The organism is Streptomyces sp. NPDC058579 (assembly GCF_042718575.1).
Taxonomy (GTDB): Bacteria; Actinomycetota; Actinomycetes; order Streptomycetales; family Streptomycetaceae; genus Streptomyces.
This window is the reverse complement of sequence record NZ_JBHXPI010000056.1, coordinates 1-41,171: the sequence shown is the minus strand read 5'-3', so window position 1 is coordinate 41,171 and position 41,171 is coordinate 1. Positions and strand designations below refer to the sequence as shown.

Here is a 41,171-nt window from a genome sequence, read left to right as displayed (position 1 = left end):
TGGTCGCTCTTTTTTTTTGTTTTTACTACCTCCCTGGTTTTGCGGGGGGGGTTTGGGCGGTCGCGGTTTCGGGGGGGGGGCCGGGGCGATCTGCCCCGGCCCTCCGCCGTATCCGTTTCCTACTTCTTACGGCTGCGCTTCTCGCGGACCCGCACCGAGATGTGGATCGGCGTGCCCTCGAAGCCGAACTCCTCGCGCAGCCGGCGCTCGACGAAGCGGCGGTAGCCGGCCTCCAGGAAGCCGGAGGCGAAGAGGACGAACCGGGGCGGCTTGGTGCCCGCCTGCGTACCGAAGAGGATGCGGGGCTGCTTGCCGCCGCGGACCGGGTGCGGGTGGGCGGCGACCAGCTCGCCGAGGAAGGCGTTGAGGCGGCCGGTGGGGACGCGGGTCTCCCAGCCGGCGAGCGCGGTCTCGATCGCCGGGACGAGCTTCTCCATGTGACGGCCGGTCTTGGCGGAGACGTTGACCCGGGGCGCCCACGCGACCTGCTGCATCTCGGTCTCGATCTCGCGCTCCAGGTAGTAGCGCCGCTCCTCGTCCAGCTCGTCCCACTTGTTGTACGCGATGACGAGCGCGCGGCCCGACTCCACGGCCATCGTGATGATGCGCTGGTCCTGGACCGAGATGTTGTCGGTGGTGTCGATCAGGACGACGGCGACCTCGGCCTTCTCGACCGCGGCGGCGGTGCGCAGGGAGGCGTAGTAGTCCGCGCCCTCCTGGAGGTGGACCTTCTTGCGGATGCCGGCGGTGTCGACGAACTTCCAGACCTTGCCGCCGAGCTCGATCAGCTCGTCGACCGGGTCGCGGGTGGTGCCGGCGATCTCGTTGACGACGACTCGGTCCTCGTTGGCGACCTTGTTCAGGAGCGAGGACTTGCCGACGTTCGGGCGGCCGATGAGCGCGATGCGGCGGGGGCCGCCGATCGCGTTGCCGAAGGTCGTCGCGGGGGCCTCGGGCAGGGCCTCCAGGACGGCGTCCAGCATGTCGCCCGTACCGCGGCCGTGCAGCGAGGAGACCGGGTACGGCTCACCGAGGCCCAGCGACCACAGGGCGGTGGCGTCGGCCTCGCCGGAGGGGCCGTCGACCTTGTTGGCGCAGAGGACGACGGGCTTGCCCGCGCGGCGCAGCAGCTTGACGACGGCCTCGTCGGTGTCGGTGGCGCCGACGGTGGCGTCCACGACGAAGACACAGGCGTCGGCGGCCTCGATGGCGTACTCCGCCTGGGCGGCGACGGAGGCGTCGATGCCGAGGACGTCCTGCTCCCAGCCGCCGGTGTCGACGACCTTGAAGCGGCGGCCGGCCCATTCGGCCTCGTAGGTGACGCGGTCGCGGGTGACGCCGGGCTTGTCCTCGACGACGGCCTCGCGGCGGCCGATGATCCGGTTCACCAGGGTCGACTTGCCGACATTGGGGCGGCCGACGACGGCGAGGACGGGGAGCGGGCCGTGCCCGGCCTCCTCGATCGCGCCTTCGACCTCCTCGACGTCGAAGCCCTCTACCGCGGCGAGCTCCATGAACTCCGCGTACTCGGCGTCGCCAAGTGCCCCGTGGTCGTGCTGGTCGTTCATGAAGTCCGTTCCTTGATCATTCGTGGTCGGTGGGTCCTCGACGGGCCTGAGCCCCGGGGCCCACTACTGAGAGTGTCGCTCAGCGCCCGGTGAGGCGCCTGGCGTTTTTCAGGTGGGCGGTCAGCCGCTCCTGAATACGTACGGTGGCCTCGTCCAGGGCCTTGCGGGTGCGACGGCCGGTGCCGTCACCGGCCTCGAAGGCCTCGCCGAAGACGACGTCGACGCGGCTGCGCAGCGGAGGCAGTGCCTTGACCAACCGTCCGCGGCCATCGGTGCTTCCCAGTACGGCCACCGGGACGATCGGCGCCCCGCTGCGGACCGCGAAGTACGCGAGGCCGGCACGCAGGGCGGCGAAGTCGCCCTCGCCGCGGGTGCCCTCGGGGAAGATCCCGAGGACTCCGCCGTGCTCCAGGACCGCGAGAGCGTTGCCTATCGCGTTCCGGTCGGTGCCGTGCCGGTCGACCTTGACCTGCCCGATGCGCTCCAGGAAGGGCCCGAGGGGCCCCACGAAGGCTTCCTTCTTGACCAGGAAGTGCACCGGCCGGGGGGCCGTGCCCTGGACCATGGGGCCGTCGATGTTGTGCGCGTGGTTGATGGCGAGGATGACGGGGCCGGCGGCCGGCACCCGCCAGGCGCCGAGGGCGCGCGGCTTCCACAGGCCGTGCATCAGCCCGATGCCGATGCCGTGCCCGACGGCGGCGCCCCGCTTGGAGGGCTGGGTCACTTCGATGCCGCCCTCTTCTCCTCGACGAGGGTCACGACGCACTCGATGACCTGGTCAAGGGTGAGGTCGGTGGTGTCGACCTCGACGGCGTCGTCGGCCTTGGCGAGCGGGGAGGTCTTGCGGCTGGAGTCCGCCGCGTCCCGCTTGATCAGGGCCTGCTGGGTGGCGGCCACGTCGGCGCCCTTGAGCTCGCCGGAGCGGCGGGCGGCACGGGCCTCGGGGGACGCGGTGAGGAAGATCTTGAGGTCGGCGTCCGGCAGGACGGTGGTGCCGATGTCCCGGCCCTCGACGACGATGCCGCCCTCGGCGCTCCGGGCGATGGTCCGCTGCAGCTCGGTGATCAGGGCCCGCACCTCGGGGACGGCGCTGACGGCGCTGACCTTGGAGGTGACCTCTTCGGTACGGATGGGCCCGGCGGCGTCGGCGCCGTCGACGGTGATCGTCGGGCGGGACGGGTCCGTGCCGGAGACGATCACGGGCTTCGAGGAGGCGTTGGCGACGGCCTCGGCGTCGTGGACGTCGACGCCGTTGCTGATCATCCACCAGGTGATCGCCCGGTACTGCGCGCCGGTGTCGAGGTAGCTCAGCCCCAGCTTGGCGGCAACCGCCTTCGAGGTGCTCGACTTGCCCGTGCCGGAGGGCCCGTCGATGGCGACGATCACGGTTTCCACGGTGGGGAACACCTTCCTGGGGTGAGCGGAGAGGCCGCCCGGAACGCGGGGGGCCACCCCAAGGTTACCGAGTCCCGGCCACCCGTCTGGCCGAGCACCCTCCGCGGCCCCCTTCGATCACCCGGTCCGCAGGGCCCAGCCCCGTTCCCGCAGCGCCGCGCCGAGCGTGGGCGCGGCCGACGGCTCGACCATGAGCTGGACCAGACCGGCCTGCTGCCCGGTCGCGTGCTCGATGCGGACGTCCTCGACGTTGACGCCCGCGCGGCCCGCGTCCGCGAAGATGCGGGCCAGCTCGCCCGGCTGGTCGCTGATGAGGACGGCGACGGTCTCGTACTGCGTCGGTGCCGCGCCGTGCTTGCCCGGGACCCGGGCGCGCCCCGCGTTGCCCCGGCGTAGGACGTCCTCGACGCCGTCGGTGCCCTCGCGGCGCTTGTCCTCGTCGGAGGACTGGAGCGAGCGGAGCGCCCGGACCGTCTCGTCCAGGTCGGCGGCGACGCCGGAGAGGACGTCGGCGACGGGACCGGGGTTCGCCGACAGGATCTCGACCCACATGCGCGGGTCGGAGGCGGCGATCCGGGTGACGTCGCGGATGCCCTGCCCACAGAGCCGTACCGCCGTCTCGTCCGCCTCCTCCAGGCGGGCGGCGACCATCGAGGAGACCAGCTGCGGGGTGTGCGAGACGAGCGCGACCGCGCGGTCGTGGGCGTCGGCGTCCATGACCACCGGGACGGCGCGGCAGAGCGCGACCAGCTCCAGGGCCAGGTTCAGGACCTCGGTGTCGGTGTCGCGGGTCGGCGTGAGGACCCAGGGGCGGCCCTCGAAGAGGTCGGCGGTGCCGGCGAGCGGGCCTGAGCGCTCCTTGCCGGACATCGGGTGCGTGCCGATGTACGCGGTGAGGTCGAGGCCCAGCGCCTCCAGCTCGCGCTTGGGGCCGCCCTTGACGCTCGCGACGTCCAGGTAGCCGCGCGCGACGCCCTCGCGCATGGCGGTGGCCAGCGTGCCGGCAACGTGCGCCGGGGGTACGGCGACGATCGCGAGGTCGACGGGCCCCTCGGGCGCCTCGTCGGTGCCGGCGCCGAGCGCCGCCGCCGTGCGTGCGCGGGCGGGGTCGTGGTCGCGGAGGTGGACGGCGATGCCGCGTCCGGCGAGCGCGAGCGCCGCCGAGGTGCCGATCAAGCCGGTTCCGATGACGAGCGCGGTTCTCACTGGGCGATGTCCTTGCGCAGGGCGGCCGCGGCACCGAGGTAGACGTGCGCGATCGCGGACTTGGGCAGTTCCGACTCGATGTGCGCGAGGAGTCGTACGACCCTCGGCATGGCGCCCTCGATGTCCAGCTCCTGCGCGCAGATCAGCGGCACGTCGACGATGCCGATCCGGCGCGCGGCGGCGGCCGGGAAGTCGCTGTGCAGATCCGGGGTGGCGGTGAACCAGATGCTGATCAGGTCGTCGGGGTTGAGGCCGTTGCGTTCCAGGACGGCGGTGAGCAGCTCCTCGACCTGCTCGCTCATGTGTCCGGCCTCGTCCCGTTCCAGCTGGACGGCGCCTCGGACCGCTCGTACCGCCACGTCGTGCTCCTTACCTGACCTGGACCTCTGTCGAGAATGCTCCGATCAGCCTAGTCAGCCCCGCGGACACGCCGTCGCGGCGACCGCCCTCCGAGACGAGGGGGCCGCCGCCGGGTGGGTCGGGGCTCGGGTCAGAGCTTCTGCTGCTTGATGAGGTCCTCCAGCGAGCCCGACGGCACCTGGCCCTGGGGGGTCAGCTTGTCGACGGCCTGGGGCAGGACCTGGGCGATCTCGTCGGCGGCCTGCTGGGGGCTGACTCCGGCGTCCTGGGCGACCTTCTGGAGCGTCTCGTCGGGGAGCGCCTGGGCGACCTGTTCGCCGGTCACCGGCTTGTTCTCGCCGTTGCCGACCCAGGACTGTGCCTGGTCGGTGAGGCCCGACTTGGTCAGCATGTCCATCAGTCCGCCCAGCGGGTTGGAGCCGTCGGCCGCGCCCTTGCCGCCGCCGGCCATCAGCGCGCCGAGCAGGGAGCCGAGGATGTTGCCCCCGCCGGCGGCGCCCTGCTGCCCGCTGCCGCCCAGGAGGCCGCCGAGCAGACTGCCGAGATCGTTTCCAGCCATGGTCCTGCCTTTCACTCCGGTACGGAACACGGCCAATGTCACCCAGACCGGATCATTCCGCCACTCGGGGTACTCGGGGTGTCCGGAGGGGGTCGCGGGGCGCGCGGTACAACTGTCGGCATGCTGCTGCACGTCGTACCGCTGGACGAATGGTCCGCCGATCCCGAACGCCCCTACGCCCCGCCCTCGCTGGCCTCGGAGGGCTTCGTGCACTGCTCGCCGGACGAGAGCGCGGCGCTGACGGTCGCGGACGCGCACTACCGGGACGTGCCCGGTCCGCTCCTCGTCCTGGTCGTCGACGAGTCGAGCCTCGCCGCGGAGGTGCGCTGGGAGGGTTCGGAGGACGCGCTCTTCCCGCACGTCTACGGGCCGATCGAGCGGTCGGCCGTCACGGGCGTCCTGGAGGTGCGCCGGGACTCCGACGGCCGTGCGAGGGAGCTGACGCCCTGGGTCTAGGCGTGTTGCCCACGGCGGGCGGGGCGCGCGGCGAAGCTGTACGGCATGAATCCTGAAGCCACGAACCGCCGTACCGTGCTGCTGGCCGGTGCGGGTTCCGTCGCCGTCCTTGCCACCGGCTGCGGCTCCGACGGCGACAACGGCGGTACGACCGACAGCCCGACGCCCACGGGCCCGGCGACCACGGCCGAGCCGACCACGTCGGCGCCGGGAACCTCCTCGCCGACGGCGGCCCCGACCTCGGCGCCGGCCGGGGACGCCTTGACGACGACGGGCGACGTCCCGGTCGGCGGCGGCACGATCTTCAAGGAGGAGAAGGTCGTCGTCACCCAGCCCACCGCCGGTGACTTCAAGGCGTTCTCGGCGATCTGCACCCACCAGGGCTGCATCGTCGGGAAGGTCGAGAACGGCACGATCGACTGCCCGTGCCACGGCTCCAAGTTCCGTATCACGGACGGCTCGGTGGTCACCGGACCGGCCACGCGCCCGCTCCCGGCGGAGGAGATCACCGTGTCGGGGGACTCCATCACCCTCGCGTAGCCTGACCCGCATGAATTCGGCAGACCTGGTGCGCGACCACACGATCTACTCCTGTGTCATGGGGTCGCGTGCCTTCGGTCTGGAGACCGAGGACAGCGACACCGACCGCCGGGGTGTCTTCCTCGCCCCGACGCCGCTGTTCTGGCGCTTCGACAAGCCGCCGGCGCATGTGGAGGGGCCCGCGGAGGAGCAGTTCAGCTGGGAGCTGGAACGGTTCTGCGAACTGGCGTTGCGGGCGAACCCGAACGTCCTGGAGTGCCTGCACTCCCCCGTCGTCGAGCACATCGACGACACCGGCCGCGAACTGATCGCGCTCCGCGAGGCGTTCCTCTCCCGCCAGGCCCACCAGACCTTCGTGCGCTACGCGGGCGGGCAGCGCAGGAAGCTCGACGCGGACGTCCGCCAGTACGGCGAGCCGCGCTGGAAGCACGCGATGCACCTGCTGCGCCTCCTGATGAGCTGCCGCGACCTGCTCCGCACCGGCGAACTGACCATCCACGTAGGCACCGACCGCGACCGCCTCCTGGCGGTGAAGCGCGGCGAGGTCCCCTGGCCGGAGGTCGAGTCCTGGATGACCCGCCTGACGGAAGAGGCCGACACGGCAGCGACCAAGTCCCCCCTCCCCACGTCCCCGGACCACGCCCGCGTACAAGACTTCCTGATCCGCGCCCGCCGCACGTCAGCCCTGCAGGCGCTGAACGCCCCGAACTCCGTCTAGCCGAAGGCGCCCGCGCTCACGCGTCCCAGAGGGCGCCCAGGGTGAGGAGTTCGGTGCGGTGTTCGAGGGGGTTCGTCCATGCGTCGGGCCAGGCCGCCGCGCCCAGGTGGGCGCCTGCGAAGGCGCCTGCGAGGCAGGCGATCGAGTCCGAGTCGCCTCGGGTGCAGGCGGCGCGGCGGAGGGCGGTGAGGGGCTCTTCGGGGAAGAGCAGGAAGCAGAGGAGGCCGGTCGCGAAGGCCTCCTCGGCGATCCAGCCGTCGCCCGCGTACGTGCAGGGGTCGAGCTCCGGGTCCGCCGTGCGCTGCACGGCGTCCAGGCGCTCCAGGACCGCCAGGCACTCGTCCCAACCGCGCTCCACGAAGTGCCGGGCCGACGGGTCCTGCGAGCGGGTCCACAGGTCGCCGAGCCAGGCCTCGCGGTAGACGGAGCGGTTCTCGTACGCGTACGAGCGCAGGTGACCGACCAGGCCCGTCGGGTCGACGCCCTGGGCGAGCAGGTACACGGCGCGCGCGGTCAGGTCGGAGGCGGCGAGCGCGGTGGGGTGGCCGTGGGTGAGGGCCGCCTGGAGCTGGGCCGCGCCGGCCCGCTGCTCCTCGCTCAGACCGGGCACGAGCCCGAGCGGCGCCACACGCATATTGGCGCCGCACCCCTTGGAGTGGATCTGGCTGGCGTCCTGCCACACTCGGTCGCTGTCGAGGAGGTCGCAGGCGCTCAGACAGGTGTTGCCGGGCGCCCTGTTGTTCTCCGGGGAGTGGTACCAGGCCACGAACTCCTCGCGGACCGGCGGCTCCATCGACCGCGGGGCGAGCACGCTCCGGTCCATGGCGGTCCGGATGCCGCGCGCCACGGCGAGGGTCATCTGCGTGTCGTCCGTGATGTACGCCGTGCCCCGCTGCACCGGCAGCTCCATGGCCCGCCAGGGGCCGAACTTCGCCAGGATCGACGGCACGTCGTGGAACTCGGTCGGGAAGCCGAGCGCGTCCCCGAGCGCGAGGCCGAGCAACGCGCCCGTGGCGCCCTGCTTCGTCGCGTGGCGCGTCATGGGATGAGTCATGTGGATCGTCCTTCCGGTCGCAGCAACGGCGGGTGGAGGGCCGTGGCCTCCCCCGCCCGGTAGAGAGCGGCCGGTTTCCCCCGTCCGCCGGTCAGGCGCGGCGGCCCCTCCACGGCCTGGACGAAGCCGGGCGTGGTGAGGACCTTGCGCCTGAAGTTGGGGCGGTCGAGTTCGACGCCCCAGACCGTCTCGTACACCTGCCGCAGCTCGCCGATGGTGAACTCGGGCGGGCAGAAGGCGGTGGCGAGACACGTGTACTCGAGCTTGGCGCCGACCCGGTCGTGCGCGTCGGCGAGGATCCGGTCGTGGTCGAAGGCGAGCCCGCCGTGCTTGCCGTACGGCATCCACCGGGCCCGCGCCGCGTCGCCGCCGCCGCGCGGCTCCGGGGCGTCCGGGACGAGCGCGGCGAAGGCGACGGAGACGACCCGCATCCTGGGGTCCCGGTCCGGCTCGCTGTACGTCCGCAGCTGTTCGAGGTGGAGTCCGGAGACGGTGTCGTCGGACAGACCGGTCTCCTCGGCCAGTTCACGTCGGGCGGCAACCTCGGCGGACTCGCGGGGCATGACGAAGCCGCCGGGGAGCGCCCAGGTCCCTTCGTACGGCTGCTGCCCCCGCTCGACGAGCAGGACGTTCAGCCGGTCGGCGCGGATCGTGAAGACGGCGAGGTCCACGGTGACGGCGAAGGGCTCGAAGGAGCTGGCGTCGTAGCCGTCAACGGCCGAGGACGGAAGCGGAGGCGGTGGCGGGGTCATCGGCGCTCCGGCAGGGGGTCGGCGAGGTCCCAGCCCTCCGCGAGCAGCGCGTCCACGGCGGCGACCGCCGCCGCGAGGCGCTCCTCGTGCGGTCCGGTGAGCATGGCCGCACGGCGCCCGGTGTGGGCCAGCTGGGTGTGGAAGCGGGCCGTCATCCAGGGCCGCAGGTGCTCCCCGTCGCGCAGCCCGTCGTCCTCGAAGGCGACACCCCGGTGGTCGGTCAGCAGCCACAGGTGCTGCCGGCCGCGCGCGGCGATCTCGCCGGTCGCCGGGCTCGTGGTGCCCATGTACCGCTCGTGCCAGATGGTGGTGGCGAAGGCGTCGGTGTCGCAGAAGAGCACGGGCGAACCGGTCCGCGCCGCCTCCTCCTCCGCCTCCGCCTGGCGCAGCGCGATGAGCGGGAAGTCCTCGGAGTGGAAGGCCACGTCCTCCCAGGTGGCCTCGGGACGCAGGGCGCGCAGCTCGGCGAGCTTGAGTTCGCTGAACTCCCGCCCGAACTCCGGCACCCAGCGCGTACGGGCCCAGACCCCGCCCCGCGCCCGGTAGTGCTCGGCGAGGGCCCGGGCCATCGTGGTCGTACCCGTGGACTCCGCGCCGAGCACGACCACGCGGCGGGTGAGCGCGGCGCGCACCGGGGCTTCGAGGAAGTCCCAGGAGCCGACGGGGTCCTTGCGGACGGCGGTGCCGGAGACGGGGAAGAGCGTACGGTCCGGGTCGACGCACACGGCCTCGGCGCCGAAGCGGCGGCCCAGCTCCTCCCCGTACGGCTCCGAGGTGAAGACGGCGTCGACCGGCTCGCGCACCGCGCCCCGGAAGACGGCCATGTGGGCGGACCACACATCGGGGTCATGGAGGTCGACGGGGATGTCGTCGACGGCCCCCACGACCAGCGCGTCGGGGTGGACCTCCCGCATCCAGGCGACCCGCGCGTCCAGGGTCAGGGTCTCCACGGAGGAGGCGCAGACGAGCACGGTGAGGCGCTCGCAGCGCTCGCGGGCGGTGCGGACGAGATGGTGGTGGCCGGCGTGCGGCGGATAGAACTTGCCGAGGACCAGACCGTGTCCGTAGCGCTTCACGCGACCGCCTCCCTCTCGACCGTACGGCTCCGCGCGTCGAGGTCGCGGCTCCAGCCGCGCAGGCCGAGGACGCAGAGCGTCATGAAGCCGACGTACAGCAGGGCGGTCAGGTACAGCTCCTTGTACGCGTACAGGGGCACGTACACGATGTCGGCGGCGATCCAGAGCCACCAGGACTCGAGCCGCTTCCTGCACTGGCCGTACGTCGCCATGAGGGAGAGCGCGGTCGTCAGCGCGTCCCAGAACGGGACGGTCGAGTCGGTCGCGCGGTCGAGCAGCAGCGTGAGGCCGAGGGTCCCCACCACCCCCGCCGTGAGCAGCCAGGTCCACTCCGTGCGCATGGTGCGGCGCACCGGGAGGGTGTCGGAGCCTGGTCCACCCCCGTGGGTCCAGGTCCACCAGCCGTACATGGCGAGGGTGATGAAGACGATCTGGAGGCCGGCGTCGGCGTAGAGCCCCGCCTGCGTGAAGAGCAGGACGAAGAAGATGTTGTTCGCGATGCCGATGGGCCAGTTGGCGAGGTGCTGGCGGGCGACCAGCCAGACGCAGAGCGCCCCGGTGCCGAAGCCGAGGACCTCGGTCCAGCTGACCGGGGTGTCGAGCAGGGTGAAGAGCGGCTGCTGCAAGGGTTCGAGTACGTCCGCGAGGCTCACACCCACCTCCTTAAGAGTCATGTTGACTATAAAGGGCCCCGGGCTTCGCCCACAAGTACGAAAAAGCCCGCGACCGGCGAGCGGTCACGGGCTTCTTCAGGTCCTGTGTACGGGACTACATGCCGACTTCCTTCATCAGCATGCCGACCTCGGTGTTGGTCAGGCGGCGCAGCCAGCCGGACTTCTGGTCGCCGAGACCGATCGGGCCGAAGGAGGTGCGGACCAGCTTCTCGACCGGGAAGCCCGCCTCGGCGAGCATCCGGCGCACGATGTGCTTGCGGCCCTCGTGCAGCGTGACCTCGACCAGGTAGTTCTTGCCGACCTGCTCCACGACGCGGAAGTGGTCGGCGCGGGCGAAGCCGTCCTCCAGCTGGATGCCGTCCTTGAGCAGCCTGCCGACCTCGCGGGGCAGCGGACCGGTGATGGCGGCCAGGTAGGTCTTCTTCACCCCGTACTTGGGGTGCGTGAGGCGGTGGGCCAGCTCACCGTGGTTGGTGAGGAGGATGATGCCCTCGGTCTCGGTGTCGAGCCGGCCGACGTGGAAGAGCCGGGTCTCGCGGTTGGTGACGTAGTCGCCGAGGCACTGGCGGCCGTCGGGGTCCTCCATCGTGGAGACGACACCGGCCGGCTTGTTCAGCGCGAAGAAGATGTACGACTGGGTCGCGACGGTCAGACCGTCGACCTTGATCTCGTCCTTCTCCGGGTCGACGCGCTTGCCCTGCTCCAGGACGATCTCGCCGTTGACCTCGACGCGGGCCTGCTCGATCAGCTCCTCGCAGGCGCGGCGCGAGCCCATGCCGGCGCGGGCGAGCACCTTCTGCAGCCGCTCGCCCTCCTGCTCGGCGCCCGGGAAGGTCTTCGGGGTCTTGATCTCGGGCCGGTTCTCGTACCGCTCGCGGTTGCGCTGCTCGATCTTGGCGTCGAGCTCACGCGAGCGGGCCGGGGACTGCCGCTGCCCGTGCGGGCCACGACGAGGCGGGGTACCGCCCTGGGGCGACTTCGGGCCGCCCTTGGCGCCACCGCGGGCCGCGGGACCGCGGCCCTTCTTCGGGGCCTCGGACGCGCTGCCCACGTCGTAGCGGCGCTCCTCGGGGCGCGGGTTGCGCGGCCGGTCGCCGCCCTGCCTGTCGTCGCGGCCACCGCCGCCACCGGCACCCCGGTAACCGCCACCACTGCCGCTACCGCTACCGCCCGCGCGGCCGCCGCCACCGGCACCCCGGTAACCGCCACCGCCGCCGCTCGGGCGGCCACCGCCACCGCCGCCGCTGCCGCCCGAGCGGCCGCCGCCGCCGCTGCCGCCGCGGCCACCGCTGTTGCCACCACGGCTCCCGCCGTTGTTTCCGCTGTTCCTGCCGCTGCTGCTTCGCATCAAATGTCCGTCGTCTTGTCGTCTGCGTCTTCACGATCCGGGAGATCCGGATCGAACGACGGGACTCCTTCCAGCGTGTCCGCCTCGATCGCGTCCGCCTCGGGGAGGAAGGGCGCGAGCTCCGGGAGCTCCTCCAGGCCGCGCAGGCCCATCCGCTCCAGGAAGTAGTTCGTCGTCCTGTACAGGATCGCACCTGTTTCGGGTTCCGCGCCCGCCTCCTCCACAAGACCGCGTTGGAGGAGGGTGCGCATGACCCCGTCGCAGTTCACTCCGCGCACGGCGGAGACCCTGGAACGGCTGACCGGCTGGCGGTACGCGACGACGGCGAGGGTCTCCAGGGCCGCCTGGGTGAGGCGCGCCTGCTGGCCGTCGAGGACGAAGGCCTCGACGGCGGCGGCGTGCTCCGGGCGGGAGTAGAAGCGCCAGCCGCCGGCGACGAGGCGCAGCTCGAAGCCGCGGCGCTGCACGGTGTACTCGTCGGCGAGCTCGCGCAGCGCGTCGCCGACCTCGCGCGGGGTCCGCTCCAGGACCTTGGCGAGGTGGACCTCGGTGGCCGGCTCGTCGACGACCATGAGAACGGCTTCGAGGGCGGGCTTGAGGTCGTGCCCGAGTTCGCTCATGCCTTCTCCTCCACTACTTGATCGAACTCGTCGGTGACCCGCGTCTCCTGCTCCCCGCCGACCCAGGTGACGGTCAGCTCACCGAGGGCGTCCTCCTGGTCGAGGGAGACCGCCTTCTCGCGGTAGAGCTCCAGGAGGGCGAGGAAGCGGGCGACGACGGTGAGGGTGTCGGCGGCGCCCTCGGCGAGCTCCCGGAAGCTGACGCTCCCGCGCTCGCGCAGGAGGGCCACGACGAGCCCGGCCTGCTCGCGGACGCTGACGAGGGGGGCGTGGATGTGGTCGACGTACACCTGCGGCTTGGCCTTCGGCTGCATCGCCTTCACCGCGAGCTTGGCGAAGCCCTCGGCGCCGATGGAGATGACGACCTCGGGCAGCAGCTCGGCGTGGTGGGCCTCCAGGCCGACGGTACGGGGGTGGCGCCGCCCCTCGGTGTCCCAGCGGTCCTCGAAGATCGAGGCGATCTGCTTGTACGCGCGGTACTGCAGCAGCCGCGCGAAGAGCAGGTCCCGCGCCTCCAGGAGCGCGAGGTCGGCCTCGTCCTCCACCTCGGCGGCGGGCAGCAGCCGGGCGGCCTTGAGGTCGAGCAGGGTCGCGGCGACGACGAGGAACTCGGTGGTCTGGTCGAGGTCCCAGTCGGGGCCCATGGCGCGGATGTGCACCATGAACTCGTCGGTGACCTTGGAGAGGGCGACCTCGGTGACGTCGAGCTTGTGCTTGGAGATGAGCTGGAGGAGCAGGTCGAACGGCCCCTCGAAGTTCGCCAGCCGAACGGTGAACCGCCCGTCGTCGCCGGGCGCGGGGGCTTCCCCGTGCGCGCCCGGGCGGGCGCCCGCAGGCGCCTCGCCTTCCGCGGGCAGGCGCTCGGGAGCCGGTGGCGTCGCGGGCTCGCCCGGCGGGACAGCCGGGGCGGCCTCCGGGGACTCCGCAGGCTCCAGGGGCTCCAGAACCTCGACGGCCTCCGCAGGCTCCAGGGACTCCGCGGACTTCACGGCCTCCGGGGCCTCCGCAGGCTCCACGGCCTCCGCAACAGCCTCCAGGGCCTCCGTCGGCTCCTCCGGAGGCTGGCCGGGGGTCTCCGGCCCCCCGGGCGGGGGCGGGCCCGTGCCAGGGCCCTGGCCCAGGGCGCGGCGGCGCGGTGGGCGGGACGTTTCGGCAGGGGGTGGAGGCATCGGGGTCCTGGGAGGAGCAGGGGGCTTCGCAGCCCGCAGGCTACCCTCAGCGACCGCGAAGGCGGCGCACGAGGATGCTCGCGTCGCCCCGGGACTCCAGGTCGGCCAGGACCACCGCGACCGCCTCACGGACGATCCGGCCCCGGTCCACGGCCAGGCCGTGCTCGCCCCGGAGCACCAGGCGGGCGTGCTCCAGGTCCATCAGCTCCTCGGCGGAGACGTAGACCGTGATCTTCTCGTCGTGCCGCTCGCGCCCGCTCGGCCGCCGGTTCGGCGACCGGCCGCGCCTGCGCCCCTGGGCGGCGGGCGCCGGGACCGGCGCGGAAGCCTGGGACTCCGCCCCACGCGACCGCGGCTCCGACTGCTCCGCGGGCTGCGCCGCCGAGTGCTCGGCGGAACCGGAACCGGAGCCCCGGCCCGAGCCGGAACCTGAGCCAGGACCGCTGCCCGAACCCGATCCGGGCCCGGAAGCAGAGCCGCCCTCCGCCGCCTCCGTGTCGCTCTCGCCCGCCGGAGCCGGTACCCGGCCACGGGGCGAGGAGGACTGCAGCGCCATCCCCCCGGTCGTACGGAACAGTTCGTCGGCGCCGGGCAGACTCACTCGGCGTGACACCGGGCGAGCACCTCCCTGGCGAGCTGACGATAGGCGGCGGCACCCACCGAGTTCGACGCGTACGTCGTGATCGGTTCACCGGCGACCGTGGTCTCCGGGAAGCGCACGGTACGGCCGATGACGGTGTGGTAGACGTGGTCGTCAAAGGCCTCGACCACGCGTGCGAGCACCTCACGGCTGTGCACCGTACGGGAGTCGTACATCGTGGCGAGGATGCCGTCGAGCTCCAGCTCCGGGTTGAGCCGCTCCTGGACCTTCTCGATCGTCTCGGTCAGCAGCGCCACACCGCGCAGCGCGAAGAACTCGCATTCCAGCGGCACGATGACCTTGTGAGCCGCCGTCAGGGCGTTCACGGTCAGCAGGCCGAGCGAGGGCTGACAGTCGATCACGATGTAGTCGTAGTCGTTCATCAGCGGCTTCAGGGCGCGCTGCAGCGTCGACTCGCGCGCGACCTCGCTGACCAACTGCACCTCGGCCGCCGAGAGGTCGATGTTGCTCGGCAGCAGGTCCATGTTGGGCACGGCGGTCTTGAGGAGCACCTCGTCCGCCGACATGCCCCGCTCCATGAGCAGGTTGTAGACGGTGAGGTCGAGCTCCATCGGGTTCACACCGAGACCGACCGACAGGGCTCCCTGCGGGTCGAAGTCGACGAGCAGCACCCGCCGTCCGTACTCCGCGAGCGCGGCACCCAGGTTGATGGTCGACGTGGTCTTGCCGACACCACCCTTCTGGTTGCACATCGCGATGATCTTCGCGGGGCCGTGGTCGGTCAGCGGACCCGGGATCGGGAAGTACGGCAGCGGCCGTCCGGTGGGGCCGATCCGCTCGCGGCGCTGACGGGCAGCGTCGGGTGCGAGGGTGGCCGCGTACTCCGGGTCGGGCTCGTACTCGGCGTCAGGGTCGTAGAAGTGCCCCTCGGGCACCTCGTCGTAGGCGGCGAAGTGGGTGGACTCTCGGCCACTCTCGTTGCCGGCCGTGGCGTTCACGTGTAGGCCGTCCATCATCTTCATCGTGTGGGCTGTCGTCACGGGCTGATGCGTCGCGTGGGTCGCGTGGTTCGCGGCTGTCGCGAACGTCCGGACGGCGACGGAGCCGACAGGGATTCCTGGCTGTCCGCCCCCGGGAGTAAATGTCGACTCATTCACAAGTCGTCTTACCTCCTTGGATGTCACCAGGAACATTTATCGATAGGTCAGCGTGGCACCATGCCGACGGTTGGCGACTCTATGGCGTGTCACCGCTCCGCAGCAACACAATCCGCCGGACCCGGCCCGTTGTGTCGGCAACCGAACACCTCTCTGTCAAGGGTGCGCGGCCACGCATCCGCACGTTTCGGGGGTGTGCGAAACGGTTAAAGGGTTACGTTCGAGGCGAGTTGCGCGGCGCCCCGGACGTGGCCGGATGCGTGAGGTTGACGGCGCGCCTTGACGCGACGCCGGGGAAGGTCACCCCAGGAGGGTGGTCAGCTCGACGTGCTCGAGGCCGTGCGCCTCGGCGACCTCCTTGTAAACCACCTTGCCGTCATGGGTGTTGAGGCCCAGGCCCAGCGCGGCGTCGCGGCGCAGCGCCTCGACCCAGCCGTTGTTCGCCAGCGACACGATGTAGGGCAGCGTGGCGTTGGTGAGGGCGTACGTGGAGGTGTTCGGCACCGCGCCCGGCATGTTGGCGACGCAGTAGAAGACCGAGTTGTGGACCTGGAAGGTCGGCTCGGCGTGGGTGGTCGGGTGCGAGTCCTCGAAGCAGCCGCCCTGGTCGATCGCGATGTCGACAAGGACACTTCCGGGCTTCATCTTGGCGACGAGCTCGTTGGTGACCAGCTTCGGGGCCTTGGCGCCCGGGATGAGGACGGCGCCGATGACGAGGTCGGCCTCGATGACGGCCTTCTCCAGCTCGTAGGCGTTGGAGACGATCGTCTTCACCTTGGTGCCGAAGATCTTGTCGGCCTCGCGGAGCTTGTTGATGTCGCGGTCGAGCAGGGTCACGTGGAAGCCCATGCCGACGGCGATCTGGGTGGCGTTCCAGCCGGAGACGCCGCCGCCGATGACGACGCACTCGCCGGCGTGGGTGCCGGGGACGCCGCCGGGGAGCACGCCGCGGCCGCCGACCGAGCGCATCAGGTGGTAGGCGCCGACCTGCGGGGCCAGACGGCCCGCGACCTCGGACATCGGGGCGAGCAGCGGCAGGGCGCGGTTCGCGGTCTCGACGGTCTCGTAGGCGATGGCGGTGGTGCCGGACTCGAGGAGAGCGTCCGTGCACTCGCGGGAGGCGGCGAGGTGCAGGTACGTGAAGAGGGTCTGGTCCTTGCGGAGGCGGTGGTACTCCTCCGCGATGGGCTCCTTGACCTTGAGCAGCAGGTCGGCCGTGTCCCAGACCTCGTCGGCGGTGGGCAGGATCTGCGCACCGGCGGAGACGTACTCCTCGTCCGTGATCGAGGAACCCACACCGGCGTTCTGCTCGATGAAGACCTGGTGGCCGTTGCGGACGAGCTCGTGGACACCGGCGGGGGTGATGGCCACGCGGAACTCGTTGTTCTTGACCTCGCGGGGGATGCCGACCTTCATCGTCGATCACGGTCCTTGAATCAGGGGAAACGGGGGTGCAATGCGATACATACCCGGATGCAAGGAGACGCACCGGGGCAGACCGCGGTCGATCGCGGCTCACCCAGTCTAATGAAGGAGTTCCCCGTGTCTAGCCTTGCAAAGCATTATTCTTCGACGGAAGCACTACGGATTTCGTAGGCGGAAGTCTCGCCTCCGAGGAGCCTTTCGGCCGCGGACCGGTGCAAACGGGCCGCAGCGGGGTCTCCGAGCCGGTCGAGGGTGTCCGCGAGCCGGAGCTGGAGCGCGGCCTGAAGCCGCACGTCCTGGGCACGCCGGGCCCACTCCACCGCCTCCTCGCAGGTCCGCAGCGACTCCTCGGGCCGTCCGGCGTACTCCTGGACCCGGGCCGCCTCGCTCAACGCCCGCGCGTGGCCGGGGAGATCGGCCAGGCGCCGGTAGCCCGCGGCGGCGGCGCGCCAGTTCCGCAGGGCCTCGCCGTAGCGGCCGGCGTAGGTCTGCACCGCGCCGAGCCGGGCGTACAGCCGGGCCTGGTCGGCGCGCTCGTCCCGGGCGAGGCGCTGGGCGAGGGCCCGCCCGTACCAGTCGGCGGCCCGCTGCCAGTCCCCCAGCTCCTGGTGGGAACCGCCTACGGATTCCATCGCGCGGCCGATCGCGTACGGGTCGTTCGCGGCCCGTCCGGCGTCCAGAGCGGCCCGGTAGCGGGCCAGGGCGTCCTGGGTGCGGCCGGTCCTGGCGTCGAGATCGGCGAGATTGAGCAGCGCGGCGGCCCGTTCCCGGTGCAGTCCGCGCCGCTCGGCGACGTCCAGGACCAGCCGGTGCAGGCCGTAGAGCTCGGGCGCCGCGGCCTCGGCGCCCCGGTGTGCGGTCTCGGCCCTGACCAGGGCGGCGACCAGCCGGCGGGCCAGGGTGTCGAGCTCGCCGTCGGCGACGGCCAGGCGGGCGGAGGCGAGCAGCACGGGCCGGCGGCTCTCCAGCCAGTCGGCGGCGGCGGGCACGCCCGGGAAGCGCAGGGCGCGGGGCAGTCCGGCGAGCTTCTTGTGGGCCGGGGACCCCTCGGGCTCGGTGACCGCCCGGCAGGACTGGAGGAGCCGTACGGTCCGCTCCAGCATCCGGGCGCGGGCGAGCTGTACCTCGGCGGGCCGGTCGCGCTCCTCCATCCGCTCGCGGAGCGCCGGGACGAGATGGCCGGGCAGCTCGTACTGGCCGTCCTCGCCCTCGGTGACGAGACCGAGGGCGACGAAGTCGGCCAGGGTGGTCGCCGCCGCCGAGACGGAGCAGCCGGCCAGGGCGGAGGCGGTGTGGGCGTCGGCCCGGCCGAGCGGGGCGAGGGTGAGGTAGCGCAGTATCCGGGCGGCCGGCTGCGCCAGGGACTCGTGGACCAGCTGGAACGCGCGGGAGAGCGGGTCGCCGGAGAGGACCCGCAGCCGCTTGGCGAGGTCGGCGACGGAGGACTTGGGGCGGGCGGCGAGCCAGCCGCCCGCGAGGACGACGGCGGCGGGCTGCCCGCCGCACTCCTCCGCGAGGCTCTCGGCGGCCTGCGGGTCGACCGTGACGCGCACGGAGCCGGTGTAGCCGGTGAGCATCTCGATCGCCGACTTGGGGTCGAGGCCGCCGAGGGTGCAGGGCCGGACGTCGGGGATGCCGGTGAGCGGCCCCTTGGCGACGGCGACGACGAGGGCGTCGGGGTTGTCCGGGATCAGCGGGTCGACCTGTTCGGCGTCGACGGAGTCGTCGAGGACGAGGACCGCCCGGCGCTCGACGAGGGCGTCGCGGACGAGTTCGGTCAGCTCGTCCTCCCCCGCGCCGGGCGGCTCGTCGACGCCGAGGTCCTTCAGCAGGGCCTGGGCTGCCCGCGCGGTGGGGACCGGGTCGCCGCCGGGTTCGGTGAGCCGGGCGCGGAACACCCCGTCGGGGTAGGCGGTGGCGAGTCCGGCGACGAGCTCCTCGGCGAGCGCGGTCCGCCCGGAGCCGGGGCGTCCGGCGATCAGGAGGACGCGCGCGCGGGGTGCCTTGTGGCCGGCGAGGGTGTCGAGTCCGGTCCGTTCGATGTCGGCGCGCAGGGCCTTCAACTCACGCTGCCGGCCGTAGAAGTTCCGCACCCCGCCCGCCGCCGCCACCGCCTGATCCGTCACGGGCCACGCTCCCGTCCACCTGCGCACGAGCCGATCCCGCGGGGGTCTCCGCACGGGTGATCCCGAGCGTAGTTCAGGGCGTGCGCCCGACCCGGCGGAGCAGGGCGGAACAATCCCCCGATCGGATCAGCAGATCGTCAGACCACCACTCCGGTTGGCCCAGGCGGGGCGGTCACGACTCGAACGGCCGGGCCGGCCACTCCGCGTCGGCCGGGCGCAGCGCGTCGATGCCGTCGCCCGCGCGCGCGGCGAACAGCGAAAGGACGCCCAGGACCAGACAGTTGTTGTGCAGCTCGCCCGCGAGCGCGCCGCGCACGACCTCCGCGAGCGGGACCCGGGCCAGCTCCATGTCGGCCTCCTCGTCGGAGACCTCGTAGCGTTCGCCCTGTGCCTCGGACAGGTCCCGCGCCAGGAAGATCCGTACCGCCTCGTCGCTGCCGCCGGGCGTCGTGTACACGTCGGTCAGGACCCGCCAGTCCTCCGCCTTGACGTGCGCCTCCTCGTACAGCTCGCGCTGCGCGGCGTGCAGCGGGTTCTCCCCGGGTACGTCGAGGAGGCCGGCCGGGATCTCCCAGAGCTTCTGCCGCACGGGGTGCCGGTACTGCTTCAGGAGCAGCACCCGGTCCTGGTCGTCGAGGGCGACGACCGCCACCGAGCCGGGGTGGACCTGGTAGTCGCGGTGCGCGACGGACCCGTCGGGCATGACCACCTCGTCCGTGCGGACGCTCGTCTTCTTTCCCTGGAACGGGGTCGTCGTGCCGGCGACCCGCCACTCCTCCGGGGTGTCCTGCAACTCCATCTGCGTCCTTCCACCCTCACCACACACGAAAACCGGGGCACCGGCCCTCGTAAGGCCTGCGTACCCCGGCAACGTTAACTCCTGGTCCTACTTGCCCGTCTTCCGCTCGACGGCCGCCTTGACCAGGCCGGCGAAGAGCGGGTGCGGACGCGTCGGACGCGAGCGCAGCTCGGGGTGGGCCTGGGTCGCGACCAGGTAGGGGTGCACCTCGCGCGGGTACTCGACGTACTCGACGAGCTTGTTGTCCGGAGAGGTACCGGAGAAGACCAGACCGGCCTTCTTCTCCAGCTCGGCGCGGTAGGCGTTGTTCACCTCGTAGCGGTGGCGGTGGCGCTCGTCCACGTACGGCTGGTCGTCGTAGACCTCGCGCACGATGGAGCCCTCGGCGAGCTTCGCCGGGTACAGGCCCAGGCGCATCGTTCCGCCGAGGTCACCGGCGCCCTCGACGTACGCGAGCTGCTCCTCCATGGTCGAGATGACCGGGTGGGCGGTGCCCGCGTCGAACTCGGTGGAGTTGGCGTCCGGGATGTCGGCCAGGTTGCGGGCGGCCTCGATGACGATGCACTGCAGGCCCAGGCAGATGCCGAGCAGCGGCACCTTGTTCTCGCGGGCGTACTGGATCGCGCCGATCTTGCCGTTGACACCGCGGTCGCCGAAGCCGCCGGGGATCAGGATCGCGTCGACGTCACCGAGCTGCTTCTTCGCGCCGGCCGCGGTCTTGCAGTCGTCGGAGGTGACCCACTTGACCTTGACCCGCGCCTTGTTGGCGAAGCCGCCGGCCCGCATGGCCTCGGTGATCGAGAGGTACGCGTCGGGCAGGTCGATGTACTTGCCGACGAGCGCGACGGTGACCTCGTGGTCCGGGTTGTGGACGCGGTCGAGCAGGTCGTCCCAGGTCGTCCAGTCCACGTCGCGGAACGGCAGGTCGAGCTTGCGGACGACGTAGGCGTCCAGACCCTCGGTGTGCAGCACCTTGGGGATGTCGTAGATCGACTTGGCGTCGATGGCGGCTACGACGGCGGCCTCGTCCACGTCGCACATCAGCGAGATCTTGCGCTTGATGGCGGTGGGGACGTCACGGTCGGCGCGCAGCACGATGGCGTCCGGCTGGATACCGATGTTGCGCAGCGCGGCGACGGAGTGCTGGGTCGGCTTGGTCTTCAGCTCGCCGGACGGGCCGATGTAGGGCAGCAGCGAGATGTGCACGACGAAGACGTTGTCGCGGCCGACCTCGTGGCGGACCTGGCGGACGGTCTCCAGGAACGGCAGCGACTCGATGTCGCCGACGGTGCCGCCGACCTCGGTGATGACCACGTCGACGTCGTCGGTGGCCATGCGGCGGATCCGCGACTTGATCTCGTTGGTGATGTGCGGGATGACCTGGACGGTGTCGCCGAGGTACTCGCCGCGCCGCTCCTTGGCGATGACCTGCGAGTAGACCTGGCCGGTGGTGACGTTGGCCGAGCCGTCGAGGTCGACGTCGAGGAAGCGCTCGTAGTGGCCGATGTCCAGGTCGGTCTCGGCGCCGTCGTTGGTGACGAACACCTCGCCGTGCTGGAACGGGTTCATCGTGCCGGGGTCGACGTTCAGGTACGGGTCGAGCTTCTGCATCGTGACCCGAAGGCCCCGCGCCTTGAGGAGCGCACCCAGGCTGGAGGCGGTCAGGCCCTTCCCGAGGGAGGACGCGACACCCCCGGTGACGAAGATGTGCTTGGTCGTCGTGGTTTTGGGCGGCATCGCCAAGAGGGGGCTCCCGTGGTCGCGTTCTGGAGGTGCGTTCCGGCGTGCCCTCCGGAAGAATCGGGGGGTGCCGTCGCTGCGGTTGCGGGGGCTCGGCTGTCGCCGTTTCCCACCGGTCCACGGGGTACCAGGGTATCAGCGACATCGGGAGACCGCTTCCGGCCACACGGGGCAGTCAGGCGCGCACGGACGGCTACGCGCCCTCCGGGTGCGCGGGCTGCGCCGGGTGGCAGCGGCGTCAAGAGGTGCGTCAGGAATGCTCACCCGATCGGCGCAACGGCGTTACGAGGGCGTGCCGAAACGCGTCGTATCCTGCTCGGACACTTGCCGCCGATCGTCAACATCCGTTGACCGCTGATCTGTAGTAACCGCCCTTCGGGCGGACGTGGCCGTTCGATCTGGAGAGAGCACGTGGCCGGGCGCATCGAGGATTACGCACTCATCGGAGACATGCAGACCGCCGCCCTGGTCTGCCGGGACGGCAGTGTCGACTGGCTCTGCCTGCCCCGCTTCGATTCGCACGCCGTCTTCGCGGGACTCCTCGGGACCGAGGAACACGGCTTCTGGCGGGTCGGTCCCGCCGTCCCCAACGGCACTCCCCCGCCGCCCGCCGACCGCCGCCGCTACCGGGGCGACTCGCTCATCCTGGAGTCCGAGTGGGACACCCCGCGCGGCACGGTCCGGGTGATCGACTTCATGCCCCCGCGCGACGGCGCGCCGCAGCTGATCCGGATCGTGGAGGGCGTCTCGGGCCGCGTGCCGATGCACTCCGCGCTGCGGATGCGGTTCAGCTACGGACGTGTGGTGCCGTGGGTCCACAAGGTCGGCGACCGCACGGTCGCCGTCGCGGGCCCCGACTCGGTGTGGCTGGACATGGACGCCGAGACGCACGGCAAGGACCTCACGACGTACTCGGACTTCACCGTCACCCCGGGCGACCGGGTCACCTTCACCATCAGCTGGCAGCCCTCGCACAAGGAGGCGCCCGCCCTGCCGGACCCGGAGGGTTCGCTGGAGGCGACCGAGGACTTCTGGCGGGAGTGGGTGGAGCACTGCACGTACCACGGCCCGTACCGCGAGGCGGTGGTCCGCTCCCTGATCACCCTGAAGGCCCTGACCTACGCGCCGACGGGCGGCATCGTCGCCGCGCCGACCACGTCCCTCCCCGAGGAGATCGGCGGCGTACGGAACTGGGACTACCGCTACACCTGGCTGCGCGACGCGGCGATCACCCTCTCCTCGATGCTCCGCACCGGCTACCGCGAGGAGGCCCGCGCCTGGCGGGACTGGCTGCTCCGCGCGGTCGCGGGCGACCCGGAGAACCTGCAGATCATGTACGGGATCGCCGGCGAGCGCGAGCTCGGCGAGGCGGAGCTGGACTGGCTGCCCGGGTACGAGAACTCCGGCCCGGTCCGGGTCGGCAACGGCGCTGCCAACCAGCTCCAGCTCGACGTCTACGGCGAGGTCACCGAGGCGCTGCACCTGGCGCACATGACGGGCCTGTCCCGCAACGACTACGCCTCCCTCCTCCAGCTCAAGCTGATCCGCTACCTGGAGACGCACTGGGACCAGCCCGACGAGGGCATCTGGGAGGTGCGCGGCCCGCGCCGCCACTTCGTGCACTCGAAGGTCATGGCCTGGGTGGCGGTCGACCGCACGATCAAGCTGATCGAGTCCGGGGACGCCGACGGCCCTCTGGAGCGCTGGCGCACGCTGCGCGACGACATCCACCGGGACGTCTGCGAAAAGGGCTACGACAAGGAGCGGAACACCTTCACGCAGTCGTACGGCTCCAAGGAGCTGGACGCCTCGCTGCTGCTGATCCCGCAGATGGGCTTCCTGCCGCCGGACGACAAGCGGGTCATCGGCACGATCGAGGCGATCCAGCGCGAGCTCTCCACCGAGGACGGCTTCGTCCTGCGCTACCCCACGGCGGGCGAGCAGGCCGGCGTGGACGGCCTGGAGGGCGACGAGGGCGCGTTCCTCGCCTGCTCCTTCTGGCTCGCCGACGACCTGGCGATGATCGGCCGCGTGGACGAGGCCCGCCAACTCTTCGAACGCCTCCTGGCCCTCCGCAACGACCTGGGCCTCCTGGCAGAGGAATGGGACCCCCGCCTCCAACGCCAGGTGGGCAACTTCCCCCAGGCCTTCAGCCACGTCCCCCTGATCGACACGGCCCTGCGGCTGACGGCGAGCGGGGCGTACGGGGGCTGAGGGGCTACGGGGGCTGAGGGGCGGGGTACGCCAGACTCCCACCGCCCGCACGGGGCGCGTATCGCGGTGGCCCGGAATACGCTGAAAGGGTCCTGTCCCCCCTCAGGAAGGGGGGCTCACCCATGGCTCCCCAGATCGACGTTCCGGCGACGGCGCTGGCCGGGCTCCGTGAGGATCTGGCCGGCGAGGTGTTCGTGCCCGGCGATCCCGGTTACGACGAGGCCCGGAAGATCCACAACGGCATGATCGACCGGCGTCCCGCCGTCATCGCCCAGTGCGCGACCTCCGAGGACGTGGCCAACGCGGTCCTCTTCGGCCGGGAGACCGAGCTGCCCATCGCCGTGCGCGGCGGCGGGCACAGCGTCGCGGGCTCGTCCGTCGTCGACGACGGTCTCGTCGTCGACCTGCGCCGGATGCACGCGGTCGTCGCCGACCCCGAGCACCTGACGGCCCGCGTCGAGGGCGGCGCGACCATGAGCCACCTCGACCACGCCACCCAGCCCTTCCAGCTGGCCACCACCGGCGGCCGGGTCTCCACCACCGGCGTCGGCGGCTTCACGCTCGGCGGCGGTTCGGGCTGGCTGGAGCGGAAGTTCGGGCTCGCCTGCGACAACCTCCTCGCCGCCGAGCTGATCACCGCCGAGGGCAAGCACGTCCACACCGACGCCGAGACGCACCCGGAGCTGTTCTGGGCGCTGCACGGCGGCGGCGGGAACTTCGGGGTGGCGACCTCCCTCACCCTGCGGCTCCACGAGCTGCCCCAGATGAGCTTCGCGCTGCTCTTCTTCCTCCCGGAGTCCGCGCCCGAGGTGGTACGCACCTTCCGGGACCTCGCGGCCGACGCCCCGAACGCGGTGGGCGGCGGCGTCATCTACCTGCCCGCACCCCCGGAGCCGTTCGTCCCCGAACACCTCGTCGGCAAGCTGGTCTGCGGCACGCTGCTCACCTACGCCGGTCCGGTCGCCAAGGTCCGCGAGCTCGCGGCGCCGCTGATCGCGCTGAAGCCCGCGATCGAGATGGTCACGGACATCCCGTACAGCGACCTCCAGTGCATGCTCGACGACCCACCGGGCCTGCGGAACTACTGGTCGGCGGAGTACCTCAACGCCTTCCCGGACGAGGCGGTGGACGCCTTCTGCGCCCGGGGCGCCCTGATCCCCCTCCCGACCGCCACCCAGCACGTGCTCTTCATGATGGGCGGCGCGCTGGCCTCCGGTCCGGCCGACTACCCCATCCCGTGGCGCTCGGCGCCCTGGGCCGTCCACCCCTTCGCGACCTGGGAGGACCCGGCCGACGACGAACGGGCGAGGCAGTGGGTAAGGGACGTGCGGGCCGACGCCCGGCCGTGGTCCACCGGAGCCGTGTACCTCAACTTCATCGGCTCCGAGGGCGACGAGCGGGTCGTCTCGGGCTTCGGCGCCGAGAACTACCGCAGGCTCGCCGCCGTGAAGGCCACGTACGACCCCGACAACACCTTCCGCTTCAACCACAACATCACCCCGGCGGCGGCGTGACGCACACCACACGAGACGGACAGTCGCGTAATCGGCCGCGCGGGGCGACGAGTTGTCGACCGGCCGGACGGACTGTCGAGTCCCGTGACCATCGGGTGATGTTGCCGGCGGAGATACGCAGGTAGCGTCCGGTCATGGACAGTCAGGGCGGGATCACCGTGCAGCGGGCGCTGGAGCTGCCCGGGCTCCGCAGCGGCCTCCCGGAGGTGGTCGCGGGCGCGGACCGGCTGAACCGGACCGTGCGCTGGGTGCACGCGGGCGAGGTCCCGAACATCGCGTCGCTGCTCAAGGGCGGCGAGCTGCTGCTCACGACGGGCCTCGGCCTCGGTACGCGCCCGGCGGAGCAGCGCGCATTCGTCCGCCGACTCGCGGACCGAGGCATCGCGGCCCTGGTGGTCGAGCTGGGCCCCCGCTTCTCCCGCCTACCGGCCACGATCGTGGACACGGCACGCGCGGCGGGCCTCCCCCTGGTGCAGCTGCACCGCGAAGTCCCTTTCGTGGCGGTGACCGAGGAGATCCACACCGAGATCGTGAACGGCCACTACGCGCTGCTTCGGCAGGCGGAGGAGGTCCACCGCCAGTGCACGGAGGCGCTGCTCGGCGGGGGCGGGGTGCCCCAGGTGCTGCGGATCCTGGCCGACTTCACGGCGAACCCGGTCTTCCTGGAGACGGCGGACGGCCAGCTGCTCTACGCGGCGGGTACGGAGTCGGGCCCGGCCGACCCGCTCCAGGTCTGGGACGGGCTGCGCGGCCAGCGCGCGGCGCGCGAGTCGGGCCCGCCGACGGGCGCGGTACTCGTGGACGTACCCGGCGGCGGACCGGGCACAGGATCCGTCCGCGCCCGCCTTGTCCTCCTGGCGGTCGATGGCCCACTGTCCCAGCTGCACCGCATGGCGGCGGAACGGGCGGCGGGCATCCTGGCGGTCGTCCTGATGCAGGCCAGGCAGGAGGAGGAGCTGGCGGCGCGGGGCCGCGGCGACTTCCTGACGGACCTGGCGGAGGGCCGGATCACGCCGGAGGACGCCCCGGCCCAGGCGAGGGTCCTGGGCTTCCGCCCGGGCGACGGCCCCCTGCTCCCCGTGGTGATGCGCCTCGCTTCGGACCTGTCCCCCTCGGGCAACTGGTCACTGCTGGCAAGGGCGGTCCTGGAGGAGCTGTCCTCGGTGGGTGTCCCGGTCCTGCTGGGCGTACGCCCGGTGGAGGGCCGGGTGCCGCTCCTGCTCGGCCTGCGCTCGGAGTCGGAGCGTACGGCGGTGGCGGACCGGGTCGCGGCGGCGCTGCGCGCGGGCGTGGAGCGGGCCGGCCTGGAACGCGGGGGCGGCCAACCGCCGGTGGTCGTGGTGGGCATCGCGGGCGGCTGGGCGGCGGCGTCGGCGTCCCTGCGGCACGCGGGCGAGACGGCGACGGCGGCGCAGGGCCTCTCGGACCGCCCCTGGTACGACGCACGCCGCCTGGACATCGACCTCCTCCTCTGGCGCCTGCGGGAACACCCGGACCTAGCGGCCTTCGTGGACCGCGCGATCGGCCCCCTGAGAGACCACGACCGCACGTCCCGCCCCCCACTGCTCCCCACCCTCGAGACCTACCTGGCCCACGCGGGCCGCAAGGCGGAAACGGCCCGCGAACTCCACCTCAACCGCCAGACCCTCTACAACCGCCTGGCCCGAATCTCCGAACTCCTGGGCACCGACCTGGACGACCCCCAAACAGTCCTGGCCCTCTCCCTAGCCCTCCGAGCCAGACGCCACACCCCGTAACCAGGCAAGCGCGCCACGGCCACCCTGAAACCGGCGCGGTTCGGGGGCCTGCGGCGCGAAGCGGCCGCACCCGGAACCAGCGCCCCACCCCGAACGGCACCCCGCGACGCGAAGCCACCGCCCCGGGGGCACGGGCTCACACCCCGACCTCACCTGCGGCACGAAGCCGCCTCACCCGGAGTACTGCGGCTCCGCCCCGGACCCACCCGCGGCGCGAAGCTGCCGCCCTCGGGACCCGGCGCCCCACGCCCAGGCCCACCCCAGCACGAAGCCGCCGCCCGGGGGGGAGGCGAAGCCCCATCCCCAGAACCGCCCCACCGGGGCACAAGGCCCGGCCCCCAACCAGCCCGCGGCGCGAAGCCGACGCGCCCAGGGCAGAGGCCCCCGCGCCCACCCCGCAGCGAGAAGCCACCACCCCGGGGGCACGGGGGCAAAGCCCTCATCCCCCAAAACCCGCCCCACCGGGGCACGGGCCCCACGCCGACCCCACCCCGCGGCGCGAAGCCGCCGCGCTCAGGGGTACGGGGGCGGAGCCCCCGGTCTCGTCAGGGTTTCGGGAAGGGGTGGGGTGGGGGAATCCCCCCGTCACCCCCTCAGCGCCGCCCCGACAACTCGTCGTACACGCTCAACACATGCGCGATCGTCTCGTCCTCCGTCGGCCACGTCCGCGCCTGTACCCGCCCCGCCGCCGCCAGGTCCATCCGACGGTCCGTGTCCTCCAGAAGGCCCCGCACCGCCCCCGCCAGCGCCGCCGCGTCACCCCACGGCACCAACTCCGCCGCGTCCCCGACCAGTTCCGGAACCCCGCCCACCGCCGTCGCGACCAGCGGCACGCCGAGTCGCAGGGCCTCCTGCGCCAGCAGGGAGCGGGCCTCCCAACGCGACGGGAGCACCGCCACGTCCGCCGCCGCCAACAGCTCCGCCACATCGTCCCGGCGCCCGATCAGCCGGACCGCGAGCCCCTCGGCCTCGACCCGCCGCTGCAACGCCGCCCGCTCGCGCCCCTCCCCCGCGATCACCAGCAACGGCTGCGGGTCCAGATCCCGCCACTCCCTCGCCGCGTCGAGCAGCAACCCGTACCCCCGCTCCGGCACCAGCGCCCCGACCGCCATCAGCAACGGCCGGTCCACCGCCCCCAGTTCCGCCCGCGCCTTCCCGTCGTGCAGGCAGACCGGCGCCCGGGACGCGGGCACCGTCACCGGAGCGAGCCGCGCGTCCCGCGCCCCGCGCCGCCGAGCCCGGTCGACCAGCTCCGACGAGGTGCCGAGGACGACGGCTGCCGCCCGCGCCGTCCTTCGTTCGAGCAGCCGCAACAGCCCGCCCCGCGCCCCGTCCACATGGTTGCGGGTGTGCCAGGTCGTCACGAGCGCGGGCCCCCGCACCCCTCCCGATCCCGACAGCGCGAGCGTCGCCCGCACCGAGGCGTGGAGCCCGTGCGCGTGCACCACGTCCGCGCCGATGCAGGCGTTGCGGAGCTGCGCGACCGTCGCGGGGTCGTTGCGGCGCGGGACGGGCACGAAGTGCGCGCCGGCACCGATGAAGTCGTAGGCGCGGTCGAGTTCGGCCGGGGCGCACACGGTCACCCGCACACCCCTCGCCACCAGCCCCGAGGCAAGTGATCGGACGTGAGCGCTACTGCCCGCGCTGCCGCCGCCCAGCACTTGGACCGTACGGAGCTGTGTCACGGCCCCAAGGATGCCAGCCCGTACGCACGTTCCGGCACCGAAGCCCCGTCATGGCCGTGTCGTGGCCTTGCCGTGTCCTTGTCGTGGCCGTTGCCAAGGCTTCAACTCGCCGCGGGCTTTCACTCACACGGGTGAACGCGCGAGGTCGCCGACCTTGTCTCCGTACACCGCCGCCGCGACGAGCCCCACCGCGTGGACGGCGAGTCCGAACCGGCCGTTCCCGGCCGCGATCGCACTGCCGACGGCGGCTCCGAGCGCGTGCGCGCCCGTGTCACCGAGCATGGTCCGCTCACCGAGGTCGTCCACGAGGACGGCGGCCGCGGCGCCCATCGGCGCGGCCGCGAGCGTCCCACGCAGCAGCCCGGCCGCGCCGATCCCGAACAGCTTCACGGCCCCACTGGTGACCTCGCCGTCGCGCAGGGCCCCCAGGTGCGCCCGGAAGCCCCGGCGGTGGTCGCGGTCAGCGTAGGCGCCCCCACGAGGCCTCCGGGCAAGGCCCCCTCAGCCGTCCGCCCGCGCCGTGGCCAGCAGTTCCTCCGCGTGCGCCCGTGCCGTCTCCGAGTCCTCCTGGCCCGCCAGCATCCGCGACAGCTCGCGCACGCGGTCCTCGCCCTCCAGGACGGTGACGCCGGACCGGGTCACGGAGCCGTCGTTGGTCTTCTCGACCAGCAGCTGCCGGTCGGCGAACGCAGCCACCTGCGGAAGGTGGGTGACCACGACGACCTGCGCCGACTTGGCGAGCTTCGCGAGGCGCCGGCCGATCTCCACGGCCGCCTTGCCGCCGACACCCGCGTCGACCTCGTCGAAGAGGTACGTCGGCACCGGGTCCGTACCCGCGAAGACGACCTCGACCGCGAGCATCACCCGGGACAGCTCACCACCGGACGCGCCCTTCGCGATCGGCCGCGGCGGCGCGCCCGGGTGCGGCGCGAGCAGCAGTTCGACCTCGTCGGCGCCGGACGGCGCGTACGCGACCGGGCGGCCGCCGACCTCGACCCCGTCCGGGTCCTCGGTCTGGCTGATCGCGAACGACACGCGCGCGTGGGGCATGGCGAGCGAGGCCAGTTCGGCGGTCACGGCCTCGGCGAACCGGTCCGCCGCCTCCGTACGGGCGTCGGTGAGCGCCTGCGCCAGGACGGACAGCTCGGCCCGCAGCGCGTCCCGCTCGGCCGTCAGCTCGCCGACCCGGTCGTCGTCGCCCTCCAGCTCGTTGAGCCGGGCCGCGCTCTCCTGCGCCCACGCAAGCACGGCCGCGATGTCCGCGCCGTACTTCCGGGTGAGCTGCGTCAGCGCCGCCCGCCGCTCCTCCACGACGGCGAGCCGCCGCGGGTCGGCGTCCAGGTTGTCGGCGTACCCGGCCAGTTCCCCGGCCACGTCGGAGAGCAGGATCGAGATCTCGCCCATCCGGTCCGCGAGCGAGGCGAGCGCGGGGTCGTGCGACCGTACGGCCTCCAGGGCTCGCCCGGCCCCCGCGACCAGGGTCGTCGCGTCGACGGCCTCCGGGTCCTCGGGCTGGCCCGCGAGGGCGGCGTGCGCGAGCGCGGCGGCGGAGGCGAGGGCCTCGGCGTGCCCGAGCCGCTCCGCTTCGGCCGCCAGCTCGACGTCCTCACCGGCCAGCGGCTCGACCGCCTCGATCTCACCGAGCCCGAAGCGCAGCAGGTCGGCCTCCTGGGCCCGCTCCCGCGCCCGGGTGGTGATCTCGTCCAGCTCGGCGACGACGGCCCGCAGCCGCCGGTACGCCTCCGAGTACGCGGCCAGCGGTACGGCGACGGCCTCGCCCGCGTACCGGTCGAGCGCGCCGCGCTGCCGGGCGGGCTTGAGTAGCCCCTGCTGGTCGGTCTGGCCGTGCACGGCGACGAGTTCGTCGGCGAGTTCGGCGAGCAGCCCGACCGGCACCGAACGCCCGCCGAGATGGGCCCGCGAGCGGCCCTCGGCGGAGATCGTCCGGCTGATGAGCAGCGCGCCGTCGTCCAGCTCGGCACCCGCCTCCGCCGCGCGCACGGCGACGGCCGCGCCCTCGGGCAGCGTGATCCGCCCCTCGACGACGGCCGAGCCGGCGCCGATCCGCACCAGGGCGGGGTCGGCGCGCCCGCCGAGCAGCAGCCCAAGGCTGGTCACGACCATCGTCTTGCCCGCACCGGTCTCGCCCGTCACCGCGGTGAAACCGGGCGACAGCTCGACCACCGCGTCGTCGATGACCCCGAGCGACCGTATCCGCATCTCCTCCAACACGGAGAAGACCTTACGAGGTCCGGCCCCACCTGTGCGACGGCCCCTGCCGGAACGGGGTGAACCCGCAGGTCGGGGGCGTGGTTGTCACCCGTGGGGGTGGGCACCACGCCGAGGAACCGCCACGGGTCCTCAGTGCGGCGCGCCCCGCCACCCCGACACCGGCAGCGCGAACTTCGCCACCAGCCGGTCCGTGAACGAGGCATGGTGCAGCCGGGCGAGCCGTACCGGCACCTCGCCGCGCCTGACCTCGACCCGCGCGCCCGCCGGGAGTTCGACCGTCCGGCGGCCGTCGCACCACAGCACGCCGTTCGGCGTGTGCGGCTCGACCTCCACCGCGAGCACCGACTCCGGCGTCGTCACGAGCGGCTTGGCGAACAGCGCGTGCGCCCCGATCGGCACCATGAGCAGCGCCTCGACCTCGGGCCAGATCACCGGCCCGCCGGCCGAGAAGGCGTACGCCGTCGAGCCGGTCGGGGTCGCGCAGATCACCCCGTCGCAGCCGAAGCCGGTGACCGGGCGGCCGTCGATCGCGAGCACGACCTCCAGCATCCGTTCCGGGGAGACCTTCTGCACGGCCGCCTCGTTCAGCGCCCAGTCCCGGTGCAGCACGTCGCCGTTCTCGTACACGACGACATCGAGGGTCATGCGCTCCTCGACCTCGTACGCCCGCGTCACGACCCGGTCGACGACCTTGTCGAGGTCGTCGCGCTCGGCCTCCGCGAGGAAGCCGACCCGGCCCAGGTTGACGCCGAGCATCGGCACGCCGGACGCGCGCGAGAACTCCGAGCCGCGCAGCAGCGTCCCGTCACCGCCGAGGACGACGAGCAGCTCGCAGCCCTCCAGCGCCTCGGCGCAGGCCTCCGGCACCGTCTCCACGGACGGCGGCAGCGGCAGGTCGGCCGCCTCCGCCTCCAGGACACGGACGCCGATCCCGCTGCGCAGCAGCCCGAGGACGACGAGTTCGGCGCTGCGCACGGCGGCCGGGCGGCCGGTGTGCGCGAGCAGGAAGACGGTACGGCTACCGGTACCAGTACCAAGTGGTGCGGTCGTTGAGCTCAACGAGGTCCCTCCGCCACGGCGCGGTCGACATCCGCCGGATCCAGCGCGGGCGCCCCTGCCCGCAGCCACAGAAAGTACTCGACATTGCCGGAGGGGCCGGGCAGCGGGCTGGCGGTCACGCCCAGGACCCCGAGCCCGAGCTCGCCCGCCCGGCGCGCCACGTTCTTCACCGCGTCGCCGCGCAGCTGCGTGCTGCGCACCACACCGCCCGTACCGAGGCGTTCCTTGCCGACCTCGAACTGCGGCTTGACCATGAGCACGAGGTCCGCGTCGGGCGCGGTGCAGCTCACCAGGGCGGGGAGGACGAGGCCGAGCGGGATGAAGGAGAGGTCGCCGACGACGAGGTCGACGGGGGTTCCATCGATGGCGTCGAGGGTCAGCTCGCGTACGTTCGTGCGGTCCTTGACGGTGACCCGGTCGTCGCTCTGCAGGGACCAGGCGAGCTGGCCGTAGCCGACGTCGACGGCCACGACGTGCGCGGCGCCCGCCCGCAGCAGGACGTCCGTGAACCCGCCGGTCGACGCGCCCGCGTCAAGGGCTCGCCGGCCCTCGACCGTCAGCCCCTGGGGTACGAAGGCGGCGAAGGCACCGGCCAGCTTGTGGCCGCCGCGCGAGACGTAGGACGGGTCGTCGTCGTCCGCGGCGACGACGATGGCCGCGGCCGTCTCGACCTGGGTGGCGGGCTTGGTCGCGACCGTCTTGCCGACGGTCACCCGCCCCGCCGCGATCAGCTGGCTGGCGTGCTCGCGCGAGCGGGCGAGCTCACGGCGTACCAGCTCGGCGTCCAGACGGCGGCGTGCCACTCCTGCCACGTTCGGTTCAGCTCCTGAGGTCGTACGGCGGTGTCGGTCCGGGACCGGGTGTCGGTCCGGGACCGGGTGTCGGTCCGGGACCGGGTGTCGGTCCGGGGCGGACGGCGTCGAGCGAGGTCAGCTCGTCGCGCAGTCCACGGTGTACATCCTCGTACACCTCCAGGTGTCCGTCCGCCGGAAGGCCGTCGGCATCGGCAAGCCGCTCCAGGAGGGCGTCCACGACGGGCCGGCCGGTGGGAACACGCTCGACGCCGAGGGGCGCGGGCCCGACGGGCTCGAACCTCGCCTCCTCCGCCGCTTCCGCCGCCTCCGGCGCTGCGTCCGTCACGTCACTCATGCGCCCGACGCTATCGCGAAGCCCTGGGGTACGGTCGACGGCGATGGCCACGATCGAGGAGTGCCGCAGCGCACTCGACAAACTTTCGGACAATCTCACGCGCGCCGACGGCGAGGTCCGCAGCGCCGCCGCGCTCGACCGCAGCCTGAGCTGCCACATCACGGACCTGGACAGCACGTTCACCGGCCGCCTCGCGGACGGCCGGATCCAGGTCCAGGACACGGTGCCGGGCCCGCCGCCCGCCAAGGCGCAGATCCGCCTGGCGATGACGGGCGACGACCTGGTGGCGATGGTGGACGGCGAGCTGAACTTCGCGAAAGCCTGGGCCTCCGGCCGGGTCAGGCTGGAGGCGGGCTTCCGCGATCTGCTGAAGCTGCGCTCACTTCTGTAGCGAACGACCGGCGGGCCGGCCCTCCCGCCCCCCGTTCGCCCGCGCCTTGCGCCCCGCGGGCACGACCAGCGGCGTTCCCGTCTCCGGGTCCTCGATGACCTGGCAGCGCACTCCGAAGACCCGCTCGACGAGCTCGGCCGTGACGACCTCGGCGGGCGGGCCCTCCGCGACGACCTCGCCGTCCCGGCAGGCGATCAGGTGGGTGGCGTACCGGGCCGCGTGGTTGAGGTCGTGGAGGACGGCGACGAGCGTCCGGCCCTGGGTCTCGTGCAGCTCGGCGCACAGGTCGAGGACGTCGATCTGGTGCTGGATGTCGAGGAAGGTCGTGGGCTCGTCGAGGAGCAGCAGCGGGGTCTGCTGGGCGAGCGCCATCGCGATCCACACCCGCTGGCGCTGACCGCCGGAGAGCTCGTCGACGTACCGCTCGGCGAGCTCCGCGACGCCCGTCGACTCCATCGACTCCTGGACGATCCGCTCGTCCTCCGGTGACCACTGGCGCAGCAGACCCTGGTGCGGGTAGCGGCCGCGGGCCACCAGGTCGGCGACCGTGATGCCGTCGGGGGCGATCGAGGACTGCGGCAGCAGACCGAGAGTCCTGGCGACCTTCTTGGCCGGCATGGCGTGGATGCTCTGCCCGTCGAGGAGCACCCGGCCCTGGGTGGGTCTGAGCATCCGGGAGAGGGCGCGCAGGAGGGTCGACTTGCCGCACGCGTTGGGCCCGACGATGACCGTGAACGAGTTGTCGGGGATCGCCACGGACAGCTCGCGGGCGATGACCCGCTGGTCGTAGGCGAGCGTGACCGACTCGGCGCTGAGCCGCTGGGCCTGACGGTCCATGGAGGTGCTCCTGAGGTTCTTGTCGTACGAGTCATGCGCATCGGTCATGCGCGCCAAGGGCGTCATATACGCCCCGCCTTCCGCTCCGTGACGAGCAGCCACAGCAGATAGCAGCCGCCGAGCACTCCGGTGACGACGCCCACCGGCAGCTGCCGGTCGCCGAAGGCGTTGGTCGCGGTCCAGTCGGCGACGAGCAGCAGCGCGGAGGCCATGAGGGCGGAGGCGGCGAGGTTGGGGCCGGGCGCGCGGGTCAGCCGGCGGGCCAGCTGCGGGGCGCTCAGGGAGACGAAGACGATGGGCCCGGCGGCCGCGGTGGCCACGGCGACGAGCACGACGGCGGAGGCCATCAGCACGATCCGGGTCCGCTCGACCCGCACCCCGAGCGCGTACGCGGAGTCGTCGCCCATCTCCAGCATCCGCAGCGCCCGCCCGTGCCCGAGGACCAGCGGGACGAAAACGCAGCAGACGGCGAACAGCGGCCAGAACTGCGCCCAGTCCCGCCCTTCCAGCGAGCCGGTCATCCAGACCGTGGCCCGGGTGGCGTCGACCAGGTTGGCCTTGGTGATGAGGTAGTGGATGACGGCGCTGAGCATCGCGGCCGCGCCGATGCCGACGAGGACGAGCCGGTAGCCGTGGATCCCGCGCTTCCAGGCGAGGAGGTAGATCACGGCGCCGGTGATCAGGCCGCCGACGACGGCTCCCCCCGCGGCGGCCATCGCGCTGCCCTGGAAGAGCACGATGACGCCGAGGGCGCCGACGGTGGCGCCCTGGCCGAAGCCGATGACGTCGGGGCTGCCGAGCGGGTTGCGGGAGATCGACTGGAAGACGGCGCCGCCGATGCCGAGCGCCGCGCCGACGAAGACGGCGACGAGGACGCGCGGCAGCCGCAGGTCCATCACGGCGAACTCCTGGACGGGGGTGCCGTCGCCGAGCAGCGTGGCGAGGACGTCGCCCGGGGCGATGGGGAAGTCCCCGCTGCCGATGAGGACGACCCCGGCCGCGAGGGTGGCCACGAGCAGCAGGACCACGGAGAGCGCGGCGCGGGGCTCGTACCGTACGGAGAACCCGCCCCCGGTCCGTATCGACTTCACAGCTGGGCCATCCTCTTGCGGCGGACGAGGTGGATGAAGACGGGCCCGCCGACGAGCGCGGTGACGATGCCGACCTGGAGCTCGGCGGGGCGGGCCACGAGCCGGCCGATCACGTCGGAGCCGAGGAGCAGGGCCGGCGCGAGGACGGCCGCGTACAGGATGATCCAGCGCATGTCCGGCCCGGTGACGGCGCGGACGAGGTACGGGACCATCAGCCCGAGGAACACGATGGGCCCGCAGGCTGCGGTCGCGGCGCCGCACATCAGCGTGACGGCGACCATCGCGAGGACCCGGGTGCGGTTCAGGTTCGCGCCCAGCGCGCGGGCGGTGTCGTCGCCCATCTCCATGGCGTTGAGCGGCCGGGAGATCAGCAGGGCGAGGACGACCCCGACGAGGATGAAGGGCGCGACGCGACGCACGGTGTCCATGTCGGCGGAGGCCAGCGAGCCGACGGTCCAGAAGCGGAGCCGGTCGAGGGCGGCGGAGTTCAGGAGCTGGACGGCGTTGACGTACCCGTAGAGCGCGGCGGTGGCGGCGGTTCCGGCGAGCGCCAGGCGCACGGGCGTGGCGCTGCGGCTGCCGCCGAGGACGTACACGACGACGGAGACGACGGCGGCCCCGAGGAACGCGAACCAGACGTAGGCGTCGACGTCGGTGATCCCGAGGAACGCGATCGCGGAGACGACGGCCGCGGCGGCCCCGGCGTTCACGCCGAGCAGCCCGGGCTCCGCGAGCGGGTTACGGGTGAGGCCCTGCATGACGGCCCCGGAGAGCCCGAGGGCGACGCCGACGAGCAGCCCGAGGACGGTCCGGGGGACGCGGACGTCACGGATGATGACGTCGTTGTCGGTACCGGTGTGGTGGAACAGCCCGTGCCACACATCGCTGAGCGGCACGGGTTTGGCACCGATCATGATGCTCAGGACACAGACCAGCAGCAGCACCACGACACCCACGACAAGCCCGAGCGCCCGCACGGAATGCCTGCGGCCCGTCGCCTGGGGGGATTTCGTAGCCTCCGCGCTCGCTCGGGAGGAACTCTCGACCAACACGAGGTTAGGCTAACCTACCCTACCTTTCCCCAACCCCAACGGCCCCAAGGGCCCCAACGGTCCCACCGACCACGAGGCTCGACGGCCTCACCGGTCAGTCCCAACGGCCTCGACCACCCACCGACCGTCACATCCCCAACCGCTCCAACGCCTTCCCCCCGTCCAGCCCACAGGCCCCGGCCCCCGCCTCCGACCACGCCGCCCCGCACAGCGCCCGCACCCCGTCCATGACGTCGAGCGAGCCGGCCTCCTCGCCCCCCACACCCTCCAGCAGCAACGCGCCCCCGCTCACGGACGCCCGCCACCCCCCGCACACGAACGCCCCACCCGTCTCCACGACCTCCGGCTGCCCCACCAGGAGCCCCCGCAGGTCCGCCGACACGTATGTCGGCCGGTGCTCCGGCACCGCCGCGAGCAGCTGCGCCACGTCCGTCACCCCGGTGAACACGAGCAGCGAGTCCACGCCCCCGTTGAACGCGCCCTCGATGTCCGTGTCCAACCGGTCCCCGACCACCAACGGCCGCCGCGCCCCCGTCCGCAGCACCGTCTCCCGGTGCATCGGCGGCAGCGGCTTCCCCGCCACCTTCGGCTCCACGACACCGCCCGTGGCGATCCGTACGACCTCCACCGCCGCCCCGTTCCCGGGACCGATCCCCCGCGCGCCGGGAATCGTCAGATCGGTGTTGGACGCGTACCAGGGCACGCCTCGCGCCACGGCGTACCCGGCCTCCGCGAACCGCGCCCACGGCAGGTCCGGCCCGCCGTACCCCTGGACCACCGCCGCGAGGCCCGGCACGTCCGCCGACTCCACCGGCTCAAGGCCCCGCTCGCGCAGCGCCACGCGAAGCCCCTCCCCGCCGACGACAAGCACCGGCGAACCGGCGGGCACGTCGTCGGCGATGAGCCGCGCCACCGCCTGCGCCGAGGTGATGACGTCCCCGGCCTCCGCCGGCACCCCCAGCTCGGTGAGGTGCGCGGCCACCGCGTCCGGCGTCCGCAGCGCGTTGTTGGTGACGTACGCGAGGTGCATCCCGCCGGCCCGGGCGACCGCCAGCGCGTCGACGGCGTGCGCGATCGCCTCACCGCCCGCGTACACGACTCCGTCCAGGTCGAGCAGCGCCGTGTCGTACGCCTCGCTCAGCGCGACCGCACTGCCGTCGAGCACCGTCCTGGGCCGTCCGCCCTGGCCACCGTCACCCATACCCACCACACACTCCTCGCCTGTCAGCCGTCCCCGCTCCCCCGATCATCGCTCATTGCCACCGCGCACTTACGATTGCTCAATGAACACCAGTGGTCCTGCGGCCGACGACGGTCTGCACCTGGTCCCGTTCCGGGGTCTGCGCTACGTCCCCGAACGGGTCGGCAGCCTGGCCGCCGTGACCTCGCCCCCGTACGACGTCGTCGTCCGGCCCGACGGTCTCCACCACCTGGAGTCCGCCGACCCCCACAACATCGTCCGGCTGATCCTTCCGCAGGCCATCAGCCCCGGCACCCGCCACCGCAAGGCCGCCGTCACCCTCGACCGCTGGCTCGCCGAGGGCGTCCTCGCGCCGGACCCCGAGCCCGCGCTCTACGTGTACGAGCAGAGCAGCGGCGACATCCTCCAGCGCGGCATCATCGGCGCCCTGGAGCTCACCACCCCGGCCGAGGGCATCGTCCTGCCCCACGAGGACGTCATGCCCCACGTCGTCGAGGACCGCGCCGATCTGATGCGGACCACGGCCGCCAACCTGGAACCGCTGCTCCTCACCTACCGGGGCAACGGCGACGGACCGGCCGACGTCATCGAACGCACCGTCCGGCGCGCCCCCCTCCTCGCCACGACCACGGAGGACGGCTTCAGCCACCGCCTCTGGGCGATCACGGACCCGACCGAACTCGCGGCGGTCTCCGCCGGCCTGGCCGAGCACCAGGCGCTGATCGCCGACGGCCACCACCGCTGGGCGACGTACCTCCGCCTCCGCGAGGAACACCCCCAGCCCGGCCCCTGGAACTACGGCCTCGTCCTCCTCATCGACACGGCCCGCTACCCCCTGCGCGTCCGCGCGATCCACCGCCTGCTCAACCGCCTCCCCGTGGCGGACGCCCTCGCAGCCCTCGGCGACGACTTCCGGATCCGCCGCCTCGACGCCACGCTCCCGGACGCCATGGCGTCCCTCGCGACCGCCGCGTCGGACGGCAACGCCTTCCTCCTGGCAGGCGACGGCACGTTCCACCTCGTGGACCGCCCCGCCCCTGACCTCCTCGCCCGCACCGTCCCCGAGGACCGCCCGCAGGCCTGGCGCACCCTGGACGCCACCGTCCTGCACGCCACGCTCCTCGACCACCTCTGGCACATCCCGGACGCCCCGGAGGACATCAGCTACATCCACGACACCGAAGCGGCCGTGGAACAGGCGGAGCGCCGGGGCGGTACGGCGGTACTGATGCACCCGGTACGGGAGGACGTCGTACGGGACCTGGCACGGCAGGGCGTCACCATGCCCCGCAAGTCGACCTCCTTCGGCCCGAAGCCGGCCACGGGCCTGGTCCTGAGAAGCCTGGCGCTCGACTGAGGACATACGAAAGGGCGGTACCCCCGGAGGGGTACCGCCCTTTCGTCACGCATCAGCCCCGGTCGTCGGGCTGGTCCTCATCCGCTTCATCCGCCTCGTCGACCTCGTCGGCGACATCGACGCTCCCGGACGGCTCCCCGTCCTGGTCCCCGTCCGCGTCGTCGATCTCGTCCTCGTCGATGGCGTCCACGAACTCGACACCGTCCAGCTCGGCGAGCCGGTCGGAGGCGTCCGTGGCCCCGTCCTTGTCCGCCTCCAGCGCCTTGGCGAACCACTCCCGCGCCTCGGGCTCACGATCGGCCGCGAGCAGCGCGTCGGCGTAGGCGTACCGCAGGCGCGCGGTCCACGGCTGAACGGCGCTGGACGCGAGCTCGGGGCTCTGCAGCGTCACGATGGCGGCCTCCAGCTGCCCCATGTCGCGACGGGCGCCGGCGGCGACGAGCCGCATCTCGACCTGCCCGGCCTTGTCCAGCTTCTGCACCTCGGGCTCACCGGCCATGGCGAGCGCCCGCTCGGGCCGGCCCATGCCGCGCTCGCAGTCGGCCATCACGGGCCACAGCTCGACACCACCGGTCATCCGCCGCGCGGCCCGGAACTCGGCCAGCGCCTCGGAGTACTTCTGCGTGGCGTACGCGGCGAAACCGGCGGCCTCACGGACGGCGGCGACGCGCGAGGCGAGCCGCAGGGCGATGCGCGAGTACGCGTACGCCTGCTCCGGGTCCTCGTCGATCAGGTCGGCGACCATGACGAGGTTACGAGCGACGTCCTCGGCGAGCCCCTTGGGCAGGCTCATGAGCTCCTGGCGCACATCGTCGTCGATCTCCTCGCCGGTGACCTCCGGCGGGATCGGCAGCCGCTTGATCGGCGCCCGGTCGGTCCGCTCACGGTCGTCACGCCCACGGAACCCGCCACCACGGCTGTCGTCACGCCCGCGGTACCCGCCGCCACGGCTGTCGTCGCGCGGCCGGTCGTCACGGCGGAACCCACCACCACGGTTGTCATCCCGACGGGGCCCACGAGGCCGCTCGTCCCGCCCACGGAAACCGCCACCACGGCTGTCGTCGCGCCGGTCATCACGGGGCCGCTCATCACGGCGGTCGTCCCGACGGAACGACGGACGCTCATCGCGCCGGTCGTCACGGGGACGGTCGTCACGGCGGAAGGAAGGACGCTCGTCACGCCGGTCGTCACGCGGCCGGTCATCACGACGGAACCCACCACCGCGGTTGTCATCACGCCGATCGTCGCGACGGAAGCCACCGCCACGGTTGTCGTCACGCCGGTCGTCCCGACGGAACGCCGGACGCTCGTCACGGCGGTCGTCACGCGGCCGGTCGTCGCGACGGAACCCGCCACCGCGGTTGTCATCACGACGGTCGTCACGGGGACGGTCGTCACGCCGGAAGGAGGGACGGTCATCACGACGGTCGTCACGCGGACGGTCGTCACGCCGGAACCCACCACCACGGCTGTCATCACGCCGGTCATCACGGCGGAAGCCACCGCCACGGTTGTCGTCACGCCGGTCGTCACGGGGACGGTCGTCACGCCGGAAGGGCGGACGCTCATCGCGACGGAACCCGCCACCGCGGTTGTCATCACGGCGGTCGTCGCGCGGACGGTCGTCACGGCGGAAGGAAGGACGGTCATCGCGACGGTCGTCACGCGGACGGTCATCGCGACGGAACCCGCCACCGCGGTTGTCATCACGCCGGTCGTCCCGGCGGAAGCCACCACCACGGTTGTCGCCACGGCTATCACCACGGCTGTCACTGCGACGGTCATCACGGGGGCGGTCATCACGGGGACGCTCGTCGCGGGGACGCTCGTCACGGCGGTCGTCCCGACGGAACGGCGGGCGGTCATCGCGACGGTCGTCACGCGGACGGTCATCGCGGCGGAAACCACCACCACGGTTGTCATCACGCCGGTCATCGCGACGGAAGCCGGCGCCGCCACCCCGGTTGTCGTCACGGCGCGGGCCACGGAAGCCGCCCCGCTCGCCACCGTCCCTGCGACGCGGCTCGCGCTCCGGACGGTCGTCGGGAGAGTTGGTGGACATCGACGTGACTCCTGTCTTCGGGTACTGCAGTCATTCTCGCGCAGTCGGCACCCCGACGCGCTTCGGAAAAATCAAGGAAAAACAAAAGGACCCCTGGTCCCAGCATGAACGCTGGGACCAAGGGTCCTGAAAGATTGTTCGGCGGCGTCCTACTCTCCCACAGGGTCCCCCCTGCAGTACCATCGGCGCTGAAAGGCTTAGCTTCCGGGTTCGGAATGTAACCGGGC

At 72.5% G+C, this 41,171-nt stretch carries 38 protein-coding genes, 1 rRNA gene and 1 pseudogene; 8 read left to right on the top strand and 32 right to left on the bottom strand.

Features of this window, described 5'->3' with window-relative positions; all coding sequences use genetic code 11:
• Window positions 1–119: 119 nt before the first annotated feature.
• The 6 genes from der to ACFWRO_RS34030 form a co-directional block, all read right to left on the bottom strand.
• Complete coding sequence (gene der, locus ACFWRO_RS34055; RefSeq protein WP_384517546.1) at window positions 120–1,568, bottom strand: ribosome biogenesis GTPase Der; 1,449 nt, start codon at window positions 1,566–1,568, stop codon at window positions 120–122.
• 79 nt (window positions 1,569–1,647) lie between these two features.
• Window positions 1,648–2,334, bottom strand: coding sequence for a lysophospholipid acyltransferase family protein (locus ACFWRO_RS34050; RefSeq protein WP_384517543.1), 687 nt, complete (start codon window positions 2,332–2,334; stop codon window positions 1,648–1,650).
• Window positions 2,289–2,975 carry a (d)CMP kinase gene (gene cmk, locus ACFWRO_RS34045; RefSeq protein WP_384517540.1) on the bottom strand — a complete coding sequence of 229 codons (687 nt, stop codon included), beginning with the start codon at window positions 2,973–2,975 and terminating at the stop codon, window positions 2,289–2,291. Before cmk ends, ACFWRO_RS34050 begins: the two co-directional genes overlap by 46 nt.
• A 105-nt stretch (window positions 2,976–3,080) precedes the next feature.
• On the bottom strand, window positions 3,081–4,169 hold the full coding sequence (locus ACFWRO_RS34040) for a prephenate dehydrogenase (protein ID WP_384517537.1): 1,089 nt from the start codon (window positions 4,167–4,169) through the stop codon (window positions 3,081–3,083).
• Complete coding sequence (gene aroH, locus ACFWRO_RS34035) at window positions 4,166–4,528, bottom strand: chorismate mutase (RefSeq protein ID WP_384517534.1); 363 nt, start codon at window positions 4,526–4,528, stop codon at window positions 4,166–4,168. The genes ACFWRO_RS34040 and aroH overlap by 4 nt, the downstream gene beginning before the upstream one ends.
• 131 nt (window positions 4,529–4,659) lie before the next feature.
• Entirely contained in the window at window positions 4,660–5,088 is a 429-nt protein-coding gene (locus ACFWRO_RS34030) for a YidB family protein (protein WP_384517530.1), read from the bottom strand.
• Between the two features lie 120 nt (window positions 5,089–5,208).
• Between ACFWRO_RS34030 and ACFWRO_RS34025 the strand changes: the two genes are divergently transcribed.
• Genes ACFWRO_RS34025 through ACFWRO_RS34015 form a run of 3 tightly spaced genes read left to right on the top strand, consistent with a single transcriptional unit; the run spans window position 5,209 to window position 6,802 of the window.
• Window positions 5,209–5,544: a DUF952 domain-containing protein gene (locus ACFWRO_RS34025; RefSeq protein WP_384517527.1), complete on the top strand. Its 336-nt coding sequence runs from the start codon at window positions 5,209–5,211 to the stop codon at window positions 5,542–5,544.
• Window positions 5,545–5,589: 45 nt separating this feature from the next.
• Window positions 5,590–6,084 carry a Rieske 2Fe-2S domain-containing protein gene (locus tag ACFWRO_RS34020; protein ID WP_384517524.1) on the top strand — a complete coding sequence of 165 codons (495 nt, stop codon included), beginning with the start codon at window positions 5,590–5,592 and terminating at the stop codon, window positions 6,082–6,084.
• 10 nt (window positions 6,085–6,094) lie between these two features.
• Complete coding sequence (locus ACFWRO_RS34015; protein ID WP_384517521.1) at window positions 6,095–6,802, top strand: DNA polymerase beta superfamily protein; 708 nt, start codon at window positions 6,095–6,097, stop codon at window positions 6,800–6,802.
• 16 nt (window positions 6,803–6,818) lie between these two features.
• On the opposite strand, the gene ACFWRO_RS34010 is transcribed toward ACFWRO_RS34015, so the two are convergent.
• The 13 genes from ACFWRO_RS34010 to ACFWRO_RS33950 form a co-directional block, all read right to left on the bottom strand.
• Entirely contained in the window at window positions 6,819–7,844 is a 1,026-nt protein-coding gene (locus tag ACFWRO_RS34010; RefSeq protein WP_384517564.1) for an ADP-ribosylglycohydrolase family protein, read from the bottom strand.
• Between the two features lie 8 nt (window positions 7,845–7,852).
• Complete coding sequence (locus ACFWRO_RS34005) at window positions 7,853–8,608, bottom strand: NUDIX domain-containing protein (protein ID WP_384517518.1); 756 nt, start codon at window positions 8,606–8,608, stop codon at window positions 7,853–7,855.
• A complete protein-coding gene (locus ACFWRO_RS34000) occupies window positions 8,605–9,684 on the bottom strand; it encodes an AAA family ATPase (RefSeq protein WP_384517515.1) in 1,080 nt (359 codons plus the stop codon). Before ACFWRO_RS34000 ends, ACFWRO_RS34005 begins: the two co-directional genes overlap by 4 nt.
• Window positions 9,681–10,337, bottom strand: a complete 657-nt coding sequence (pnuC, locus tag ACFWRO_RS33995; RefSeq protein ID WP_384517512.1) for a nicotinamide riboside transporter PnuC — start codon at window positions 10,335–10,337, stop codon at window positions 9,681–9,683. Before pnuC ends, ACFWRO_RS34000 begins: the two co-directional genes overlap by 4 nt.
• 115 nt (window positions 10,338–10,452) lie before the next feature.
• On the bottom strand, window positions 10,453–11,706 hold the full coding sequence (locus ACFWRO_RS33990) for a pseudouridine synthase (RefSeq protein ID WP_384517509.1): 1,254 nt from the start codon (window positions 11,704–11,706) through the stop codon (window positions 10,453–10,455).
• Window positions 11,706–12,326, bottom strand: coding sequence for an SMC-Scp complex subunit ScpB (gene scpB / locus ACFWRO_RS33985; RefSeq protein WP_384517506.1), 621 nt, complete (start codon window positions 12,324–12,326; stop codon window positions 11,706–11,708). The genes ACFWRO_RS33990 and scpB overlap by 1 nt, the downstream gene beginning before the upstream one ends.
• A complete protein-coding gene (locus tag ACFWRO_RS33980; RefSeq protein WP_384517503.1) occupies window positions 12,323–13,495 on the bottom strand; it encodes a segregation/condensation protein A in 1,173 nt (390 codons plus the stop codon). The genes scpB and ACFWRO_RS33980 overlap by 4 nt, the downstream gene beginning before the upstream one ends.
• Before the next feature lie 46 nt (window positions 13,496–13,541).
• A complete protein-coding gene (locus tag ACFWRO_RS33975; RefSeq protein ID WP_384517562.1) occupies window positions 13,542–14,096 on the bottom strand; it encodes a hypothetical protein in 555 nt (184 codons plus the stop codon).
• A complete protein-coding gene (locus ACFWRO_RS33970) occupies window positions 14,093–15,118 on the bottom strand; it encodes a ParA family protein (protein ID WP_329125763.1) in 1,026 nt (341 codons plus the stop codon). Before ACFWRO_RS33970 ends, ACFWRO_RS33975 begins: the two co-directional genes overlap by 4 nt.
• 435 nt (window positions 15,119–15,553) lie before the next feature.
• A complete protein-coding gene (gene ald / locus ACFWRO_RS33965; RefSeq protein ID WP_384517500.1) occupies window positions 15,554–16,669 on the bottom strand; it encodes an alanine dehydrogenase in 1,116 nt (371 codons plus the stop codon).
• A 146-nt stretch (window positions 16,670–16,815) separates the two neighbouring features.
• Complete coding sequence (locus ACFWRO_RS33960) at window positions 16,816–18,804, bottom strand: tetratricopeptide repeat protein (RefSeq protein ID WP_384517497.1); 1,989 nt, start codon at window positions 18,802–18,804, stop codon at window positions 16,816–16,818.
• A gap of 172 nt (window positions 18,805–18,976) precedes the next feature.
• Entirely contained in the window at window positions 18,977–19,603 is a 627-nt protein-coding gene (locus ACFWRO_RS33955) for an NUDIX domain-containing protein (RefSeq protein ID WP_384517494.1), read from the bottom strand.
• 87 nt (window positions 19,604–19,690) lie between these two features.
• Complete coding sequence (locus ACFWRO_RS33950; protein ID WP_384517491.1) at window positions 19,691–21,340, bottom strand: CTP synthase; 1,650 nt, start codon at window positions 21,338–21,340, stop codon at window positions 19,691–19,693.
• A gap of 453 nt (window positions 21,341–21,793) precedes the next feature.
• Here ACFWRO_RS33950 and ACFWRO_RS33945 point away from each other — a divergent pair, with 453 nt between their 5' ends.
• From ACFWRO_RS33945 to ACFWRO_RS33935, 3 genes are all read left to right on the top strand, one after another.
• Window positions 21,794–23,557 (top strand): glycoside hydrolase family 15 protein, encoded by a 1,764-nt coding sequence (locus ACFWRO_RS33945; RefSeq protein WP_384517559.1) that lies wholly within the window; start codon window positions 21,794–21,796, stop codon window positions 23,555–23,557.
• Between the two features lie 122 nt (window positions 23,558–23,679).
• Window positions 23,680–25,071, top strand: a complete 1,392-nt coding sequence (locus tag ACFWRO_RS33940; protein WP_384517488.1) for an FAD-binding oxidoreductase — start codon at window positions 23,680–23,682, stop codon at window positions 25,069–25,071.
• Window positions 25,072–25,205: 134 nt separating this feature from the next.
• A complete protein-coding gene (locus tag ACFWRO_RS33935; protein ID WP_384517485.1) occupies window positions 25,206–26,828 on the top strand; it encodes a PucR family transcriptional regulator in 1,623 nt (540 codons plus the stop codon).
• 593 nt (window positions 26,829–27,421) lie between these two features.
• Here ACFWRO_RS33935 and ACFWRO_RS33930 read toward each other — a convergent pair.
• From ACFWRO_RS33930 to ACFWRO_RS33905, 6 genes and pseudogenes are all read right to left on the bottom strand, one after another.
• Complete coding sequence (locus ACFWRO_RS33930) at window positions 27,422–28,513, bottom strand: glycosyltransferase family 4 protein (RefSeq protein ID WP_384517482.1); 1,092 nt, start codon at window positions 28,511–28,513, stop codon at window positions 27,422–27,424.
• Window positions 28,514–28,636: 123 nt separating this feature from the next.
• Window positions 28,637–28,987, bottom strand: a pseudogene (locus tag ACFWRO_RS33925) (hypothetical protein); the annotation flags it as partial.
• Window positions 28,988–29,014: 27 nt separating this feature from the next.
• Complete coding sequence (gene recN / locus ACFWRO_RS33920; protein ID WP_384517556.1) at window positions 29,015–30,733, bottom strand: DNA repair protein RecN; 1,719 nt, start codon at window positions 30,731–30,733, stop codon at window positions 29,015–29,017.
• 141 nt (window positions 30,734–30,874) lie between these two features.
• The gene (locus ACFWRO_RS33915) at window positions 30,875–31,804 is read right to left on the bottom strand and encodes an NAD kinase (RefSeq protein ID WP_384517479.1); all 930 of its coding nucleotides are present in this window, start codon (window positions 31,802–31,804) and stop codon (window positions 30,875–30,877) included.
• On the bottom strand, window positions 31,801–32,616 hold the full coding sequence (locus ACFWRO_RS33910) for a TlyA family RNA methyltransferase (protein ID WP_384517477.1): 816 nt from the start codon (window positions 32,614–32,616) through the stop codon (window positions 31,801–31,803). The genes ACFWRO_RS33915 and ACFWRO_RS33910 overlap by 4 nt, the downstream gene beginning before the upstream one ends.
• 7 nt (window positions 32,617–32,623) lie before the next feature.
• On the bottom strand, window positions 32,624–32,953 hold the full coding sequence (locus ACFWRO_RS33905; protein WP_384517474.1) for a hypothetical protein: 330 nt from the start codon (window positions 32,951–32,953) through the stop codon (window positions 32,624–32,626).
• 43 nt (window positions 32,954–32,996) lie between these two features.
• Between ACFWRO_RS33905 and ACFWRO_RS33900 the strand changes: the two genes are divergently transcribed.
• On the top strand, window positions 32,997–33,344 hold the full coding sequence (locus tag ACFWRO_RS33900; RefSeq protein WP_384517471.1) for an SCP2 sterol-binding domain-containing protein: 348 nt from the start codon (window positions 32,997–32,999) through the stop codon (window positions 33,342–33,344).
• On the opposite strand, the gene ACFWRO_RS33895 is transcribed toward ACFWRO_RS33900, so the two are convergent.
• The 4 genes from ACFWRO_RS33895 to ACFWRO_RS33880 all read right to left on the bottom strand — a co-directional run bounded on the left by ACFWRO_RS33895 (window position 33,333) and on the right by ACFWRO_RS33880 (window position 37,525).
• Complete coding sequence (locus ACFWRO_RS33895; protein WP_384517553.1) at window positions 33,333–34,181, bottom strand: ABC transporter ATP-binding protein; 849 nt, start codon at window positions 34,179–34,181, stop codon at window positions 33,333–33,335. The two genes, ACFWRO_RS33900 and ACFWRO_RS33895, sit on opposite strands and share 12 nt — an antisense overlap.
• Before the next feature lie 62 nt (window positions 34,182–34,243).
• Window positions 34,244–35,272: a FecCD family ABC transporter permease gene (locus tag ACFWRO_RS33890; RefSeq protein ID WP_384517468.1), complete on the bottom strand. Its 1,029-nt coding sequence runs from the start codon at window positions 35,270–35,272 to the stop codon at window positions 34,244–34,246.
• Window positions 35,269–36,228, bottom strand: a complete 960-nt coding sequence (locus ACFWRO_RS33885) for a FecCD family ABC transporter permease (RefSeq protein WP_384517550.1) — start codon at window positions 36,226–36,228, stop codon at window positions 35,269–35,271. Before ACFWRO_RS33885 ends, ACFWRO_RS33890 begins: the two co-directional genes overlap by 4 nt.
• A gap of 223 nt (window positions 36,229–36,451) precedes the next feature.
• Window positions 36,452–37,525, bottom strand: coding sequence for an HAD hydrolase-like protein (locus ACFWRO_RS33880; RefSeq protein WP_384517548.1), 1,074 nt, complete (start codon window positions 37,523–37,525; stop codon window positions 36,452–36,454).
• 82 nt (window positions 37,526–37,607) lie between these two features.
• On the opposite strand from ACFWRO_RS33880, the gene ACFWRO_RS33875 reads away from it, so the two are divergent.
• Window positions 37,608–38,882, top strand: coding sequence for a DUF1015 domain-containing protein (locus tag ACFWRO_RS33875; RefSeq protein WP_384517465.1), 1,275 nt, complete (start codon window positions 37,608–37,610; stop codon window positions 38,880–38,882).
• A gap of 52 nt (window positions 38,883–38,934) precedes the next feature.
• On the opposite strand, the gene ACFWRO_RS33870 is transcribed toward ACFWRO_RS33875, so the two are convergent.
• From ACFWRO_RS33870 to rrf, 3 genes are all read right to left on the bottom strand, one after another.
• Complete coding sequence (locus tag ACFWRO_RS33870; RefSeq protein WP_384517463.1) at window positions 38,935–39,675, bottom strand: hypothetical protein; 741 nt, start codon at window positions 39,673–39,675, stop codon at window positions 38,935–38,937.
• Window positions 39,672–40,856, bottom strand: a complete 1,185-nt coding sequence (locus ACFWRO_RS33865; protein WP_384517460.1) for a hypothetical protein — start codon at window positions 40,854–40,856, stop codon at window positions 39,672–39,674. Before ACFWRO_RS33865 ends, ACFWRO_RS33870 begins: the two co-directional genes overlap by 4 nt.
• Before the next feature lie 224 nt (window positions 40,857–41,080).
• Window positions 41,081–41,171, bottom strand: a 5S ribosomal RNA gene (gene rrf / locus ACFWRO_RS33860); the annotation flags it as partial.

Excerpts from the sequence above, each read along its gene's own strand:
- ald (WP_384517500.1), bottom strand. The coding sequence starts at position 16,669 with ATGAAGGTCGGCATCCCCCGCGAGGTCAAGAACAACGAGTTCCGCGTG.
- ACFWRO_RS33990 (WP_384517509.1), bottom strand. The coding sequence starts at position 11,706 with ATGCGAAGCAGCAGCGGCAGGAACAGCGGAAACAACGGCGGGAGCCGT.
- ACFWRO_RS33880 (WP_384517548.1), bottom strand. The coding sequence starts at position 37,525 with ATGGGTGACGGTGGCCAGGGCGGACGGCCCAGGACGGTGCTCGACGGC.
- ACFWRO_RS34010 (WP_384517564.1), bottom strand. The coding sequence starts at position 7,844 with ATGACGCGCCACGCGACGAAGCAGGGCGCCACGGGCGCGTTGCTCGGC.
- ACFWRO_RS34015 (WP_384517521.1), top strand. The coding sequence starts at position 6,095 with ATGAATTCGGCAGACCTGGTGCGCGACCACACGATCTACTCCTGTGTC.
- ACFWRO_RS33955 (WP_384517494.1), bottom strand. The coding sequence starts at position 19,603 with ATGGAGTTGCAGGACACCCCGGAGGAGTGGCGGGTCGCCGGCACGACG.
- ACFWRO_RS34020 (WP_384517524.1), top strand. The coding sequence starts at position 5,590 with ATGAATCCTGAAGCCACGAACCGCCGTACCGTGCTGCTGGCCGGTGCG.
- scpB (WP_384517506.1), bottom strand. The coding sequence starts at position 12,326 with ATGAGCGAACTCGGGCACGACCTCAAGCCCGCCCTCGAAGCCGTTCTC.
- der (WP_384517546.1), bottom strand. The coding sequence starts at position 1,568 with ATGAACGACCAGCACGACCACGGGGCACTTGGCGACGCCGAGTACGCG.
- ACFWRO_RS33875 (WP_384517465.1), top strand. The coding sequence starts at position 37,608 with ATGAACACCAGTGGTCCTGCGGCCGACGACGGTCTGCACCTGGTCCCG.
- ACFWRO_RS33940 (WP_384517488.1), top strand. The coding sequence starts at position 23,680 with ATGGCTCCCCAGATCGACGTTCCGGCGACGGCGCTGGCCGGGCTCCGT.
- ACFWRO_RS33945 (WP_384517559.1), top strand. The coding sequence starts at position 21,794 with ATGCAGACCGCCGCCCTGGTCTGCCGGGACGGCAGTGTCGACTGGCTC.
- ACFWRO_RS33905 (WP_384517474.1), bottom strand. The coding sequence starts at position 32,953 with ATGAGTGACGTGACGGACGCAGCGCCGGAGGCGGCGGAAGCGGCGGAG.
- recN (WP_384517556.1), bottom strand. The coding sequence starts at position 30,733 with ATGCGGATACGGTCGCTCGGGGTCATCGACGACGCGGTGGTCGAGCTG.
- ACFWRO_RS33900 (WP_384517471.1), top strand. The coding sequence starts at position 32,997 with ATGGCCACGATCGAGGAGTGCCGCAGCGCACTCGACAAACTTTCGGAC.
- ACFWRO_RS34030 (WP_384517530.1), bottom strand. The coding sequence starts at position 5,088 with ATGGCTGGAAACGATCTCGGCAGTCTGCTCGGCGGCCTCCTGGGCGGC.
- ACFWRO_RS33980 (WP_384517503.1), bottom strand. The coding sequence starts at position 13,495 with ATGCCTCCACCCCCTGCCGAAACGTCCCGCCCACCGCGCCGCCGCGCC.
- ACFWRO_RS33950 (WP_384517491.1), bottom strand. The coding sequence starts at position 21,340 with ATGCCGCCCAAAACCACGACGACCAAGCACATCTTCGTCACCGGGGGT.
- ACFWRO_RS33935 (WP_384517485.1), top strand. The coding sequence starts at position 25,206 with ATGGACAGTCAGGGCGGGATCACCGTGCAGCGGGCGCTGGAGCTGCCC.
- ACFWRO_RS33870 (WP_384517463.1), bottom strand. The coding sequence starts at position 39,675 with ATGAGCCTGCCCAAGGGGCTCGCCGAGGACGTCGCTCGTAACCTCGTC.
- ACFWRO_RS34005 (WP_384517518.1), bottom strand. The coding sequence starts at position 8,608 with ATGACCCCGCCACCGCCTCCGCTTCCGTCCTCGGCCGTTGACGGCTAC.
- ACFWRO_RS33895 (WP_384517553.1), bottom strand. The coding sequence starts at position 34,181 with ATGGACCGTCAGGCCCAGCGGCTCAGCGCCGAGTCGGTCACGCTCGCC.
- ACFWRO_RS33970 (WP_329125763.1), bottom strand. The coding sequence starts at position 15,118 with ATGAAGATGATGGACGGCCTACACGTGAACGCCACGGCCGGCAACGAG.
- ACFWRO_RS34025 (WP_384517527.1), top strand. The coding sequence starts at position 5,209 with ATGCTGCTGCACGTCGTACCGCTGGACGAATGGTCCGCCGATCCCGAA.